This is a genomic window from Hyphomonas sp. UBA4494 (genome assembly GCF_002388935.1).
Lineage (GTDB): Bacteria > Pseudomonadota > Alphaproteobacteria > Caulobacterales > Hyphomonadaceae > Hyphomonas.
In genome coordinates, this window is the sequence record NZ_DGNK01000014.1 from 4132 (window position 1) to 48011 (window position 43880).

The 43880-nt window shown below is 58.5% G+C and carries 47 protein-coding genes, 1 tRNA gene and 2 pseudogenes; 25 read left to right on the plus strand and 25 right to left on the minus strand.

Features of this window, described 5'->3' with window-relative positions; genetic code table 11:
* The 4 genes and pseudogenes from B2P82_RS16960 to B2P82_RS05795 all read right to left on the minus strand — a co-directional run.
* A pseudogene (locus tag B2P82_RS16960) lies at positions 1-79 on the minus strand (MmcQ/YjbR family DNA-binding protein); the annotation flags it as partial.
* On the minus strand, positions 76-432 hold the full coding sequence (locus B2P82_RS05785; protein WP_290495735.1) for an ArsC/Spx/MgsR family protein: 357 nt from the start codon (positions 430-432) through the stop codon (positions 76-78). The pseudogene B2P82_RS16960 and the gene B2P82_RS05785, both read right to left, overlap by 4 nt.
* 33 nt (positions 433-465) lie before the next feature.
* Positions 466-846, minus strand: a complete 381-nt coding sequence (locus tag B2P82_RS05790) for a hypothetical protein (RefSeq protein WP_034816891.1) — start codon at positions 844-846, stop codon at positions 466-468.
* 24 nt (positions 847-870) lie between these two features.
* Positions 871-1653, minus strand: a complete 783-nt coding sequence (locus tag B2P82_RS05795; RefSeq protein ID WP_290495738.1) for a phosphodiester glycosidase family protein — start codon at positions 1651-1653, stop codon at positions 871-873.
* Positions 1654-1886: 233 nt separating this feature from the next.
* Here B2P82_RS05795 and B2P82_RS05800 point away from each other — a divergent pair, with 233 nt between their 5' ends.
* Positions 1887-2390 carry a PadR family transcriptional regulator gene (locus B2P82_RS05800; RefSeq protein WP_290495740.1) on the plus strand — a complete coding sequence of 168 codons (504 nt, stop codon included), beginning with the start codon at positions 1887-1889 and terminating at the stop codon, positions 2388-2390.
* Between the two features lie 51 nt (positions 2391-2441).
* On the opposite strand, the gene rlmN is transcribed toward B2P82_RS05800, so the two are convergent.
* Positions 2442-3602 carry a dual-specificity RNA methyltransferase RlmN gene (gene rlmN / locus B2P82_RS05805; RefSeq protein WP_206991986.1) on the minus strand — a complete coding sequence of 387 codons (1161 nt, stop codon included), beginning with the start codon at positions 3600-3602 and terminating at the stop codon, positions 2442-2444.
* Positions 3603-3777: 175 nt separating this feature from the next.
* On the opposite strand from rlmN, the gene B2P82_RS05810 reads away from it, so the two are divergent.
* Positions 3778-4422, plus strand: coding sequence for a YiaD family glycine zipper/OmpA-like lipoprotein (locus B2P82_RS05810; protein ID WP_034816901.1), 645 nt, complete (start codon positions 3778-3780; stop codon positions 4420-4422).
* Here B2P82_RS05810 and B2P82_RS05815 read toward each other — a convergent pair.
* Positions 4419-5075 carry a DJ-1/PfpI family protein gene (locus tag B2P82_RS05815; RefSeq protein WP_290495741.1) on the minus strand — a complete coding sequence of 219 codons (657 nt, stop codon included), beginning with the start codon at positions 5073-5075 and terminating at the stop codon, positions 4419-4421. The two genes, B2P82_RS05810 and B2P82_RS05815, sit on opposite strands and share 4 nt — an antisense overlap.
* Here B2P82_RS05815 and B2P82_RS05820 point away from each other — a divergent pair.
* A complete protein-coding gene (locus B2P82_RS05820; protein WP_290495743.1) occupies positions 5037-5873 on the plus strand; it encodes a 1-acyl-sn-glycerol-3-phosphate acyltransferase in 837 nt (278 codons plus the stop codon). The two genes, B2P82_RS05815 and B2P82_RS05820, sit on opposite strands and share 39 nt — an antisense overlap.
* On the opposite strand, the gene B2P82_RS05825 is transcribed toward B2P82_RS05820, so the two are convergent.
* On the minus strand, positions 5870-6385 hold the full coding sequence (locus tag B2P82_RS05825) for an invasion associated locus B family protein (RefSeq protein ID WP_290495745.1): 516 nt from the start codon (positions 6383-6385) through the stop codon (positions 5870-5872). The two genes, B2P82_RS05820 and B2P82_RS05825, sit on opposite strands and share 4 nt — an antisense overlap.
* Before the next feature lie 178 nt (positions 6386-6563).
* On the opposite strand from B2P82_RS05825, the gene B2P82_RS05830 reads away from it, so the two are divergent.
* Positions 6564-7160 carry a sigma-70 family RNA polymerase sigma factor gene (locus B2P82_RS05830; RefSeq protein WP_233347860.1) on the plus strand — a complete coding sequence of 199 codons (597 nt, stop codon included), beginning with the start codon at positions 6564-6566 and terminating at the stop codon, positions 7158-7160.
* A gap of 15 nt (positions 7161-7175) precedes the next feature.
* Positions 7176-7838, plus strand: coding sequence for a cupin domain-containing protein (locus B2P82_RS05835; RefSeq protein ID WP_290495750.1), 663 nt, complete (start codon positions 7176-7178; stop codon positions 7836-7838).
* Here B2P82_RS05835 and B2P82_RS05840 read toward each other — a convergent pair whose 3' ends face one another.
* The 3 genes from B2P82_RS05840 to B2P82_RS05850 are packed head-to-tail and all read right to left on the minus strand — an operon-like array spanning position 7839 to position 9557.
* Positions 7839-8363, minus strand: a complete 525-nt coding sequence (locus B2P82_RS05840; RefSeq protein WP_034816907.1) for an RNA methyltransferase — start codon at positions 8361-8363, stop codon at positions 7839-7841. It lies immediately after the preceding gene.
* Position 8364: 1 nt separating this feature from the next.
* Positions 8365-8685, minus strand: a complete 321-nt coding sequence (locus B2P82_RS05845) for a hypothetical protein (RefSeq protein ID WP_290495751.1) — start codon at positions 8683-8685, stop codon at positions 8365-8367.
* The gene (locus B2P82_RS05850; RefSeq protein WP_206991993.1) at positions 8685-9557 is read right to left on the minus strand and encodes an isoaspartyl peptidase/L-asparaginase family protein; all 873 of its coding nucleotides are present in this window, start codon (positions 9555-9557) and stop codon (positions 8685-8687) included. Before B2P82_RS05850 ends, B2P82_RS05845 begins: the two co-directional genes overlap by 1 nt.
* Before the next feature lie 99 nt (positions 9558-9656).
* On the opposite strand from B2P82_RS05850, the gene B2P82_RS05855 reads away from it, so the two are divergent.
* Positions 9657-10646: an NADPH:quinone oxidoreductase family protein gene (locus tag B2P82_RS05855; protein WP_206991994.1), complete on the plus strand. Its 990-nt coding sequence runs from the start codon at positions 9657-9659 to the stop codon at positions 10644-10646.
* 141 nt (positions 10647-10787) lie between these two features.
* On the plus strand, positions 10788-11027 hold the full coding sequence (locus B2P82_RS17030) for a PilZ domain-containing protein (protein ID WP_414652015.1): 240 nt from the start codon (positions 10788-10790) through the stop codon (positions 11025-11027).
* 76 nt (positions 11028-11103) lie between these two features.
* Here B2P82_RS17030 and dnaK read toward each other — a convergent pair whose 3' ends face one another.
* On the minus strand, positions 11104-13017 hold the full coding sequence (dnaK, locus tag B2P82_RS05860; RefSeq protein WP_034816917.1) for a molecular chaperone DnaK: 1914 nt from the start codon (positions 13015-13017) through the stop codon (positions 11104-11106).
* A 304-nt stretch (positions 13018-13321) separates the two neighbouring features.
* On the opposite strand from dnaK, the gene B2P82_RS05865 reads away from it, so the two are divergent.
* Positions 13322-13534 (plus strand): DUF2061 domain-containing protein, encoded by a 213-nt coding sequence (locus tag B2P82_RS05865; RefSeq protein ID WP_051608005.1) that lies wholly within the window; start codon positions 13322-13324, stop codon positions 13532-13534.
* Between the two features lie 76 nt (positions 13535-13610).
* Positions 13611-14447 carry an SMP-30/gluconolactonase/LRE family protein gene (locus B2P82_RS05870; protein ID WP_290495752.1) on the plus strand — a complete coding sequence of 279 codons (837 nt, stop codon included), beginning with the start codon at positions 13611-13613 and terminating at the stop codon, positions 14445-14447.
* On the opposite strand, the gene B2P82_RS05875 is transcribed toward B2P82_RS05870, so the two are convergent.
* From B2P82_RS05875 to B2P82_RS05885, 3 genes are all read right to left on the minus strand, one after another.
* A complete protein-coding gene (locus B2P82_RS05875) occupies positions 14448-15062 on the minus strand; it encodes a nucleotide exchange factor GrpE (protein ID WP_034816921.1) in 615 nt (204 codons plus the stop codon).
* Positions 15059-16150, minus strand: a complete 1092-nt coding sequence (hrcA, locus tag B2P82_RS05880; protein ID WP_206991998.1) for a heat-inducible transcriptional repressor HrcA — start codon at positions 16148-16150, stop codon at positions 15059-15061. The genes B2P82_RS05875 and hrcA overlap by 4 nt, the downstream gene beginning before the upstream one ends.
* A gap of 65 nt (positions 16151-16215) precedes the next feature.
* On the minus strand, positions 16216-17886 hold the full coding sequence (locus tag B2P82_RS05885; protein ID WP_290495754.1) for a formate--tetrahydrofolate ligase: 1671 nt from the start codon (positions 17884-17886) through the stop codon (positions 16216-16218).
* Positions 17887-17975: 89 nt separating this feature from the next.
* On the opposite strand from B2P82_RS05885, the gene rph reads away from it, so the two are divergent.
* Positions 17976-18701 carry a ribonuclease PH gene (rph, locus tag B2P82_RS05890; RefSeq protein WP_256434947.1) on the plus strand — a complete coding sequence of 242 codons (726 nt, stop codon included), beginning with the start codon at positions 17976-17978 and terminating at the stop codon, positions 18699-18701.
* On the opposite strand, the gene B2P82_RS05895 is transcribed toward rph, so the two are convergent.
* The 5 genes from B2P82_RS05895 to B2P82_RS05915 all read right to left on the minus strand — a co-directional run bounded on the left by B2P82_RS05895 (position 18698) and on the right by B2P82_RS05915 (position 20905).
* Positions 18698-19138, minus strand: a complete 441-nt coding sequence (locus B2P82_RS05895; protein WP_034816928.1) for a group III truncated hemoglobin — start codon at positions 19136-19138, stop codon at positions 18698-18700. The genes rph and B2P82_RS05895 overlap by 4 nt on opposite strands.
* A 67-nt stretch (positions 19139-19205) precedes the next feature.
* On the minus strand, positions 19206-19703 hold the full coding sequence (locus tag B2P82_RS05900) for a CreA family protein (RefSeq protein WP_206992001.1): 498 nt from the start codon (positions 19701-19703) through the stop codon (positions 19206-19208).
* 42 nt (positions 19704-19745) lie between these two features.
* Positions 19746-20132 carry a hypothetical protein gene (locus B2P82_RS05905; RefSeq protein ID WP_290495756.1) on the minus strand — a complete coding sequence of 129 codons (387 nt, stop codon included), beginning with the start codon at positions 20130-20132 and terminating at the stop codon, positions 19746-19748.
* Positions 20133-20372 carry a helix-turn-helix domain-containing protein gene (locus B2P82_RS05910; RefSeq protein ID WP_027839066.1) on the minus strand — a complete coding sequence of 80 codons (240 nt, stop codon included), beginning with the start codon at positions 20370-20372 and terminating at the stop codon, positions 20133-20135.
* Positions 20373-20383: 11 nt separating this feature from the next.
* Positions 20384-20905 carry a DUF2975 domain-containing protein gene (locus B2P82_RS05915; RefSeq protein WP_242517450.1) on the minus strand — a complete coding sequence of 174 codons (522 nt, stop codon included), beginning with the start codon at positions 20903-20905 and terminating at the stop codon, positions 20384-20386.
* Between the two features lie 133 nt (positions 20906-21038).
* Between B2P82_RS05915 and rdgB the strand changes: the two genes are divergently transcribed.
* Together rdgB and hemW are read left to right on the plus strand one after the other, a co-directional pair.
* Entirely contained in the window at positions 21039-21647 is a 609-nt protein-coding gene (rdgB, locus tag B2P82_RS05920) for an RdgB/HAM1 family non-canonical purine NTP pyrophosphatase (protein ID WP_349679731.1), read from the plus strand.
* On the plus strand, positions 21644-22816 hold the full coding sequence (gene hemW / locus B2P82_RS05925) for a radical SAM family heme chaperone HemW (protein ID WP_290495760.1): 1173 nt from the start codon (positions 21644-21646) through the stop codon (positions 22814-22816). Before rdgB ends, hemW begins: the two co-directional genes overlap by 4 nt.
* Here the strand turns inward: hemW and B2P82_RS05930 are convergent, their stop codons facing one another.
* The gene (locus B2P82_RS05930; RefSeq protein ID WP_206992005.1) at positions 22817-23407 is read right to left on the minus strand and encodes a thymidine kinase; all 591 of its coding nucleotides are present in this window, start codon (positions 23405-23407) and stop codon (positions 22817-22819) included.
* Between the two features lie 5 nt (positions 23408-23412).
* The gene (gene ggt, locus B2P82_RS05935; RefSeq protein WP_290495762.1) at positions 23413-25230 is read right to left on the minus strand and encodes a gamma-glutamyltransferase; all 1818 of its coding nucleotides are present in this window, start codon (positions 25228-25230) and stop codon (positions 23413-23415) included.
* An 80-nt stretch (positions 25231-25310) separates the two neighbouring features.
* Here ggt and B2P82_RS05940 point away from each other — a divergent pair, with 80 nt between their 5' ends.
* From B2P82_RS05940 to B2P82_RS05955, 4 genes are all read left to right on the plus strand, one after another.
* Positions 25311-26291 carry a P1 family peptidase gene (locus tag B2P82_RS05940; RefSeq protein ID WP_290495763.1) on the plus strand — a complete coding sequence of 327 codons (981 nt, stop codon included), beginning with the start codon at positions 25311-25313 and terminating at the stop codon, positions 26289-26291.
* Positions 26291-27259 (plus strand): serine protease, encoded by a 969-nt coding sequence (locus B2P82_RS05945; RefSeq protein WP_084333497.1) that lies wholly within the window; start codon positions 26291-26293, stop codon positions 27257-27259. The genes B2P82_RS05940 and B2P82_RS05945 overlap by 1 nt, the downstream gene beginning before the upstream one ends.
* A 68-nt stretch (positions 27260-27327) precedes the next feature.
* A tRNA-Arg gene (locus B2P82_RS05950) sits at positions 27328-27404 on the plus strand.
* Between the two features lie 118 nt (positions 27405-27522).
* Positions 27523-28812 carry a hypothetical protein gene (locus B2P82_RS05955; protein ID WP_290495764.1) on the plus strand — a complete coding sequence of 430 codons (1290 nt, stop codon included), beginning with the start codon at positions 27523-27525 and terminating at the stop codon, positions 28810-28812.
* A 15-nt stretch (positions 28813-28827) separates the two neighbouring features.
* Here B2P82_RS05955 and B2P82_RS05960 read toward each other — a convergent pair whose 3' ends face one another.
* Positions 28828-30450: a BCCT family transporter gene (locus tag B2P82_RS05960; protein ID WP_290495766.1), complete on the minus strand. Its 1623-nt coding sequence runs from the start codon at positions 30448-30450 to the stop codon at positions 28828-28830.
* 252 nt (positions 30451-30702) lie between these two features.
* Here B2P82_RS05960 and B2P82_RS05965 point away from each other — a divergent pair, with 252 nt between their 5' ends.
* The 4 genes from B2P82_RS05965 (at position 30703) to B2P82_RS05980 (ending at position 36983) form a co-directional block, all read left to right on the plus strand.
* The gene (locus B2P82_RS05965; protein WP_290495767.1) at positions 30703-33273 is read left to right on the plus strand and encodes a TonB-dependent receptor; all 2571 of its coding nucleotides are present in this window, start codon (positions 30703-30705) and stop codon (positions 33271-33273) included.
* Between the two features lie 83 nt (positions 33274-33356).
* The gene (locus B2P82_RS05970; protein ID WP_290495768.1) at positions 33357-35348 is read left to right on the plus strand and encodes a tetratricopeptide repeat-containing sulfotransferase family protein; all 1992 of its coding nucleotides are present in this window, start codon (positions 33357-33359) and stop codon (positions 35346-35348) included.
* A gap of 10 nt (positions 35349-35358) precedes the next feature.
* The gene (locus tag B2P82_RS05975; protein ID WP_206992013.1) at positions 35359-35829 is read left to right on the plus strand and encodes a MarR family winged helix-turn-helix transcriptional regulator; all 471 of its coding nucleotides are present in this window, start codon (positions 35359-35361) and stop codon (positions 35827-35829) included.
* Between the two features lie 95 nt (positions 35830-35924).
* Complete coding sequence (locus B2P82_RS05980; protein ID WP_290495773.1) at positions 35925-36983, plus strand: DUF6607 family protein; 1059 nt, start codon at positions 35925-35927, stop codon at positions 36981-36983.
* Between the two features lie 26 nt (positions 36984-37009).
* Here the strand turns inward: B2P82_RS05980 and arsH are convergent, their stop codons facing one another.
* Together arsH and arsB are read right to left on the minus strand one after the other, a co-directional pair.
* Complete coding sequence (gene arsH / locus B2P82_RS05985; RefSeq protein WP_290495775.1) at positions 37010-37729, minus strand: arsenical resistance protein ArsH; 720 nt, start codon at positions 37727-37729, stop codon at positions 37010-37012.
* Positions 37730-37823: 94 nt separating this feature from the next.
* Positions 37824-38833 (minus strand): annotated as a pseudogene (gene arsB, locus B2P82_RS05990) (ACR3 family arsenite efflux transporter).
* Between the two features lie 363 nt (positions 38834-39196).
* Here arsB and B2P82_RS05995 point away from each other — a divergent pair.
* The 5 genes from B2P82_RS05995 (at position 39197) to B2P82_RS06015 (ending at position 43151) form a co-directional block, all read left to right on the plus strand.
* Positions 39197-40432, plus strand: coding sequence for a tyrosine-type recombinase/integrase (locus B2P82_RS05995; protein WP_290480560.1), 1236 nt, complete (start codon positions 39197-39199; stop codon positions 40430-40432).
* A 27-nt stretch (positions 40433-40459) separates the two neighbouring features.
* Complete coding sequence (locus B2P82_RS06000) at positions 40460-41212, plus strand: hypothetical protein (protein WP_290480559.1); 753 nt, start codon at positions 40460-40462, stop codon at positions 41210-41212.
* Positions 41213-41309: 97 nt separating this feature from the next.
* On the plus strand, positions 41310-41546 hold the full coding sequence (locus B2P82_RS06005; protein WP_290480558.1) for a helix-turn-helix transcriptional regulator: 237 nt from the start codon (positions 41310-41312) through the stop codon (positions 41544-41546).
* A gap of 2 nt (positions 41547-41548) precedes the next feature.
* On the plus strand, positions 41549-42079 hold the full coding sequence (locus tag B2P82_RS06010) for a helix-turn-helix domain-containing protein (RefSeq protein ID WP_290944633.1): 531 nt from the start codon (positions 41549-41551) through the stop codon (positions 42077-42079).
* Positions 42069-43151 (plus strand): tyrosine-type recombinase/integrase, encoded by a 1083-nt coding sequence (locus tag B2P82_RS06015; protein WP_290480556.1) that lies wholly within the window; start codon positions 42069-42071, stop codon positions 43149-43151. Before B2P82_RS06010 ends, B2P82_RS06015 begins: the two co-directional genes overlap by 11 nt.
* Before the next feature lie 3 nt (positions 43152-43154).
* Here B2P82_RS06015 and B2P82_RS06020 read toward each other — a convergent pair.
* The coding region (locus B2P82_RS06020) for a restriction endonuclease (protein WP_290495777.1) at positions 43155-43880 on the minus strand (726 nt) is incomplete at its 5' end.

Sequence of the window (43880 nt, forward strand, 5' to 3'; positions counted from 1 at the left end):
CATGGGAGCCACCCCATTGGACCACATGCGTTGTCTGGCCGAGGCCTGCGCAATAGGAATTGTAATCTTCCAGTGTCACCGCGCGAGCGCCTGCTGCGTGCCGCTGTCCCAGCCCACAAGGATTTCCGCACCGGTATCGATGACTGGACGTTTGATCAGCGTGGGATTCGCCTTCAGCAGGGCCGCGGCGCCCTCGCCCAGCGCGCCTGACTTCTCAGCCTCTGACAAGGTGCGCCATGTGGTGGAGCGGCGATTGACGAGTCTTTCCGCGCCGACGGCCTTCAGCCAGGCTGGCAGGAGCCGGTCAAGGTCGGCGTCTTCGCGAATGTCGACAAAAGCGGTCTCCCGGTCCGAGGCATCAAGTTCTTTCAGGGCTTTCTTGCAGGAATCGCAATTCTTCAATCCGTACAGCGTAACCGGGCCAGCCGACATGGGGGTCTCCTCTAAGTGTGGTGCCTCAAAGGGCTAGAACGCACCGATGGCAAACACAACCAGGCCAAGCGCGAGCGCAACAATGCCAAATCCGCGCAAATGATCATCATCCGGCATCATCCAGTGTGCCAATGCCCAGAGTGGTTTGGGCCATGCCACCAGGAGGAGACCTTCGACGAGCGCCCCTGCGATGATCAGGGTTGCGATGCCATCGGTTGCGGTGGAGAAACTGTTCTGGACTGACAAGGTTCCCCCCGCCGCAAAGATCATGACCGCGCCGCACAGAAAGCCGATCGCCGGGCTGTCTTCCAATTCGTCGATCAGACGGGCCATGCGGTCAGGGCTGGCCAACAGGCCGGCACCACACGCCATGAAGTAGAGGCCGAAGACGAGCAGGATTGTATGGGCGAGCATGACGGGCTCCTCTGGATACGCTGATCAGCATATCATGCTGGGCGGGGTTGGGCAGTCCGTATCGGAGGGGCGGACCACGCCGACAATCGGGCCCATATCGAGACCGGTCTCGTTGCGGCCGATCTCCGGCGCGTAGAGCTTTGAGACATATCCATCCAGAAAGAGGGCGTTGGGCGTGTTCAGCTTGTCGCGAAACAGGCTGGCAAAACTGTGGAAGTTCACGGGCACATCACTGATGGCGAAATAGAGCGTTGCGCCATCGGCGGTGACGCCCACGCCATTGCGACGTTTCCGGCTGGGGCCGTCCGCGTTGAATCTCGGATGCAATGCACCGTCGATTACCAGCATGGGGCCGGATTGTGTCGCAAAGCGCGCGTCCGGTGCCTCGGCCTCAAAGGCGAGACTTTCTGTGACATGGGGGGTGCCGTCTTGATCCACCCAGAATACCCCGTTGGGAAGCAGGCCGAAATTGCCCGGCCCTTCACGCGTCACGAGCGAGGCGACTTTCTCGCCCTGCTCGACATAAAGCCCGACCGGGCGGCGGTCCTGATGATACATGCCGGCGTTCATGGCAAACTCAAGCGTCTGGCCGTGATCGGCGAGATGGGCGGCCAGCCGGTCGAACTGACCGAAGGGCGCGCCATCGGGGTGAGTGAGCCAGAGGTTTACCGATGTGGGCGTCTCAAAGGAGCACACCGTATAAGGTTGGCCGAGATGCTTTACCGGGGCGCAGGGCGACGGCGTTTCCGCCTGAGCGCAAGCTTGCATCAGAACCGTGCAGACGAGAATGGCAAACCAGAGACGCATGCCGACAAATTAGCGGCTGGCTGGATCAAGCGCCATGCACAAATTCCACGAGACTGGGGATCGGTATGTTTTCGATATATCGAACCTTGAAATTTAGATATATCGAAATTATCTGAGGTTTAGATATATCGAAAGGACTTGAAATGACGTATCGAAATAGAAACATGAAACATCGTCGTGGCGCAGGTTGCGGCACACGAGAAAATGGACCCATGCATGGAGGTCGACGCGGTATGAGACATGGTAGAGCGGATGGTCATCGCGGCGGACGCCGTCGGCCCCTGAATCATGGCGATCTACGCCTGTTGATCCTCGAGCTTGTCTCGGAGGAAGCCCGCCACGGCTATGACTTGATCCGTGAGATCGAGAGCCGGACGGGCGGGGCTTATGTCCCCAGTCCCGGCGTGATCTATCCTGCGCTGGAGGCCCTCCTGGACCTCGGCCTGGTCGAGGCGGAAATGGATGGTCAGCGCCGGACGTTTCGCCTGACGAAAGACGGCAGCAAAGAGCGCGCAGAATCAGCCGAGACAATCGAGGCGATCGAGGCCCGCCTCGCCGACCTTCAGGAGAGCGATCGACCCGAAGATCCGCAGGATGTGCGCGGGGCCATGCATCGACTACGCCACGCAGTGCGAGATGCGGCCCGGTCGGCGTCGAATGATGGCGAGACGCGCAAGGCGATCGCGGATATTCTGACGGATGCCCAAGAGCAGATCACCGCGCTGAAGGGCGCCTAGCCGGTTTGACCGGGTGCACTATGGAGAAGGGGAGGCGATGCCTCTCCTTTTCTATTCGGCAGCGGCTTCCAGCGCTTCGCGGCGCTTTTCAGCGGCGGACTTCTTGACGCTCTCGGAGCGCAACTGTCCGCAGGCGGCGAGAATGTCGCGTCCGCGCGGTGTGCGGATCGGGGACGCATAGCCCGCCTGGTTCAGCACTTCGGCGAATTCCTCGATTGTGTCCCAGTCGGAGCATTCATAAGGGCTGCCCGGCCAGGGGTTGAACGGTATGAGGTTGATCTTTGCCGGCACGCCTCTCAGAAGGCGGACGAGGTCGCGCGCTTCAGCAAGACTGTCATTCACGCCCTTCAACATGACATATTCAAACGTCACCCGGCGGGAATTGCCCAGGCCGGGATAGGCGCGGATCGCCTCGAACAGTTCCTTCAGATTGTACTTGCGATTGATGGGAACAATCTCATTACGCAGATCATCATTCGTCGCGTGCAGTGAGATGGCGAGCATGGCATTTGTGCGTTCGCCAAGCTCGACGATTTTCGGCGCGACACCCGCCGTGGAAACGGTGATGCGGCGCCGGCCAATTGCTATGCCATCGCCGTCACTGATCGTGTCGATCGCTTCGGCGACATTGTCCAGATTGTAGAGCGGTTCGCCCATGCCCATGAAAACAATATTCGTCAGGCGTCGGTCTTCTTCATCACTCGGCCAGCCATCCAGCGCGTCCCGCGCGATCAATACCTGCGAGACGATTTCCTGTGCGGTCAAGTTGCGGACGAGCTTTTGTGTGCCGGTATGGCAGAAGGTGCAGTTCAGAGTGCAGCCGACCTGGCTGGACACGCAGAGTGCACCCGCCTTGCCGACATCGGGAATGTAGACGCTCTCGCCTTCGATGCCGGGGCCGAAGCGGGCCAGCCATTTCTGCGTGCCATCGCGAGAGACCTGATGATCCGCGATCTCGGGCCGGGTGAGGATGAATTTCTCGCCCAGCTCCGCGCGCAGGTCCTTGGCGACATCGGTCATGCCATCAAATTCCTGAACACCAAAATGGTGCATCCAGCGGCGCAATTGTTTTGCGCGCATACCGGCTTTCTTTGGCTCCAGGCCGAGCGCTTCCATCTCTGCTTTCAGAGCAGGCAGGGACAGGCCCGCCAATGAGCGGGGGGCAGGGGATGCAGCGTCGCCGCGCCGGGTAAGGTCAAGTTCAATTTTCATGATGCGGCGCCTATAACACGCTGAAGCGGTTGAAGGAATTGCTGGCTGCAGGCCTCACATTACGGGGAGTTAATGAGGATCGCCATTGTTTTGTCATCGATGGAACGGAAAGACTGACCCACGCGTTAATAAGCGTGCCCAATTCCGGGCTGTCCTTTCCAAAGGAGCTGATGACATGAAACGCCTTTCCTATGCGCTGCTTGCGCTTCCCCTGATTGCCCTTCCAGCCTGTGAGACCGGGCCGAGCCAACGGGTTCTGACCGGCGCTGGCGTCGGGGCCATTCTTGGCGCTGGTGCAGGTACGCTTGCAGGTGGCGACGATGGCCGCAACGCTGCGATTGGCGCAGCCGTGGGCGCAATTGCTGGCGCCGCAGCCGGTGACTATATGGACAAACAGGAGCGCCGCCTGCGCGAGCAAACCGCTGGCACGGGCATTGGTGTTGAGCGCCAGGGCGATCAGATCGCGCTGACCATGCCGTCCAACATCACTTTCTCCGTGAACAGTGCCACGATCCAGCCGAACTTTTATAGCGCGCTGAACGATGTCAGTCTGACGCTGGTCGACTATCCATCGACAGCCGTGGATATCATTGGTCATGCCAGCTCTGACGGCCCGGACGACTACAATATGGACCTGTCCCGTCGCCGTGCAGAATCGGTCCGTTCCTATCTCGTAAACCAGGGCGTCACGCCTGTTCGCCTTGCGGCTGTTGGTATGGGTGAGACCCAGCCAATCGCGGACAATGCGACTGCTGAGGGCCGCGCCGCCAACCGCCGCGTGGAAATCATCCTGACGCCGATCACGCAGGAAAGCTACTAAGCTGAAATTGCAGACCTCATCGCCTCGATGGGGTCTGCATACCGTTTTTCCGTGGCGGCGAGCAATTGCGCGTTTGCCGTGGAAGGATGGCCCGAATTGGCAGGCGGTGCAGGATCATATTCCACTGCCAGCTGAATTCCTTCGGCCACGTTCTGGCCCGAAATTTCCATGACAATCTGAAGCGCGAAATCGATGCCGGCGGTAACGCCCCCACCGGTATAGGTGGTGCCGTCCCGAACGCAGCGCGCTTCGGTGGGCACAGCGCCGACCAGCGGCAACAGATGGTGATAGGCCCAATGGGTGGTCGCCTTTTTTCCGTTTAGCAGGCCTGCTGCACCGAGTATGAAAGCGCCCGTGCAGACGGACGTCACATAGGTTGCTGCCGCGCCGGCCTTGCGAACGAAATCCATCGTTTCCCCGTCAGCGAGCGCATCGACCACGCCAAATCCGCCCGGCACGAGGATCATGTCGAGATCGGGCGCATCTGCGAATGTGCCGGTCGGCAGGAGGCCAAGGCCGCAATCGCTCGGCACAGGATCAGGGGATTTTGCGAGAATATGGGTTTCCGCGCCGGGCATACGGTGGAGTATCTGGAGAGGGCCGGTGAAATCGAGTTGAGTCACATTTGGGAAAAGGACAAAGCCGATATTCATGATGCACTCCGATTCCAGCCCTGGATTGCCGGTGCGGTATTGATAGCAGTCGCCACACGTCGTAGCGAGTCCGGCGGCACCATGCCGGTCGATATTTGCACGACTTTCCTGATCGCAGCACCTATACAAGCGTTCAACACCGAACGCGAAGAGGATCGGAACATGCAGGACTCCGTTCCGACCCATAATCCGCCAGGCCGTTTCGGTCAGTCAGCGCCTTATCGGGGCCTCTTCTCCGAAGGCATTCGCGGGCTCTCCTGGATGTTTCTGAAAGCGACGGGCTGGCATGTCGCCACAGACTGGCCGGATGTCTCCAAATCCGTGATCATCGCCGCGCCTCACACCTCCAACTATGACGGGCTGGTCATGCTCGCCATTGCGGGCTGGTACCGACAAAAGCTCAGTTGGATGGGCAAGGCTTCCCTCGTGCAAGGGCCGTTTGGCGGCTTGCTCCGGCGAGCAGGCTGCGTGCCGGTTGAGCGGTCAAAATCGAAGGATGTCGTGTCGCTGATGAAGGAGGCGTTCGACGCGGCGGATACGCTCCACCTCGCGATCGCGCCTGAAGGGACGCGCAATGCCAATCCGGTCTGGAAAACAGGGTTCTGGCATATCGCCCAATCCGCCAATGTGCCCTTGTTCAGCGCCGTGCTTGATTTTGGAACCAGGGAAATGCGGCTGGAGGGACCGATCATACCTGGCGGGGATTTCGAGACCGATATGGACGTGATCATTTCGCACTATCGCGATGCGAAAGGCCGCCATCCTGAGCGCTTCTGTCTACCGGGTCAGGCGTCTTAGCGGCAGATTGCGGAGGCCTTGTCGATGGCCGCTGCCGAGCCGCTCAGCGAGAAATGATAGGCCACTTGCGTGTTGCGCTGGGAAACGGCTTCAATCCGGAGTTCTGATCCCTTGCGAAGGGCCGAAACAATCCGGGAATCGTCGGAATCATCTGCGAACGCTTCACGCCCGACGCCAAACATGGCCCAGGACGACCGTCCTACGCTGGCCTTCGGCGCCAGGTCTTCCCGCAAGTCAAAGCCGACTTTCAAGCTCGGCTGGTTGCGCGCGCGACCGGATTTCCAATTGGTGACATAGAACCACACATCGCCATGATCGGCCGCGCGGGGGGCCTTGTCGGTGGCTTGTGTCGCTGCGTAGCAGATGGTTTCTCCATTTGCGATGTCGGTAAAGACCGACCAATCCTTGTATCGACCGATCGCCGAAGGGCTGGCAGAGGCCATGGGCACGGCAAGCGCAGCCACAAGGGTCAGCACGGTCAGAGTTTTCCGGCTCAATCTCAGTGTTTGCATATTCTATACATTCCCATTTGCGCGGAGCATTCCCAGCATCATAAAGACAACAGGGTTAAGGCTAAACTACGGCATGTCAGCTGCCTCTGCAGATCACGCCAGCTTGTTCGTTCAGGCGGTTGCGTTCCATGTGAGCCGCCACGATAGTGTCTGGAACATGTAAACTGAGAGTTCTTGTGTGAACGACACTGTAACAACGACGATTTCCCCGGATGTGCGACAGCGTCATGCAGACTGCATGGCCCTGATTGCCTCCGATAAGTGTCGGGCCTCTTTTTCGGAATTGTTCGACTTCTACGCCCCGCGGGTGAAGAGTTACATGTTGCGGTTGGGCGCAAGCGCGCTGGAGGCCGAAGATCTGGCGCAAGACGTCATGGTGACTGTCTGGCGCAAGGCGGGCATGTACGACCGCAAGCAGGCGTCGGTCTCGACCTGGATTTTCCGCGTCGCACGCAATCGGCGCATCGACAAATTCCGCCGGGCCAGTCGGCCCGACCTCGATGCGGATGAACCCATGCTTCGGCCACCGGATATAGAGCAGCCGGATGCGGCGCTGGATCGGGTTCAGATCGAGGAGACGGTTCGGGCCGAGTTGGTGAAGCTGCCCCCCGAACAGCTGGAATTGCTGCAGGCCGCCTTCTATGAAGGCTTGTCGCATTCCGAAATCGCCACAAAATTCAACCTGCCCCTGGGAACGGTGAAGTCACGAATCCGGCTGGCTTTCGGCCGCCTGCGTGGCCAATTGGAACCGGAGGGCGGAGATGCCGACACGTAGTGAATGGAACATGACATGATGCAGCAGCCAGCTACTTCATCCTATAGCGAGCTCTATTCGGCCTATGCGGCGGGTCAGCTTGATCCGGCATTTGCGTTGCTACTCGAGACCCAGAGCATGTTACGGCGTGATGTGCGTGGCGCGCTTGCCGCAAGTGAAGCGGTGTCCGGTTTCATGCTGGAAACAACAGAGCCCGTTCAGATGTCAGCCGGAGCAGGGGCTCGCGCACTTGAGCTGATTGATGCGTTCGAAAGCGGAGATAGCGTGGCCGCTACGGATTTCACTGGAGACGCCGAATTGGCGTGTTTGCCCATGCCTTTGCGCGACAAGGCGTTGGAAGCATTTGATGCTGCCGGATGGCAGGCGAACGCGCCGGGCATCCGACGCATGAAACTCGATGTTGGCAGCGACCTCGAGATCGAGCTTTACCGTATACAGCCCAATGCCAAAGTGCCCCGGCATTCGCATGGCGGTACGGAGTTCACGCTCGTGGTGGCAGGCGGATTTTCGGATGAGACCGGCAGCTACGGTCCCGGCGACCTGGCGGTCAAGGGGCCGGACGACACGCACCAACCCGTCGGTGATCCGGGCGAGGTTTGTTTCGCCCTTGCGGTGCGGGATGCGGGACTACAGTTCACGGGGATCATGGGTGTGATCCAGCGTGTGCTTGGGCGCTGACTATTTGCGGTCGCGACCGGGAACATATGTTCCGCTGAGGCCATCCCCGCCAGTCCCGCCAGGCATGATCGGGCGCGGAGCATAGCCGCCCATTGATAGATGGCGATCATACATGACGAGCGCGCCGGCAAGGCTGACATTGATACAAAATTTGGTCGGAATTTTCACGACATGATCGCAGCGCGCGAGGATGTCGGGTGACAAGTCCCCTTTTTCAGGGCCCAGCATATAGGCCGCCTGCGGAGGATGCCGGAAGGTGGGCAGCATTACAGCATCATCCGTCAGCTCGATGCCGACCATCTGACACCCGCGGGGCAACTGCATTTCGTCAACATTGTCCCACTGATAGTAAGGCACTTGCCCGGCTGTTTTTGACGTGTCGGCCTGGTAGGCTGCCCGCAGGCGATGCTCGGCATTGATGGAAAACACAAAGCTTGCCCCGAAGGCATTCGCTGTACGCATCAGCGCGCCAAGATTCATGGGTTTCGAGATACGTTCAGAGCCGATCGCAAAATAGCCGCGCATATCAGAAAGCCTCCAGTCCAAACCTGAGGATCACGAGCAGGCCGATAATCACAGGCAGTGTGTAAACCGAAACGCGCCGCGCAAGGCGCAGGTGTCCGAGCTGGTTCGGATAGGTTTGGTTGAGATGCGTTGCGATATGCTTATGCGAGACACGCCGTCCGGCATCAGCGACGCCTTCGCGGTACTCGATGTCTGAGGGGAGTCCGCCAAATTTTTCCGTCAGAGCACGGCGCAACGCTACAGAAATCATCCAGCGCATCTGCAGGGCGAGCATCAGGGCGAACCCGGCCAAACCCAACACTATGAAAAGAAGAATATTCATTAGCCGAACGTGCCCACTTCAAATCGTCCATTTGAATCCGCCATGGCGCGTTTCAGGCCAGACGAATTCCAGAGCGCAGATATGTCTCCTTCGGCGGATACGGCGATCATGCCGCCTTGTCCTCCCAGCATGCGCACATCATCCAATGCGCCTTGGACGGCGGCTTCCAGTCCGGCTCCGGCATAGCGGATGCGCGCCGAGACGTCTGCGGCTGCGGCTGCGCGAATGAAATATTCACCCAGTCCGGTGCACGACACGGCGCAACGTTCATCTGCCCATGTGCCCGCGCCGGGCAGGGGAGTATCGCCCAGCCGGCCGGGCGTTTTGCCGCGAATGCCGGCCGTAGAGGTTGCAGCTGACAGGTCACCATAAATGTCGAGCGCAACTGCCCCCACGGTTCCGGTCGAGTTGATCATGTCCTGTGTCGTCAGTTCATCGACGGGGTCATAGTAAGCGTCCGGATCGTCGATCATGACCAGGCCGGATTTGGCCAGCAGTTTTCGGGCGCCGTCTGCAATCAGCAAAACATTGGGAGTCTGTTCCATGACCGCGCGCGCGCATGAGACCGGATTGCGGTATCCCTGCAGAGCGCCGACCGCTCCGGCTGTGCGGTTGCGACCGTCCATGATGGCGGCGTCCAGCTCATACGCGCCGTCGAGGTTTGGTGCAGCGCCCTTTCCGGCAAGATACAGGCCGGACTCTTCAAGCCCCTGAACCATCACTTCGACCACGTCCAGAGCGGCTTCGCCGTCCCGCAAGCGTTCGGCACCATTCTTCAGCAGGGTCGCCAAATGGGCTTCCTGCAGGGAATAGTCATTCCCCGGGATCGGCCCGGCGCCACCATGCAGGGCCAGGGCCCATTTCTTTGCCATTTGACTGCTACCTCTCCGCTACGTCAGGCTTGGACTTTTATCGGGCACACCGCTACCGTCTGACAGCAGAAACAACAAGATGGGAAGGAAGTCGCAGCCATGAAAGCAGTGCTCTCCAAAGAAGTAGGCGGACCGGACAGTCTGGTTATTGAAGATGCCCCGATGCCGGAATGCGGCAAAGGTCAGGTGCTGATAGAAGTGAAGGCGTGCGGGGTGAATTTCCCGGACTCGCTGATCATCCAGGACATGTACCAGTTCAAGCCACCGCGCCCATTCTCGCCGGGTGGCGAGATCGCCGGGTTCGTCAAGGAAGTGGGCGAAGGCGTTTCCCATGTGAAAGTGGGTGACCGCGTTCTGGCCTCGATCGGGAATGGCGGTATGGCGGAATATGCCGTCGCGGCCCAGCATGCCGTAATGCCAATCCCGGAAGGCATGCCGTTTGAAGAAGCGGCCGCGTTCCTGATGACGTATGGCACCAGCTATTATGCTCTCAAGGACCGCGCTGACCCGAAGCCGGGTGAAAAACTGCTCGTTCTGGGTGCGGCTGGCGGTGTTGGCATTGCAGCCGTTGAGCTTGGCAAGGCGATGGGCCTTGAAGTGATCGCGGCCTGCTCGACACAGGAAAAGGTGGATTTCTGCCTCTCAAAAGGCGCCGACAAAGGCCTCGTCTATGCGCGTGAGCTTGATCGGGACGGTCAGAAAGCGTTCTCCAACGACATCAAGGAAGTGTCCGGCGGCGGCGTGGACATTATTTATGACGGTGTCGGTGGCAATTATGCCGAGCCCTCGGTGCGGGCCATGAACTGGGAAGGGCGTTTTCTCGTGATCGGCTTTCCTGCCGGTATCCCGAAGCTGCCGCTCAACCTGACCCTGCTGAAAAGTTGCGACATTCGCGGCGTGTTCTGGGGCGCAGCGGTGGCGCGTGACCCGAAGGCTCACCAGCAGAATGTCGCTGAACTGTTCAAGCTGTATGGTGAAGGCAAGATCCGTCCGCACATCTCGAATACATATCCGCTGGAAAAGTCAGCCGATGCCATTCAGGAGCTGATGGACCGGAAAGCGCAGGGCAAAGTGGTGGTCGTGATTTGATTTCAGCTGGAAACGGCTACTGGGATTACAGTTAACGCCTGAACCAAAACCTGCGTCGCGCATAGATCTGACATGACAGATGAACGCGAGGCGCAGGTAGATCACCTTTCCACAAATGGACGCGACGGTCCGCGGATGCGGATGTTGCGACGGGGCAGAATTGTATTGAATCACCGCCACAGTTCGTTCGATGTGGGGATCCGAGACCTGTCATCGACAGGAGCCAAACTCAAATTGACCGAAATCTGGGCAGTGCCGGAGACGTTTGAACTCCAGATACTGAAGCCTGACGGCTCAATGGAGTTGGTTGTGCCATGCGAGAAGCGTTGGCAGAGCGGTATTCTGGTGGGAGCAAAGTTCGTGCGCCCGCCACGCCCTTAGTTTCTCGGGACCCGGGACGAAAAAACCCGCCGGAGCGGTCCGGCGGGTTTGTTTGTATTTTCAGGCTTGGACCCGATCAGGCTGATTTCTGGTCGCCGTCGACTTCCTCGAAGTCGGCATCCACGACATCGTCGCCGTCCGCGGCCGCATCAGCAGCGGCATCTGCCGTAGCCGCCTCATCCTGCTGGCTGGCATAGATCGCTTCACCGAGCTTCATCGCGGCTGTCATCAGGGCCTGATGCTTGGCCTGAATGTCGGCGATGTTGTCGCCTTCACGGGCTTCTTTCAGCTCGTCGGACGCCGTCTTGATCTCGGCTTTCACCTCGTCAGACACCTTGTCGCCATGCTCCTCGACCTGCTTTTCGGTCTGGTGCACCAGCGCTTCGGCCTGGTTCTTGGCTTCGACGAGTTCGCGGCGTGCCTTGTCCTCGCCCGCATTGGCTTCGGCGTCGGCCATCATGTTCTTGATGTCCTCGTCCGTCAGGCCACCGTCCGCCTGGATGGTGATCTGCTGCTCTTTGCCCGTGGCCTTGTCCTTGGCGGACACGGACACGATGCCGTTGGCGTCGATGTCAAAGGTCACTTCGATCTGAGGCAAGCCGCGCGGTGCTGGCGGGATGCCTTCGAGATTGAACTGGCCGAGCATCTTGTTGTCGACGGCCATTTCGCGCTCGCCCTGGAAGACCTTGATCGTCACGGCAGGCTGATTGTCGTCAGCCGTCGAGAACACCTGGGACTTCTTGGTCGGGATCGTCGTGTTGCGGTCGATCAGGCGTGTGAACACGCCGCCAAGTGTTTCAATACCGAGCGAGAGCGGGGTCACGTCAAGCAGGACCACGTCTTTCACGTCGCCTTGCAGCACGCCGCCCTGGATCGCTGCACCGATGGCAACAACTTCATCCGGGTTCACGCCCTTGTGCGGCTCGCGGCCGAAGAATTTCTTCACGGCTTCCTGAACCGCCGGCATGCGGGTCATGCCGCCCACGAGAACGACTTCGTCGATGTCGGAAGGAGACTTGCCAGCATCTGCGAGCGCTTTCTTGCACGGTTCGATGGTGCGCTTGACGAGGTCTTCGACAAGGCTTTCGAACTTGGCGCGCGTCAGCTTGATATTGAGGTGCTTGGGGCCGGTCGCATCTGCCGTGATGAAGGGAAGGTTCACTTCATACTGGCTGGCAGAGGAAAGCTCTTTCTTGGCTTTCTCGGCTTCTTCCTTAAGTCGCTGAAGGGCAAGCTTGTCGGCTTTCAGGTCAATGCCCTGATCCTTCTTGAACTCTTCTGCAAGGAAGTCGACGATCCGGAGGTCGAAGTCTTCACCGCCGAGGAACGTGTCACCATTGGTGGACAGCACTTCGAACACACCGTCGCCGATTTCGAGCAGGGAGACGTCGAACGTACCACCGCCAAGGTCATATACGGCGATCGTCTTGGACTGTTCGTCCTTGTCGAGGCCGTAGGCGAGGGCCGCAGCGGTTGGCTCGTTGATGATCCGCAGGACTTCAAGACCCGCGATCTTGCCGGCGTCTTTGGTTGCCTGGCGTTGCGCATCATTGAAGTAGGCAGGCACGGTGATGACCGCCTGGGTCACTTCGCTGCCGAGATAGGCTTCAGCCGTTTCCTTCATCTTGGTCAGGATGAAAGCAGACACTTCCTGTGGTGCGTAATCCTTGTCGCGACCTTTGACCCAGGCGTCGCCTGCCGGGCCTTTGACGATTTCGAACGGGGAAATTTCCTTGTCCTTCTGCGCGGTCGGGTCGTCGAACTGGCGACCGATCAGACGCTTGATGGCGTAGAAGGTGAAATCCGGGTTGGTGACAGCCTGGCGCCGGGCCGGCATGCCGATCAGGCGTTCGCCGCCTTCAGTGAAGGCCACAACGGACGGGGTTGTGCGCTGGCCTTCTGCGTTTTCAATGACCTTTGCCTGTCCGCCTTCCATGACGGCGACGCAGGAGTTGGTGGTTCCAAGGTCAATACCAATGATTTTGCTCATGTTGCATCTCTCTTTTTATCAAGCCGCCACGGGCCGTGTTCTGTTGCGGTCTGCTCAGCAGCCCCGGACAGCCAGTGGCTCTTTCCAAGGGTTCAAATGAGGCGGCGGAAACGGTTTTGATCCGTGCGCCGGTTCGTCTTGCGATATGGGAAGGGTTTAGCGCGTCTCAAGGGGGGAACAATACGTAGCTGTACAGGATTTTGGTGCATTGCTGCTATAGGTCGGCCCTATAGCAACCCCAACAGCAATTTATTTGATAATGGTTCTCAGTCTCACTATGTCAGTTGGTGTGAAAGGAAGTATCATGCCGCGCCAACTCATCAAGACACTCACATACAGCCTGATGCACTTTACGGTCGCTATTGCCGTGGCGTTTGCCCTGACGCGTAACTGGCATGCGGCGCTGGCCATCGGAATGATTGAACCGGCCGTGCAGACCCTCGCCTACACGTTTCATGAGCGCCTGTGGGAGCGCCTGCCCGGCCGTGGGCGCACCGCGCCCGAGCCGCTGGGCTGAATTATTCCGGAACTTCTGGACGTTCACGTATTCTGCTGGGCATAGTGCCCAAAAGCAGAAGCCGGGGAGGCTCCAGATGATCCGCACCTTTGTTCCAATCTTTTCCATCTCTTTAGTGGCGGCCTGCACATCAGAACCCGTCAACAAGGCGCTGTCTGTGGCGAGCATTGAGCAGGCATGGATTGCCGAAGGCTTTGAAAGTCCCGAAGGCGTCGCTGCAGCGCCGGATGGCGGATATTTCATTTCGAACGTGGTCGGAGAGGGGACTGACAAGGATGGGAATGGCTACATTTCTCACCTTGCAGCCGACGGCAACATCACGACGCAATACTGGGCAGCGAAACTGGACGCGCCCAAGGGCATGGCCGTGCTGGACGGGGCTCTATATGCCGCCGACATTGACAGCGTGGTGATGTTCAACGTCGAAGACGGCGAACGATTGGACTCGGTCCGTATTGAGGGCGCCAAATTTCTCAATGATGCGACAGACTGGAACGGCGCGGTCTATGTATCGGATTCCGGCGATGCGGCGATCTACCGGATATCAGACGGTACGGCTGAGCTTTGGCTGCAGGATGAGCGGCTGGCGGGCGTGAATGGCCTGTTGGGCGATGGCGACCGGATGCTGGTCTCTACCATGACAACCGGCAGCTTGTTCAGCGTGACCGCAGAGGGCGAATTGACCGAGATGGCCGCCGGCATGGAAAATGCCGACGGGATCGGCCTCGTTCCGGGTGGCGGCTATCTCGTCTCGTCCTGGCCCGGCCAGATCCATTATGTCGGCGAGGATGGCGCGGTCGCCACCCTGTTTGATGAACCGGTCTCTCAGAATGACCTGACGGTGATCGGCGATACGGTCATCGTGCCGAACTGGCGGCAGAACACCGTTACGGCGTGGAAGGTGGGGCGTTGATCAGTTCGCCGCGCCTGCGCTGACCGCGACCATGGCGGCGCGCAAGGTGCGCTCGCCGATCTTCCAGCCGGGCTGGAAGCAGGAGGCGATGGTGCCGTTTGGCTGGTCAGACGGAATGTTTGCAACGGCCTGATGCAGGTTCGGATCGAATGTGTCGCCGGGCAGGGCGGCAATCACCGTAACGCCATGACGGGCGAGGGCTGTGTGCAGCTCCTTCTCCGTCATCTCGATGCCTTCGAACAGGTTCCGGCCAGCTTCTGACAGGGCGGCGCGATCTTCATCGGTCAGGGCGGCGAGGGCGCGGGAGAGGTTATCCGAAACGCTGAGCAGGTCGCCGGCAAATTTCTCGATGGCGTAGACGCGCGCGTCGGACACCTGACGCTCGGCGCGCTTGCGCGTATTGTCGAGGTCGGCCAGCGTTCGCAGCAATTGCTCGCGCAGCTCTTCTTTCTCGATCTCAAGTTGCTGCACAGGATCCACGTCCGCTTGCGCTTCGGGTGCGTCTTCCTGCTTGGGCGCAGACTTCAGGATATCGTCCGCGGCCGCTTTGAGGTCAGCCTTGGAAGTATTGGAATCAATTTCAGCGGTTTCGCCGGGTTTGGTTTCGTCGCTCATCCTTGCGTATCCTTTTTGCGGCGTGTGGAGAGGAGTTCCCCGACCACTTTCGCCGTATAATCGACCATAGGTATGACGCGGGCATAGTTCAGCCGGGTGGGGCCGATCACGCCCAGTGCGCCAATAACCTGTTTTCCGCCTCCCATATAGGGAGCCACAATCACACTTGAACCCGATAGCGGGAAAAGCTGGTTCTCCGCACCAATGAACAGCCGCACACCGTCCGCTTCTCGGGTTGTGTCGAGGATATCGAGCAAGCTTTGCTGGCGTTCAAGCTCGTTGAACAGCTGGCGTACCCGGTCGAGATCTTCTGCGGCCTGTGCGTCTTCGAGCAAATTGGCACGGCCTCTCACGATCAGGGAGCGTCCCCGTCCGGGTGCATCACCGCTCCATTGCGCCAGTCCCTGTTCCACCAGCGAGGATGCGGCCTGATCCAGCGCGGCGCGATGCGAGCGCAATTCCTGACGGATATCGCTGGCGACTTCCGTCAGGGTGCGACCGCGCACGCGCGTTGAGAGATAATTACCCGCCTCGATCAGCGTCGTTGCCGGCAGCCCTTCGGGCACTTCAACGATACGGTTCTCGACATCGCCATCCTCTGTGACGATGACGCAGAGCGCTTCGCGTCCGCCGAGCGGTACGAATTCGGCATGCCTGACCACGGCGTCGCGGGTTGGGGACGTGACCAGGCCTGCACCGCCGGTCAGGCCGGACAGGATATTCGAGGCTTCGCCCATGACCGCTTCGATATTGGTGCCCGCCGACTTGAGGCGGTCATCAATCTCCATACGGTCGGCGCGGCTGGGCTCTCCGATTTCGAGAAAGCCGTCGACGAACAGGCGCAGGCCGGTATGGGTCGGCGCGCGTCCGGCAGAGATGTGGGGCGATTCCAGCAGGCCGAGTTCAGTCAGATCCGCCATCACATTGCGGATGGAGGCAGGAGAGAGGGCTATCCCGCTTTTCGACAAGGTGCGGGAGCCGACAGGCTCGCCTGTGGTCAGATAGCCTTCGACAATCTCACGGAAAATGTCGCGTGAACGCTGGTCAAGGCGCTGCAACAGGGATTGCGTGTCGAGTGGCTGGATCATCCCTTATTGATTAGGCGTGTGCCGCGCTGCGTTCAACAGGTTTCATCCCGCCTGCTGAGCACCAATCAGGAAAGGCCTTCGATTTGACCCAGGGTGTTGAGGTGCATGTTTTCCGCAGCAGGCTGGCGGGGAAGACCCGGCATGGTGACAATGTCACCACAGATCCCCACGACGAACCCCGCACCCGCAGACAGGCGCACGTCACGAAGCTTGAGAACATGGTCTACGGGCGCGCCAATCAGTTTGGCATCGCTTGAAAAACTGTAGGGCGTCTTTGCCATACAGACAGGGAAATGGCCGAAGCCTGCCTTTTCCCAACGTTCCAGCTGGTTGCGTACCGAAGGGGTCGTCTCGACATGGCTGGCACGATAGATGCGCCGGGCCACGGTTTCGATCTTGTCAAAGAGAGGCATTTCCGGCGGATAGAGCGGTTCGAAATCTGCCGGTGCGTTTCGCGCAAGATTGGCAACTGTGTGCGCAAGGTGTTCGGCGCCATGCCCCCCTTCAGCCCAGTGCGTGCAGACGGAGACAGGTACGTCCTGTTGGGCACAGTAGGCTTCAATTGCGGCGATTTCACCGGATGTGTCCGAGGTAAACCGGTTGATTGCCACGACGACCGGGACGTTGAACTGTTTCATGTTCTCGATATGGCGGCCAAGATTGGCAAGGCCCTTTTCGAGCGAGTCATAACTAACGGTGCCGGCGTCTTCCTTGGCGATGCCGCCATGCATCTTCAGCGCGCGAACGGTCGCGACTAGCACCGCAGCGCTGGGCGCGAGGCCAGCCTGGCGGCATTTGATATTGAAGAACTTCTCCGCGCCGAGATCTGCTCCGAAGCCAGCTTCTGTTACGACGAAATCTGCCATCTTGAGTGCGGCTTGCGTGGCGAGCACAGAGCTGCAGCCATGCGCAATATTGGCAAACGGGCCGCCATGAATGAGTGCTGGGTTGCCCTCCAAGGTCTGGACCAGATTGGGCAGCATGGCGTCCTTCAGAAGGACCATCATGGCACCGACCGCATTCATGTCTTTCGCCGTGACAGGCACGCGCCCCCGGCGATAGCCGATCACCATGCGCTCCAGCCGGGCTTGCAAGTCGTGGGCATCCTTTGCCAGGCAGAGGATTGCCATGATTTCGGATGCGACAGTGATGTCGAAGCCGGTTTCCATCGGTGTGCCATTCGGGCTGCCGCCGAGGCCCGTTACGACACTGCGCAGATTGCGGTCATTCATGTCCATGATGCGGCGCCATGTGATCCGTGTGGGATCGATACCGCTGTCCCCGCCCCAATGGACGTGATTGTCGATCATGGCAGCAAGCAAGTTGTGGGCGGAGGTGATCGCGTGGAAGTCACCCGTGAAGTGGAGGTTGATGTCCTCCATCGGCACCACTTGCGCCTGGCCGCCGCCTGTGGCTCCGCCCTTCATCCCGAAACAGGGGCCGAGCGAAGGTTCACGGAGGCAGAGCAAGGTACGCTCGCCGATCCGGTTCATTGCGTCTGTCAGTCCGACACTGGTTGTGGTCTTGCCTTCGCCAGCAGGTGTCGGGTTGATCGCGGTGACCAGGATCAGCTTGCCATTGGGCTTTGATTTTATCGCCGTCAGGTGACCGGTTGCGATCTTCGCCTTGTCATGGCCATAGGGTATAATGTTTTCTGGATCGATCTCGAGCGCTTCGGCCAATTCGTGAATAGGGCGCTTCTTGGCGCTTCTGGCGATCTCGATATCTGTCGGCATGATTCCCCCGGCGGTTATGAACCTCTCTCCCGGTGTAGACAGGCGCGTCAAAACCCGCAATCAGGCAGGGCAGCAATGAGGAATTCAAGATGAGCACGCTTATTCGTCCATCCGGACGCGCTTTTGACCAGCTTCGCGACGTGACGCTGGAGACTAATGTCACGCGCTATGCTGAAGGCTCATGCCTCGCCAAGTTCGGCAACACGCATGTCCTGTGCACCGCCAGTTGGGAAAAGAACGTCCCGCCTTGGATGAAAGGGCAGGGCAAGGGCTGGGTCACCGCTGAGTATGGCATGTTGCCGCGCGCAACACATACACGCGGTCGGCGGGAAGCAGCCTCCGGCAAACAATCCGGTCGCACGCAGGAAATTCAGCGCCTGATTGGTCGCTCCCTGCGTTCAGTGTGTGACTTGAAGGCGCTGGGCGAGAACCAGATCACCATAGATTGTGACGTGTTGCAGGCCGATGGCGGCACGCGCACGGCTTCGATCACCGGCGGATTTGTTGCCTTGGCCATGGCCTGTCGCTACCTGCGCGCCGAAGGCGTGATTTCTGCGGATCCAATCACAAAGCAGGCGGCCGCCATTTCTGTGGGCATCTACCAGGACCACCCGGTTCTGGATGTCGACTATCCGGAAGATTCACGCGGTGAAGCCGACATGAATGTCGTGATGAGTTCCGATGGTGGTTTTATCGAGGTGCAAGGCACCGGCGAAGAGCGCCCAATGACCCGTCCTGAGCTCGATGAAATGCTGAGACTCGCGGAAAAAGGCTGTATGGAACTGTTCGACGCGCAGAAGGCCGCGCTGGGCTAAATGCCGGGGCCGTTGCCCAGTTCGAACATGCCGAGTTGAAAGCTGCGGGCTATGCGATTGGCGCGTTCCATGAAGTAGTCCACCGTTTCCGGATTGTCCGACAGGTCTTCCAGCGTCAATCTGAACAGGGCGAGCCAGATATTGAAATGGGCGGGCGTGATGCCCGTCAATTTCATATGGGCCGGGAAAGGCTTGCCGGAATAGCGACCCGTGTTCATGGACACCGACGACCAGAAATCCTTCAACTTGGCGAGGTGGGATGGCCACTGGTCTCTGATCTCTTGCTCGAAAACCGGGCCCAGAAGGGGGTGGGCGCGGACGCGGGCATAGAACCGCTCGACAAGATCGGAAATGAACGCCTCGTCGATGCCGAGGCGCGTGGCGTTTTCCTGAATCTCGCGGCGACGATCATCAGCAGATCGGACTCTCATTGTCATGCAGCCGCACATGGGCGCCGAACTGTCCGGCGTCCATACGTAATTGCCGAAAACATGTGTCGGTGGACTAATTGCCGGAAGCCGGCTTCCCATTTTGCCAGGTCACATCACGCCCAAACAGCGGCACGGTCGACAGGCTCATCTTGGCAGAGCCGTCGACGATCTTGCGGCTGTAGGAGACGTACATCAGGCTGTCGGAATCGGCATCGTAAATCCGGCGGACGGCAAGTTGCTTGAAGACCAGGCTCTGGTTTTGGTCGAACACTTCCTCGCCGGACTTGTCCAGATCAATCCGACCGATGCGGATCGGGCCCGACTGAAGGCATGATATCGAGGAATTGGAAGGGTTTTCAAACCAGTTGCCCTTGCCAAGCCTGTCCCAGACGCCACGATCAAAATAAGAGAGATGGCAGACGATGCCTTGAATATCGGGGTCCTGTAACTGCTTGATCTTGATCTCGTTGCCGAGCCAGTCATTCTTGAATTCGCCGACTTCCTTGTCACCGCCACACGCAGCAAGGGGCAGGATCAGGGCGAGCATCGCGCAGGCAATCTTGTGGGTCATGCTGTAGCTACGCCGAAAGGCCTTCGACGTTCCTTGTCTGAGTCAGTAAGGATTTCGCTTGCTGGATAGCATGTCGCCCAATGCGCGGACAGTCGCTGCCCCAATCTGCATTGGCGTCGGCTTGCGGCGGTGCGCATGGCGGACGAGATGGCCGCAATTGGAGCCGAACAGATCATAGTCACGGCCGAGCTGGCGACGGGCGCGGCTTTCCACGAGGTGGCCATCCTGCGAGCTGTAGCGACGGTGCAGGCGAATCTCACGACCGGTCGAAAACTGATCGGGGCTTTGTTCGACGACACCATCATGCAGGCGGGAATTGCTGATGATTGTCCCGCGGGAGGTCACTACGCCATAATGCGACAGGACCACTCCAAACCGGACCGAAACGACATCGCCTGGTTCGAACGGCAGGAGGCGGAGACGCGTCACCTATTCGGCCGCGACTTGTTCATGGTCCGCCGAATCCTCGTCGTCGAAGACAAGCAAATCACCTGGCTGGCAGTCCAGTTCCCGGCACAAGGCTTCAAGTGTGGAGAACCGCACTGCTTTGGCCTTGCCGGTTTTCAGGATCGAAAGATTGGCCAGCGTTACGCCAACGCGTTCTGATAGCTCCGTCAGAGACATGCGGCGATCTAGAAGCACTCGGTCGAGGGTTACGCGTATGGACATATCCTGTGCTCCTAAATCGTCATTTTTTCTTCGTCGCGAAGGCGGGTGCCCTCACGGAAGACTTGGGACAGGATGAAGAGCGCCGCAACCGATGCCCATGCGATAAGGTCGAAAGACAATTGTATTTTTGCCCCTTCGGCTGTCAGTCCGATCACCAATGCGATCGCGTACCGCATCAGTTGTGTCACGGCGATGGCAATGGCGATTCGTGTGAGCCGACCAGCATTATCCGGTACGAACGGGTCACCTGCAGACAGGGTTGCGAGGATCTTGCGCAATTCAAGACAGACAAAGACGACCGCAGCGACCACCACGACGGCGCCGAGCAGGCCGGCGCTGAGTTCGTGCACGCTGATATCATGGTCGTCGATCTTGATGCCGCCAATATTGATTGGATTGCCTGACAGCATGGAGATCAATTCTATCCCGGCTGCGAGAATAACGATTGCGCCGATGAGGGCAGTCATCCACATGACAATCGTCACCAGCACGGTCATGATGGCGGCCATGGAGTTTCCCGCGTTTGTACTCATGCGTATCTTTTCACCTTCCGGCGTTGTTGACATGGAGCCGCTCGACTTTATCGCTAAAGACGCAAGGCTTACCGAATAACGATATATACTTTAATGACAAAAGCAAGAATAGGGCCAATACAGAATGGGTGAAATTAGCATGATTCGAAGGCTCTCGCCCGGACGGCTGGTCGCGGCGACCCATAATAAGGGCAAAGTATCCGAGCTGACGGATCTGTTCGCGCCTCTGGGCTTTGAGGTCGTCTCGGCGATTGAGCTCGACTTGCCCGAACCGGAAGAAACCGAAGCGACGTTTGCCGGCAATGCAATCCTCAAGGCGCGGGCGGCGGCCGAGGCTACGGGTGCTCCGGCGCTGTCCGACGATTCTGGCCTGTCTGTTACAGCTTTGGGCGGCGCGCCGGGCATTTACTCAGCCCGATGGGCGGGCGAACCGCGCGACTTTGGCAAGGCGATGGAGAAAGTTCAGCGCGAACTCGATGATATTGGCGCCACCGACCGTTCGGCGAAATTTGTCTGCGCGCTGGCCATTGTCTGGCCAGACGGTCATGCGGAGGTGTTTGAGGGCGAAGTCCATGGGGAGCTGACCTGGCCGCCACGTGGGGACAAGGGCTTCGGATACGATCCTGTTTTTGTCGCAGAAGGGGAATCGATCACGTTTGGCGAAATGGAGCCCGCTTTGAAACACGCGATGAGCCACCGCGCACGGGCCGTCGAGAAGCTCAAAGCGGCGCTGCTATCGTGACGACGGAATCCGCTCAGTTCGGTCCACAATATGGATTCGGTGTCTACATCCACTGGCCGTACTGTGCAAAGATCTGCCCTTACTGCGACTTCAATGTGTACGCAGCCAAGGACCGCGACCCGGAACCCTTGTTGAAGGCAATCCGGAAAGATATCGAGATCCATCGTCCGCGCATGCCAGAGCATGGGGCGGCGGACAGTCTTTATCTTGGGGGAGGGACGCCATCCTTGCTGGCCCCCGACGCCATTGCCGGGCTGGTCACTGCTGCCGGTGACAGTTTCGGCCTGAAACATGATGCTGAAATTACAATTGAAGCCAATCCGAATGACATCATGCGCATGGACCTTGAGGGGCTGAAGGTGGCAGGTATCAACCGGCTTTCCATCGGCATACAATCTCTTCGGGATCATGCATTGGCTTTTTTGGGCCGTGATCACGATAGCGACGTCGCGCGCGCAGCCTTGAAGCGGGCCATGAAGATATTCCCGAATGTCTCAATCGACCTGATCTATGCCCGACCCGGCCAGTCAGAGGATGAGTGGCAGGCGGAGCTTGCAGATGTTCTGGAGTATGGTGCGCCCCATATATCCCTGTACGAACTGACGATCGAGGAGCGTACGGCCTTCGGCAAGGCGGCGGCTCGCGGCCAGATGACTCCGATGGACGACGATGACCAGGCCGATTTGTACGAGCTGACGCAAGATGTGCTTTCTGCAGCCGGCTTGCCTGCTTACGAGATCTCCAATCATGCCATGTCGGAAGAATACCGGTCTCGTCACAACAACATCTACTGGAATGGCGGTGACTGGATCGGTGTGGGTCCTGGTGCGCATGGTCGGCTCAGCGTAGGTGGAAACCGTTATGCCTCAGAGGCTGAGCGTCAGCCGGCGGCCTATATCGCAAACGTGCAAGCTCTTGCGTCGGGATGGTCTGAGGCGTCCAAGCTGTACCCGCTAGACAATGCAAGAGAGTTGCTGGCCATGGGATTGCGACCATCATCCGGGATCGACCGGACGAGGATCGAAAGCATTTCAGGCCGGACGCTCTCGCAGGCCAAGATAGATGTGTTCGTCGAAGAAGGCTGGATGGTGCAAGACGGACCAAGGCTCGCCCTTACCGCGCGCGGACGGCTTCTCGCAGATGCCCTGACTGCTGAACTGTCTCCCTGATCAAGGCGCAGGTGGGAAGCGTCCCATGCGTTCCTCCCAATGGCGGCGGCAAAGCGACAAGTAGGTCGCCTTGGCGATGCTGACCTGTTCGCCTTCGGTAAGGGCTTTTCCATCCGGACCAAGCCGCACAACCATCGTGGCCTTCCGGCCGCACTCGCAGATTGTGCGGATCTCCCGCAGCGAGTCGGCAATCGCCAGCAGCGCGGCCGAACCTTCGAACAGTTCTCCCTGGAAATCGGTTCGCAGGCCATAGGCCAGCACCGGTACATTCAGATGGTCCGCGACACGCGCGAGCTGCCAAGCTTGCGTCTTGGTCAGGAATTGCGCCTCATCGACGAATATCGCGCTCATCTTGTGACCGGCCATCGCATCGCCGATAAGCGCATACAGGTCCGTGTCCGCCGTATAGAGAACCGCGTCGGCGCCGATGCCAATCCGGGATGAAATGTGCCCTTCCTCATCATCCTTGTAGAGCGCGGATGTGAGGAGAAGAACCTCCATACCGCGTTCGCGGTAGTTGTAGGCCGCCTGCAACAGGATCGTCGACTTGCCGGCATTCATTGCGGCATAGGAGAAATAGAGCTTGGCCATGAAGCCTAATCCAGATGCTTCGCAACGCCTTCCCGGCGCGGATCGGCGCCGCCTTCGAGGCCATCCTCCCTCACAATGATGACATGAAGGCCGGAATTTTCGCCTTCACGTTCTTCCACATCATATCCCATTTCACGTAAGGCTTCGGCGGCTTCCATGCCACCTGGAACATCGATTTCCACGCCAACAGTATCACCGCGCGCGATAATGTTCGGCAGTTCGATGGCTTCCTGAGCTGTCTTGCCCCACTCAAGAACCCCAACAAGCGTTTTCGAGACATAGGCCACGATGGAATTGCCGCCCGGTGATCCGGTGACCATGAACAGGTCACCATCGGGATCGAAGACGATTGTTGGAGACATCGAACTGCGAGGCCGTTTCAATGGGCCGGGTGCGTTCGCGACGGGCTTGGTGCCCTTTGTCGGCTCGCGGGAGAAATCTGTCAGCTCATTGTTCAGCATGAAGCCGTGAACCATGAGGGACGAGCCGAAAGCCGCTTCGACGGTGGCGGTCATGGAGACGGCGTTGCCATCTGCATCCACAATGGAGATGTGCGTGGTGCCGGGCGCGTGCTCGGTGGCGTCTTCTCCCCAGAGCGGGCGGATTGGGTCTCGTCCAAGCGCAATGCCGGGATCACCCGGGAAGGAGGCCGCATCCGGTGCGAAGGCTTCTTTGGCGCGGACGCGCAGATAGGCCGGATTGATCAGGTCTTTCGATGGTACCGGGACGAAATCAGCATCGGCCAGATAATGATCGCGGTCCGCATAGGCGAGGCGTTGGGCGTCGACAAAGGCTTTGAGGTAGCCTTCTTCGGTCATGCTCGTCTCGTCGGTTGGCTCCAGCAAATCATAGAGTCCCATGATCATGTTCTGCGTCACGCCGCCGGAAGAAGGGGGTGGTGCCGAGCAGATGCGATAGTGATCTGCCCGATCACCGCAAAGGGCTGGCCTGACTTTGACGGAATAGGTCGAGAGATCTTCGAGGCTCATATCGCCCGGAACAGCATCCCCGTTGACCGCGTCCACGATGGCTTGTGCAATGTCGCCTTCGTAGAAAGCGGCTGGCCCGGAATCCGCGATGGCAGACAATGTCGCGGCATAGTCCGGATTGGTACGGATGAAGCCGACGGGCAGCGGCTCTCCACCCGGATAGAAATACTCGGATGAGGCAGACAGATCGTCGAGCCGTACTGCGCCGCGCAGGCGCGGATTGACCAACAGACCGGCAAGGCGTGGTGAGACTTCGAACCCATCTTCAGCCAGTTTGATGGCTGGTTGGAACAAGGCGTCCCATTCGAGTTTGCCAGCCGCTTCGTGAGAAGTCTTGTAGAGCGCAATCTGGCCGGGCACGCCAACGGCCTTGCCGGACTGCCAGGCTTCAAGGAACCCAAGCGGCTTGCCATCCTTCATGAAATGGTCCGGCGTCGTGGATGCGGGGGCAACTTCGCGTCCATCAAAAACGGTTATCTCGTCCTTGGCACGATCATAGTAGACCATGAAGGCACCACCGCCGATGCCGGAGCTTTGAGGTTCGACCAATCCAAGCACTGAGTGCACGGCGATGGCCGCATCAATCGCCGATCCGCCCTGACGCAACATTTCGAGACCCGCCTCGACCGCGCGAGGGTCCGCTGCGGCGACCATGGCGCCTTTCGTCCAGGCGTTCGTGGCTGGGGCTTCAGCCGCTGTGACACCTTCTTCTACGGACTGGGCGGCAGCCTCAGCAGCGCGGCTCGCTTCTTCGGTCGCGTTGAACGGTCTATCGTCGCCCGGCGCACAGGCGGAGAGTCCAATACAGGCGAGGAGAATCGGCAAACGGCTCATAAAGTGCCCCTTCAGCTTGGCGTGTGTTGCAGCAGACCTTATGAAACATGCCTCACAAGGGAAAGACAGGGCCGCAGCTTATGGCAAAACCAGGCGCAAGAAATACCATTACGGACGTGCCGGGCATAAAGGTTGGGCAGGCTGAGGATGCCAGTGTCCGTTCAGGTGTCAGCGTGATCGTGCCGGATGCACCTGCGATCGCGGCGGTGGCAGTGTCCGGCGGAGGCCCCGGCACGCGCGAAACCGACCTTCTATCGGCGGGCATGCTGGTCGATGGCATCGACGCGGTCTGTCTCTCCGGCGGCAGCGCATTCGGTCTCGCAGCGGCAGACGGCGTGGCGTCAGGACTGAAGCAGGAGGGGCGCGGTTTCGCGCTCGTGCCGTTAATGAGCGTGCCGCGAACGCCGATTGTGCCAGCGGCGATCCTCTATGATCTTTCCAATGGTGGCGACAAGGACTGGGGCGAAGTTTCTCCTTATGCGGCCCTCGGCCTGGCGGCGTATCGATCGCGTGGCACGGAGCTGGCGCTTGGTCAGGCCGGGGCGGCCTATGGTGCGCGGGCGGGAGCGTTTGCAGGCGGGACCGGTTCTGCCAGTATCGTAACGCATGACGGTATAACCGTTGGCGCGCTGGCCGGGGTAAACTGTTTCGGATCAGTCTTCATGCCCGGCACAGAAGCGTTCTGGTCGTGGCCCTTCGAGATTGATGGGGAATTCGGGGGCCAGCGTCCACCCGGAGATTATGTCGCCGATGCAGAGGATTGGGGCGCCGCGAAGTCCAATCCGGCGCTCGGCCAGAACACGACCATCGCTTGCATCGCCACGGATGTGATTCTGACAGCGAGTGAAGCGAAGCGGGTGGCGCAGATGGCGCTGTCCGGCTTCTCTCGAGCCATCCGGCCAGTCTTTGCGCCGTTTGATGGAGATGCCTTGTTCGTAATGTCGTCAGGCCAGATTGCCTCGCAGGAGAAGCGTGCCATACTCATTGCGAGGATCGGAGAATTGGCCGCCTCCACACTCGCCCGGGCCATTGCACGGGGGGTGCATGAAGCCAATCGCTGATGAGGGACAGGCGTATGCAGCGCGGGTGGAAGATCGGAATTGGAGCAGGATTGCTGGCGCTGGCCACGGCCTGTGTTGTGGGTGGTCAGGAAGCAGATCCTGCGGATTGGCCCGGCATGGCGTCGCTGCAGGCCTTGCAAGGACGGTCCGTATTCCACGAATGCGGCGCAACCATGATCTCTCCGGAATGGGCGATAACGGCGGGACATTGCGTTGAAGGAATTCGCGTTGAGAGCAACGGGCGTGCAGTCCAGTATTTTCCGGATGCAACCGGTCGCACGATGGAGCGGTTTGGGCCAGTCGGGCTGGCCATAGGTCGCGGCTCGTTGATGGATGTGCCATCGAGCGCACTGTTTCCGGTCTCCAGGATCGTTGTTCATCCGGACTATGATTCCGGCAATCCCGAGCGCGGACATGATCTGGCCCTGTTACGTATCGAAGGCCGCTGGGAAGGTGAAGTAGCGTCGCTTGATGGATTGACGGCGACAGCCATTGATATGACAGGGTCATATGCCGACACACTCGTGGCAGGATATGGCAAGGTTGGCGAAACCGCTCGCAGCGAAGCTGGAACCAGTCGGACGGGTCGCCATGTCACCGCGCCGAGCCTGATTTTGCAGGAGGGCTATGTGCCCTTGGTCGATGCGCAGACCTGCCAGAAGCAAACCGCCGCACGCATTTCTGAGTATGGATTGCAGGACGAGCTGACTGGTGTGGCGGTGGATCCCCAGACGCAGATCTGCGCGGGCGCAGGAGGCGTGGATTCGTGTCAGGGCGATAGCGGCGGACCACTCATGCTGCGCAGTTATGAGCATGGCCCGGTCCAGATAGGCGTGGTCAGCTGGGGACTGGGGTGTGCCCGGCCGGACAGTCCGGGAATCTATATGCGGGTCAGCGCATATTCGGGTTGGATCAGCGCTGTAACAGGGATTGCACCTGCCGGGGATGCCGCCACTGCAGAGGAATGACAGTTGCGTGGCAAACAGGCTTGCATCCCCCGATTCCTCACTGTATGTGTCCGCCTTCCAAACGGCAGGCACCCGTAGCTCAGCTGGATAGAGCACCAGACTACGAATCTGGGGGTCGGGCGTTCGAATCGCTCCGGGTGTGCCATTTTCCTTCCTTGAACATTTGAAACGAGCCCCTTTCGGTTTTTCCGGGGGATTGGGTTGACCCTGTTCGCGCGCGTGTTGAACACTGTTGCGACAAGCAACTAAGTGTGGGGACTCTTATGCGTTCGTTTTGTGTCGCGGCTGGAATGGCCGTGCTCGCCACTGCCTTGCCGACGGCGAGTGCGCAGGACATTCCAATGGCCGGATGGACGGTCGAGGTTTCCCCCAACAGTATCTATCTGACACGACCGGACCTGCCGGGAATCAATGTTGGCATCGTCAGCGATGTGCGGCCAAACCTGACGCATGAGGAAAAGTTTGAGTATGTGAAGGGCTTTTTCGCCGGGCGGGCCGATTGCCCATCCTTGGCGAATGCCGAGACAAAAACCTCGTTCGCAGGTTTCTCCGCGCGCAGCGGGGGACCGGTCGCCAGATGCACCCTTCTCTCGATGGGGCACTGGGAAGCGGGGGGATTGCAAAGCGCGCTGATTCTTGATGAGGCCGTCAAGGAGGACAAGATACTGGGTGGCGTGCCGTCCGGGCCATCGGCGATGAGTATTTCCGTGCTGTCCAATAAAATCATGCAGGAGGTCATAGAGTACCTGATGGGCCGCGCTCAGGTTTCCGAAGCCGGCATGACGGGCGACCAGGTGCGGGCCGCCATGAGCGCTCAGGGGCTGGGAAAGCGTGTATCGCCGGATCGCAAGCCGGTTGGCATGGTGCGCATGATCGACAGCGGCGGCTTCGACGCGGTCAGCTTTGCGGGCAAGGACGAAACCCAGACTTTGGTGCTCTTCCCGAAGCGATCGCAGGATTTTGCTGCAAGCGCGATCACCTGCATGAACTGGGATGCGGCGCTATTTGATCCTTATGAGGTCGAGTCACCGTGGAAGGTCATGCTCGGATGCGAGCGGTACTTCTGGCGCGGATCTGCGGATGATTTGGACATGAAGAGTCTTTCAAGAAGCTCGGACTGGACGGGCGCTTCCTTCGAGCGTGGGCGTTTCACTTACCGAAAGGCCGAAACCTATCGGAAGTTTGCAAAAGGGGAGTTGTTGGACCTGCGGATCGGTATTGGCCGGGCGCGCTTCGATGAGGTTTTAACCGGGAACCTTCCCCTGTCCGAGCTTCAGCCGCGGGACATCCTTTTCCTGCCGGATGGACGGTTCATGGCCGGGCATGTGCGCGCGTCATCTCTTCCCGGTGGCGGCACAGAAGGGCCCGTTGCGGGGCAATACTATTTCGATGGCCATGTCGTGACTCTGCTGCTGGACACAGGCGAGGTGGTTTACGGCCATGCTGGCTGGTTTCCGGGTGAAGGGGCAACGGGGCAGGACCACAGGGCCGTCGTGAATATCAATGGCTGGGTGTATACAAGTTATTGCCGAGACGTCTGGAAGAACTGTTGAGTGCAGGGCGGGCTGTTAGAACCCCGCCGCGTCGCTCTGGTTCATGCTGCGATATTCGTCCCGCATGCCAATATAGAGGCTGAGACAACAGGTCAGCAGGATCAGCGTAAAGGGCAGGGCCGCCGTGATTGTGCCCGCCTGCAGTGACTGCAGCGCATCCGTGCCGCCGCCATAGAGCAGGGCCGATGCTGTCAGGCCGATCAAGCAGGCCCAGAATACGCGTTGGCGCCGGGGAGAATCTGTCTTGCCGCCGCTGGTGATCGTGTCGACGACCAGTGCGCCGGAGTCTGCCGAGGTCACGATGAAGACGACCAGCAGCAGGATGGCTGCGGCTGACGTGATGGCCGAGAAGGGCAGGTCTGCCAGCATCTGGAACAGGACGAGAGACGCGCTGCCCATGCCCTCGCCGAGTTCGCCTTCGCCGGTCTTGAATTGGGCGATCGCAGTTTTGCCGAACGCGGTAAACCAGATGATGCCAATTGTGACGGGTGCAAACAGAACGACCGCAAAATATTCGCGCACTGTCCGCCCCTTCGAAATGCGGGCGATGAACATGCCGACAANNATCCACCAGGCCCAATAGAATATGGTCCAGTCATGAAACCAGGCGATGTCCGGCCGCCGTATCCAGTTGGTGAGGGCGGGCGTGTCGGTCATATAGGCGAGCAAATTCTGGCCCATACCGGTAAAGATCAGGATGGTTGGTCCGGCAATGATCACGAAGACGAGCAGGGCAAAGGCGATGCCCATATTGATATTGCTGAGCAGTTTGACGCCGCCATCAAGACCGCGAAGAACGGACAGGACTGCAAGCCCTGTCATCACGACAATAAGCAGGATCTGGATGCCGACATTGGGCTCAAAGCCGAGCAAGTAAGCTAGCCCACTGGTCGCCTGCGTTGCGCCGATGCCGATGGTCGTTGCGAGGCCGAACACAGTCGAGACAACCGCAAACAGGTCGATGATATGCCCCGGCCAGCCCCAGACCCGCTCACCGAGCAAAGGATAGAAAGCCGAACGGATGCTGAGAGGCAGGCCCTTATTGTGCGCAAAGAATCCGAGTGCGAGCCCGACAATGGCATAGATCGCCCAGGGCGCGAGCCCCCAATGGAAGATCGTGGCGCTATACGCGAGCCGTTCCGCTTCGGCTGAAAGCGGTTCGGCATTCAACGGCATGCCATACCAGTCAGTATAATAAGCAAGCGGTTCGGCTGCGCCGTAGAACATGAATCCGACACCCACGCCGGCCGCGAACAGCATCGCCACCCAGGACATGATACTGAAGTCCGGCGTCGCGGTCGGTCCGCCCAACCGGATTTTTCCTAGTGGACTGATGGTGAGTGCGATGCAGAAGCCGAATACGAGCACGGCGGTGAGTGCGAAGAGCCAGTCAGCGCTTTGCAGCGTCCAGGTTCGGGCCGCTGTCAGATACTCCGCCGAAACTGTCGGAAAGAGCAGCGTGAGGCCGGAGAAGACGATGATCAGTCCGGCGCTCAGGAAGAAAACAGGATTGTGAATATTCAGCCCGGCGACCTCGATATTGTCCTGCCCGATCTCGTAATCGGTTTCGTAGACAAAAAGGGCTTCTTCGTCCTCGGGAATCAGGTCTGACGGCGTGTCGGGGGCTTGTGTGTCCATGCCGGGCTTGTGCCGCAAATACGTCGATTATCAAAGCATTGTTCTGAGGAAACTGTCCGCGCCATCGTGAAGAGTGAGGGTTTGATGCAACAGTTTGCATAAGATTCCCGTAGTTACCCGACGAATAGCTGGGCGAAACCTTTCTATCATCGAAATAAAAATGTACTTCGGAACCATCGAGCAGCCATGTGTACCGAGCCGCGCCGCTTATTCTGGCGCGCCATGGCTGGAGACGACCCAAAGGGAACACACATGAATAGACTCAAGTACGGGGCCTCGCTGATTGCGATGGCTGGACTGGTCGCGCCGGTTGCATTGGCGCAGGACGCTCCAGCGGAACCAGCGAGCGCGAAACGGCTTCAAACAGTGACCATCACGGCGACCAAGCGTTCGGAAAGCGCACAGGACGTGCCCGTCGCAGTTACGGCGCTCGGCGAGCAGCAGCTCAGAGAGCTCGGCGTCAAGAATTTCTCGGACTATCTTGTCCAGCTGCCTGGCGTCACGGCAGGTGGTTCCGGCCCCGGTCAGAATACAATCTATATTCGTGGTCTCGCATCCACCACGCCAAACCTGACGGTTGCAGGCGTCGCCGGTCTCGCCCCCAATGTCAGCTTTTATCTCGACGAGCAGCCGCTGGCCCAGCCGGGCCGGAATTTGGACGTCTATGCAGCCGATATCGAGCGCGTAGAGGTCTTGTCCGGACCTCAGGGCACACTGTTCGGCTCAAGCTCGCAGGCCGGTACGGTCCGCATGATTACCAACAAGCCGTCCTTCAGTGGCTTTGATGCCGGGTTCAATGCGTCCACCTCGTTCACCGATGGCGGTGAGATGAGCAACAGTGTCGAGGCCATGATCAATGTGCCCGTCAATGACAAGCTGGCGCTGCGTGGGGTCGTCTATAGTGACACTCAAGGTGGCTATATCGACAATGTCGGCGGCACATTGTCTGTACGCGACTCCGCCCGGTTCCGTACCGAAGGCACTGTGCGTGGCAATGGCGTGCCCGTGAGTGCCCAGCGCGAAGGCTTCCAGGCAGGCGCTGATCTGTCTGGTGTCAATTTCGTTGACGCAAACAACAGCAACATTGTCGAGAATGACATCAATGATGTCACCTATCAGGGCTTTCGCTTGAGCGGCATGTACCAGATCAATGAAGATTGGGACCTGCTGATCACGCATGCTCAGCAGCAGATCGAGTCCGACGGTGTGTTCGCCGCAGATCCCGAACTGGATGACTATGATATTGTCCGTTTCACACCGGAGAATATCGAAGACAAGTTCCACAACACTTCATGGACGCTGGAAGGCCGCATCGGCGCGCTTGAGGCGCTCTATACCGGTGCGTATACGGACCGCGCGACAGACCAGACGGTCGATTATTCCGACTATCTCTTTGTCGGCCAGTACCTGCCTTACTATATCTGTGACTACTCGGTCACCTATCCAGCGGGTGCGCCGACGGGCAACTGCTACGCGCCGAACCTGTTCGTGAACTCACACAGTGAGACGAAAGTGCAGACGCATGAGTTGCGCTTCAATACGCCGAGCGAGAATCGCTGGCGCGCCACCTTCGGCGCCTTCTACAGCGATCTGGAACTGGCTGAGCGTAACGACTTCGTCTATCCGGGCTCAACGCAGGTGGCCTATACAGACGGATCGATCGGCTTTGCCCCGAACTATCCGCTGACGCAAACGGACGTAACAGGCGAAATCGGCAGTGCGTCCCCCGGTTACTACAGCGTTGCCGGTCCGTTCCCGGAAGGCGTTATCTTCCGAAACGATATTCTGCGCACCGATCAGCAGATGGGCCTCTTCGGCGAGACCACCTTCGACATCTCTGACCAGTTCGCCATCACGGCTGGCGCACGATACTATGACGTCGAAGTCGACCTTGAAGGAAGTGCCAACTCGTCCTTCTTCAACCTGTTCGCAGATACCGACCAGCAAGTGTTCGGTACGAACATTTCGTTCCTGTATGGTCCGAACGGCCCGGCAGGGACGCCGGACAAGGCGTCAACCGACGGTATGATCTACAAGCTGACGGGCGAGTGGACGCCGTCGGACGACGTGATGTTCTACGCCACATACTCGGAAGGCTTCCGTGCCGGCTTGTTGAACCGTCCGGGCGGTGCTTCCGGCCCAGGCGGCTACACCGTGCCATATGCTGTCGATACGGACGAAGTGAAGAATTACGAGCTCGGCTGGAAAACCGAACTGTTCGACAATTCGCTGCGTTTCAACGGGTCAGCCTTCTTCGTCGACATTGAAGGTCTGCAGACCACAATCTTCGATCCTTCGATCGTGAACCTGTTCTTCTCCGACAACGCAGCCAATGCCGAGATCCAGGGCCTTGAAGGCGACTTCACCTGGGCGCCGGCCTCGGTTGACGGCCTGACCATTGCAGGTGCGTTCTCGCTTCTCGACACCGAGATCACCGAAGTGCTCGTGCCGACAGATGACGTTGTAGAAGGTTCCGACCTTGCCTTCGCGCCAGCCTACCAGGGCAATCTGCGTGTTCGGTATGAGTGGGATCTCGAGCAGGAAGTGGCTGGCCAGCGCCTCACCGCGCATGTCATGCCGCAGATCGTGTTCTCCGACGACTCCGTCAGTGATGTCATCGAAATCAACAAGATGGACCTTGATGGCTATGTCACCCTGGGCGGCTCGATGGGCGTCGCGGGCGACAATTGGGGCGCGGAGATCTTCGCCTCGAACCTGACCAACGAGTATGCCGAGCTTAGTGGCAGCTTCGTTTATGACCGCGAACGCATCACGCCAATGCGCCCGCGCACAATCGGTATTCGCGTTTCCTACGACTACTAGGACATACGCCTACTTGATACTGAAGCAGCGCCCTGACAGGTTCAGGGCGCTGCTTTTATTTGACGGGAACTTCAGGCACCAAGATGACCGCTATCGCTGATCCGGACCTCGCCCTGCGGGACGCGCAGAAAGCCATACAGTCTGGCGATTTTGCAACCGCCCGACAAATCACCGATACGCTTCTTGCTGGCGAGCCGACTCACAAGGAAGCGCTCTACATGGCCGCCGTCTGTGCGCGCTATGAAGGCCGCAGCGCGGACGCGCTCGCGCATCTGGACGCGTTGAAGTCGGTCTCACCGGATTTCGGCCGCGCTTATCAGGAAGAGGGGCATCTCAAGCGCAAGCTCGGAGATTTGTCCGGAGCCGTCGGCGCTTTTGAGCGCGCGACCCGCTACAATCCTGCCTTGATGGCAAGCTGGTCTGCGCTAGCAGACCTGTACCATCAGGCGGGCAATACGGACGCGGCGACCAACGCCCGCGCGCAGGCAGACCGTGTACGCGCGCTTCCGCGTGAGCTGCAAGCGGTGACAAATCATATTCATGAGGGCCGCGTCTTTCGGGCCGAGGAAATCGCCAGAGCGTTTCTCCAGAAGCACCCGACCCATGTCGAAGGCATGCGCCTGCTGGCGGATATCGGGTCCCGCCTCGGTGTTCAGGAGGATGCAGAATTTCTGCTTGAAAGCGCGGTCGATCTTGATCCGGACAATGTGCAGTTGCGGCTCGACTATATTCAGGTGTTGCGCAAGCGGCAGAAATTTGCAGCAGCGCTGGAGCAGGCTGGAGTTCTGATGGCGCGTGATCCGGACAATCCGCTATTCCAGTCGCATTTCGCCATCGAGAGTATGCAGGCGGGTGATTATGAAACCGCGCTGGACCATTTTGAACGGGTGCTACAGAAAATCCCCGGTGATCCTGCTACGCTGGTCTCGCGGGGTCATGCGCTCAAAACCTATGGTCGAACCGAAGAGGCAATCAGTTCATACAAGGCGGCAACAGATGTTGCGCCGGGGCAGGGGGATGCCTGGTACGGTCTCGCAAATCTCAAGACCTACACATTCGGCGATGATGAACTCGCCCGTATGCAAGCCCAGTTTGCTGCACTCGATATTGACCATATGTCCCGCGTCCACATCGCGTTTGCGCTTGGCAAGGCCCATGAGGATCGCGGCGATCATGACGCCGCATTCCTAGCCTATGCGCAGGGCAACGCGCTGAAGCACCAGACGGTTCGCTATACGACCGACCAGATGCATGCGGAATTCGACGCGCAAAAAGCAATCTGTACGGCTGACCTGTTTGAAGCTCAGGCCGGTAAGGGCTGCCCCGCGCCAGACCCGATCTTCATTCTTGGCCTGCCGCGGGCGGGCTCGACCTTGATCGAACAGATTCTCGCGTCGCACCCAGACGTGGACGGAACGCTTGAGCTTCCCAATATCCTGTCACTTGCTCATCGCCTGCGGGGGCGTAAGCAACTGACAGACCGTGAGCGCTACCCGCGTATCCTGCATGAACTTCCCGCCGATGAGCTGTCTGCGCTCGGTGAGGAATATATTGAGACGACACGCATCCATCGTCAGGGAGCGGCTTTCTTCACTGACAAGATGCCGAACAATTTCCGGCATATCGGCCTGATTCATCTGATCCTGCCCAATGCCAAGATCATCGATGCGCGGCGCGACCCGATGGATTGTTGTTGGTCGGGCTTCAAGCAACTCTTCGCGGAAGGTCAGGAGTTCACCTACAGCCTCGATGATATTGGAAACTACTATCGCGGCTATGTCGATCTGATGGCGCATTGGGACAGTGTTCTCCCGGAAGGGCGAGTCCTGCGCGTTCAGCACGAGGATGTCCTGGAAGACCTGGAAGGCCAGGTGCGGCGGATTCTCGATTATTGTGGTTTGCCGTTTGATCAGGCCTGTGTGAATTTTCACAAGACTGACCGGGCCGTGCGCACGGCCAGCTCCGAGCAGGTTCGTCGTCCGATCAACAAAAGCGGGGTTGAGCAGTGGCGCCCTTATGAGGCACACCTTGATCCACTGAAAGCCGCGCTGGGACCCGACCTCGCGCCCCAATAGGAGTCGTCAGGTGAGCACACGGTCCGATGATGCCTTGATCGCGCTGCGTAAAATACAGCGCATGACAGAACTGGCGTCCAAGCGGCTGGCTCAGACGGCGGGCCTTACTCCGTCACAAATGACGGTCTTGCGCATGCTCGATGAGCAGGGGGAGATCTCCGCAGGCCGGGTGGCAGAGGCCACACAGCTGAAACATGCCACCATCACCAGCCTTGTCGACAAGCTGGAGGCACGGGGCTTGATCGCACGGCGCCGGTGTGACACCGACCGTCGGCGTGTTTGGCTGAACCTACTGCCTGCGGGTAAAGAGGCTCTGTCGGTTGCGCCCGACCCGCTGCACGAAACATTCGCTGCCGGATTCGACAAACTCCCTGACTGGCAACAATCCATGCTGGTAGCGGCTCTTGAGCGCGCGGCTGGCCTGCTTGATGCCGAAGAGCTCGACGCTGCGCCCTTTTTGGACGTCGGAGAACTGGGATAAGCGTCACACGCAAGTTTGCGATTGCAAATCATTTTCATCAATGCTAGGTCGCGCTCTTACCCGCGCCGGACAGATGACGTGAATGAGGGCACCCTATGATTGCGACGAATCGGATCGTACTTTCCATTTCCGTACTGGCAGGCGTATTGCTTGCTGCGTGTACGACGCTGCCGGCGCGGTCTGATATTTCCAATGTGATATCGCATCCTGCGGCGACCGATTTGAGGGATCCTCAGTTCCAGGCAGATCGTGAAGCTATCCTGGCGATGGCGGGAAACTACAAGGTGAAGTTCGACTTCAACGAAACCGTCGCCTTCGACGATGACTATTTTCTGAAGCCTCGCAAAGTGTCTGGTGGGGATGAAGTGGTCCTCGTTGTCGAGGATCGCGAAAACTTCATCAGCCTACAGCATATTCTGGTCGTAGGCGGCGAGCACAAGATGGCGATCAAGCACTGGCGTCAGGACTGGCAGTATGAGCCTGAGCGTGTGCTGATATTCATTGGCGGAAATGCCTGGGAGTGGCGTGACGTTCCAGCATCCGAGCGAGCCGGTACTTGGTCTCAGACGGTCTACCAAGTCGATGATGCGCCGCGATACGGGGCTGTTGCGACATGGTCGCATGAGAATGGGATTGCCACCTGGCAGCCGCCACATGAATGGCGCCCGCTACCGCGGCGCGATATGACCACACGCGATGATTACCACGCCATCCATGCGATGAACCGGCACGTCGTTACGTCTTGGGGCTGGGTGCATGAGCAGGACAATGGAAAGCTCGTCCTGAGCGGTAGTCAGCCACACATGCTGGCGCGTGAGACTGGCCTGAACACATATCGCCGAGACAGCGACTTCGAGACCGAGATTGCAACAGATTACTGGAGCGGTACCGCAGACTTCTGGGCTGGCGTTCGCGGCGAATGGGACAGGATTGCCAATCAGAACGAAGCATTTGCCGTCACAATCAAGGGCGAGACCGAAGCGCTCTACATGCCTCTGCTGACCCTCGCCGGTGAAGTGGCAGACGGCAGCAAGGGAAACGAAGAGGCGGTGCTGGAGGCCAGACAGTTGATCGAAAATTTCACGACCAGCGACATTGGCGCATTGGCTGACCGATTGCGTCCCACTGACATGGATATAGCCGAAACAGACTGAGCTCGGCTATGGTTGGAATGCCCCTATCAGATTTTCTTCTGATTGACTCGTTCGGACAGTTTGGCGGGGCTTTCCTTGCGTTCTGAATAGCGGTCAACAAGATGGTCTGCACGGTCCCGGGTCAGGAGCGTGAACTTCACGAGTTCTTCCATCACATCGACAATTCGGTCGTAATATGGCGAGGGGGTCATGCGGCCGCGTTCGTCGAATTCCAGGAATGCTTTGGCGACAGACGATTGGTTTGGAATGGTGATGAGCCGCATCCAGCGTCCCAGAATGCGTAGCTGATTGACGGCGTTGAAACTCTGCGACCCGCCACAGACCTGCATGACGGCCAGTGTCTTTCCCTGGGTAGGGCGGACACCGCCGAGAGAGAGGGGAATCCAGTCGATCTGGGTTTTCATGACTCCCGACATTGCACCGTGCCGCTCCGGTGAACACCAGACCATTCCTTCCGACCATACGACGAGATCTCGCAATTCCTGTACTTTTGGGTGGGAGTCCTCCGCCCCATCGGCGAGCGGGAGACCATCGGGATCGAACATGCGAGTCTCGCAGCCGAGCTTTTCCAGAATGCGAGCGGCTTCCTCATTTGCCAGGCGGGAATAGCTCCGCTCCCGTAAAGAACCATGCAGAAGCAGGATATGTGGCTTGTGTGTGCTGAGCGCAGGAGTCAGGAGGGCGTCTGGGTCGGTCTCGCGAAAACTGTCTTCGTGAAGGGCAGGAAGGTCATTCGTGGAGGTCATCTGTGTGTTGGTCTTTCTCGGGCAGATCAGTTGATTGCATGCAGTCATGCAAACCTGTTCGCGTTCAGAAGTGAGGCTTTGCGTGAGAGCTCTCTCAAGTTTCCGGGAACGCATTGCGGGTGCGATTGGCGAAGGCTACCAGCGACAGCATGACCGGCACCTCGACCAGCACGCCGACAACTGTGGCGAGCGCCGCTCCGGAATTCAGCCCGAACAGGCTGATCGCCNNTCGAAGAAGTTGGACGTGCCGATCATGGCGCAGGGCGCGGCGACCTTGTGTGGCACTTTCCATGCCCAGGCGGCCGCGTAGGCGAGTGCAAAGATACCGTACGACTGAATGAGAATTGGTACGGCAATGAGCGCAATGATGATCGGCTTCGCCAGGATCGTTTCGCTCTGGAATCCGAACAGGAGTGTAACGGTAGCCAGAAGGCCGATCACCGACAGGGGTTTGATACGGCGCGTGAAGGCGGTCACCGATTCCTCACCCCCGCGCTTCTTAAGGGCATTACGAGCCAGAATGCCCGCCATCAGGGGAACGACCACATAGAGCGCAACCGACAGGAGCAGCGTCTCCCACGGCACGGCGATATCCGTGACTCCCAGCAAGAAAGCGACAATCGGTGCGAAGGCAAACACCATCACCGCATCATTCACACTGACCTGAACCAGTGTGTAATTCGGGTCGCCACGTGTCAGATGTGACCAGACAAATACCATCGCCGTGCAGGGGGCAGCGCCCAAAAGGATGAGGCCGGCAATATAGCCTTCCGCGTCTCCGGGGGGGATGAACGGCGCGAAGACATGGCGGAAAAAAAGAACGCCGAGGGCCGCCATAGTGAAGGGCTTGATAAGCCAGTTCACAACCAGTGTGATGATCAGCCCCTTCGGTTTCTCACCGACGCGGCGCATGGCAGAAAAATCCACGCCGATCATCATGGGCCAGACCATGGCCCAGATGAGCAGGGCGACAGCGAAATTCACATTTGCATATCCGAAACGGGCAAGTGCTTCGAACGCGCCAGGCACGATCTGCCCCAGGCCAATCCCAATCGCAATGGCGAGTGATACCCAGATAGAGAGGTATCTTTCGAATAGTCCCATGAGTATGCCCCGCATCTTACTCTGTCGGCGTTCCGATCCGGGCTAGTTAGTGCCGCATACATTATTATTCAATAATTCATCGAATATCGTTCTGGTATTTCTTGGAGCGCATGCCTGCAGGGAGTTCACGCCAAAGACTGCTCCGAGGCCGCGCCTTTTCTGCGACTGAAGATGAGGAATGGCGCACCCAAGAGGATTCGNNGACCTCTGCCTTCGGAGGGCAGGGGAAATGCATTCTGCTTCGATCCTTGGTGTTCCTACACAGTCTATAAATCACTGAAAAATATGCGTTTGTGAGATTTGGTTTCCAGTCGGTTCCTTGTGCTTTTCTCTTTGGTGCTTACTGTGTGCTTACTGGGAGCCATGGAGCATGCACTGTTGACCCGCAAACTGACTAAAACCGTCATCGACAAAGCCGAGCCTTCTGATCGCGACTTCTTCCTTTGGGACAAGGATCTCAAAGGGTTCGGTCTCAAGGTCTGTCCGAGTGGTCGAAAGGTTTACGTTTGCCAGTATCGCCATGGTAGCGGTCGGAGGGCTCCAACACGGCGCATGACGATCGGTGCTCATGGCTCGCCTTGGACCGTCGAAAGCGCACGCAATGAGGCACGACGTTTGCTTGGGGCTGCGGTGCAGGGGCAAGACCCGGCGAAAATGAAGCAGGAAGCCAAGTCGGTTTTGACGGTTGCAGAACTTTGCGACGAGTATCAGGCCAGCGGCACTGCCACGAAGAAAGCATCAACTCTGGCAACTGATCGCGGGCGGATCGAGAGGCATATCAAGCCGCTAATTGGTCGCCTGCGCCTGACTGATGTGTCGAAAGGGACCGTCACCCGATTCATGCAGGATGTCGCGGCGGGCAAAACGGCGGTTGACGTGAAAACCCGAAAAAGGGGACGAGCCATTGTGACAGGTGGGAAGGGGACCGCTTCGCGAACCGTGGGACTGTTGGGAGGAATCTTTTCATTTGCCGTTGATGTGGGGCTTATGGCGGATAATCCCGTCAGAGGCGTCAAGCGATTCAAGGATAGACAAAACCAGCGCTTCCTCAGCCTGGAAGAATTGCAGCGACTTGGCAGTTCTTTACGCCAGGCAGAAGCGACAGGCGTCAATCCATCGGGAATCGCCATCATTCGACTACTGATCCTCACTGGCTGCCGGAAAGGCGAGATCGAACAACTTCGGTGGCAAGATGTCGATTTTGACCTCGGATTTTTGCGCTTACCGGATTCAAAGACAGGGCAGGCGATCCGGCCCTTGAGCAGCGCGGCGCAGGCGATCCTTAAAAGCTTACCTAAGTTTGAGGGAACCGATTTAGTGTTCCCGGGAAGCGATTTAGAACGTCCCTACGTAGGCACCCCGAAGGTATGGCTTGGCCTGCGCGCCGCGGCTGACCTGGGAGAAGTTCGCCTGCACGACCTTCGCCATAGTTTTGCGAGCATGGCTGTTTCGTCGGGATCCAGCCTTCCAGTAATCGGTGCACTTCTTGGCCATAAGGATACGGCCACCACAGCGCAATACGCACACTTGCATGATGATCCGGTGCGTGGCGCTGCTGAAACTGTCGGCCAGCGTCTGGCGGGATTGATCCAAGACTAAGATGACGAATCCATCCAGTTCCTGAGGATGGACGATAATGAAGAATATGATGAGGACTACACCTCGTTTTCGCTATCTGCACAGCATAATAGCGAAGCCGGTGGTTTCAGCGAATTATCCAAAGCGTTCAAAGACAACCCAACGCTTGAACACTACCTCGAACTAAGGCGGCAGAACCCGGGCAAGCTGATCGAGGTCGCGACCAATTGGTCTCTGGAATGGGTTTTTGCGAACGAAGAACGTCTCAGAGATTTGGACATCGAACCTGAAGATGTCGTGGGTTCCCTGGATGCTGATGAAGCTTCAGCAAGTCGGGTGAGCCTGCGACTAATCGAGCTACTGGTTGAGCGGCGCGCGCGGGAGGCGTTGGGTGAAACTCATCTTGTTGGGCGGGGTGAAGCTGTCAGCGATAGTTTCCTAAACTATCTGATTGCCATGATGCTGGACGCTTTAGACTGGAACGATCAGATGATCATTCCCAGGGATTTGATCGTACTAATCAAGCACCAACTGCGTGCTGAGGTGTCAGTTGAAGCGCGGGACATGCAAGTGAGGCACAATCGGCACACCGCCGTTTCCTTGGGCGCTCAACTCATGAAGCAGGGGACACCCGTTTCGTTGGGCATCGTGGCCAAGATGATGAATGTAGAGCGCTCTACGGTTATGCGTTGGTTCAAAGACGGCGACTTCGTGAAGGAAGTCGAGGACTGGCATGCGATCACTGACGCATTCGCCATGGGCCGATTCAAAAGAGAAAGGGATCAGCGCGAGCCGAATTGACCTGTTGCGTACACAAGTACGTGCGCAACACCCTTTTCGATTGATAGGCATTCTTCATCCAACCGGGCGGTTCCGGTACAACGATGGGGATTGACCTATGACGCTTGTGAAGACGGTTCAGACGACGCTCCTGTCGCCTAGACAGGTCGAGGAGCAATACGGGCCTTCTGTCAGTACGTTGGCAAAGATGAGGCTGACGGGGACAGGGCCTGTTTATGTAAAACTCGGGCGACGGATCGCCTATCGGATCGAAGACCTCGAATCCTGGGTTCTAACCAACCGCTTTCGTTCGACCTCTGAATATGGCGCAGCCAAAGAAGGCGAGGCGTCTTGAGTATGGGCAACAAGCGAAAGCCGAATGTGAGCCTGATCCAGACATCGCGATCCTATACCATCCGAGAAGTTGCGGAGCGCCTTGATCGTCAGGTCGAGACGGTAAGGACTTGGGTTCAAGAGGGGCTTCCAGTCCTTCCGGGTACCACCCCCCGCCTGATCGACGGCGCGGAGTTGAAGGAATGGCTGAAGGCACGGCAGGCTAAGCGCAAGAAGCCCTGCGGAACGGATAAGCTGTACTGCTGCAAGTGCTGCGAACCACGTTCGCCAGATCCTGCCACCGTTAAAACAGAACCCACAGCCATGGTGGCGACGACGCTGATCAAAGGCAAATGTCAAGTGTGCGGGACATCAATGCACCAAGCCAGAAAGACCGCAGACTTGCCCGAAATACTTCGCGAGATGATGGGGAAAGCGAAAGCGGATTCGAACCTAACAGGCTACTGCGACCCCCGCGCTAATCCGCCCTTATGGTCGGGGCAGGGCGCGTTTGATTTTGAGCAGTATGAAGGAGGCTCTGGGAGTGTCCATTAAATGCCCCGCGAATGAGCAGGTGAAACGCATTTATCTCTACTATCTCGAACACGCTGACGGGAAGGCGGAAGCGACGATCAAGCAGACCGTCATGGCATTGAGCCGATTCGAAGACTTTACTTGTCACGCCGATTTCAGAACGTTCAATCAAAAGCAGGCGGTCGGCTTCAAGGCATATATGGGGCATCGCGATCTTGCGCCTGCGACAATTCTCTCGACGGTCAAGCAGGTCATGCGGTTTCTTCGCTGGCTATCTATGCAGCCGGGTTACAAGTCGAAGGTTAAGAGCGAGGCTATAGACTTCATGAACCTGTCAGAGAAGGCGATCCGGTCGGCGAGTGCGCCGCGGGACCGGGATTTTCCGACATTGGCTATGATTGAGGGGGCGATTGACCTGATGCCGGTCGCAACTGCCGTAGAGAAGCGTGATCGCGCCTTGGTGGCCCTGTCAGCCCTGACTGCGATTCGCGTGACTGCGATGACGACGCTGAAGCTGAAGCATTTTGATCCCCGACGCTGCCTGATTATCCAGATGCCAGACGAGGTTGAGACAAAGTTTTCCAAACGGATCGACACTTTCTTGATGCCGGTCAGTGACCGGATAGAGAGCGTGTTTCTCGACTGGATCACATATCTGGAAACAGTCGAGCTTTTCGGCCCAGGCGACCCGATCTTTCCGCAAAACCTGATGGGCCAGGATGAACGCCGCCAATTCAAGACGGTCGGTCTGAAGCGCGCGCACTGGAAGCAATCGGCTAGTGCACGGCGCATTATCAAGGGCGCGTTCGAAGCGGCGGGCTTGCCGCCTTTTGGGCCACACAGCTTCCGCAATATGCTGGTTTCGGAAATGTACCGGCGCGGTGTGTCGGTAGCCGTACTCAAAGCAGGCAGTCAGAACCTTGGACATGAATCTCTACTGACGACGCTGACCTCATACGGGCAGATATCACTTGAAGAACAGGGGCGGTTAGTCCGTGAGGCTTTTGCAGGGCCGGTGACGGATCGGGGCGAGAATGTGCCGGTGACGATGGCCGATTTAGAGGCGCTGTTTAAGGCTAAGGGGATCACTTAAGGGTTAAAGCCCGTCAAACCACTTACCATTGATGGTAACGTGCTCGACCATTTGTGTGCTGACGCCGAGATCATACTGTTTGAGAAGGTCACACAGGCGGTCCCCGTCGATAAGGTCAATAGCTGTGGCACCGTCGCGGGTTGCTTCGTCCGAGGCTTGGCTTGTGAATGTGCCGGTGGTTATAAATAGGCCCTTGTCTGCCCGACCCATAAGCGCTCCGCGGAAATCACGAATTTCCTTCGATCCGACGCTTCCTTTGTAGCGCTTGCACTGAAAATAGACCTGAAACGAAACCAGGTTCACCCGTAAAACTCCGACGCCGTCAATCCCGCCGTCGCCCGTCTTGCCCCGCACCTCGACCTTGGTGAAACCGGCTTCTCGCAATAGGCGCTGCGATAGGCGTTCGAAGGCGGCGGGGTCCATTGCTTTCAGTATGGCCAGCAAGTCGTCCTTCCAATCATCGGAAATCGTGTCGTCTTCGTCGGCATTGATTTCCGGGCTAATGGTTTCAGGCAGGATCACGCTGGATTCGCGCAGGAGTTTGCGTTCCGCCTTGGCTTCCGCCTCTTGCTTCTTGGCGGCGCGTTTTTCCTTGGCGCGCTGCTTTTCCTCTTCGTTGACTTGGCGGTAGATGGCTTCGGTAGCCACTACGGAGTGGATCGTTTCACCCAGGTCAGTCAGTCCCCAAACACCTCGCGCCGAGTTTTCCAGCGCGCCGCCGCGCTTGAG

Coding starts and splice junctions, on each gene's coding strand:
- rlmN (WP_206991986.1), bottom strand. CDS start 3,602: ATGAAAATTGAACTTGACCTTACCCGGCGCGGCGACGCTGCATCCCCT.
- dnaK (WP_034816917.1), bottom strand. CDS start 13,017: ATGAGCAAAATCATTGGTATTGACCTTGGAACCACCAACTCCTGCGTC.
- B2P82_RS05970 (WP_290495768.1), top strand. CDS start 33,357: ATGACCGCTATCGCTGATCCGGACCTCGCCCTGCGGGACGCGCAGAAA.
- B2P82_RS05900 (WP_206992001.1), bottom strand. CDS start 19,703: ATGACCCACAAGATTGCCTGCGCGATGCTCGCCCTGATCCTGCCCCTT.
- B2P82_RS05955 (WP_290495764.1), top strand. CDS start 27,523: ATGCGTTCGTTTTGTGTCGCGGCTGGAATGGCCGTGCTCGCCACTGCC.
- arsH (WP_290495775.1), bottom strand. CDS start 37,729: ATGACCTCCACGAATGACCTTCCTGCCCTTCACGAAGACAGTTTTCGC.
- B2P82_RS05980 (WP_290495773.1), top strand. CDS start 35,925: ATGATTGCGACGAATCGGATCGTACTTTCCATTTCCGTACTGGCAGGC.
- B2P82_RS05965 (WP_290495767.1), top strand. CDS start 30,703: ATGAATAGACTCAAGTACGGGGCCTCGCTGATTGCGATGGCTGGACTG.
- B2P82_RS05810 (WP_034816901.1), top strand. CDS start 3,778: ATGAAACGCCTTTCCTATGCGCTGCTTGCGCTTCCCCTGATTGCCCTT.
- B2P82_RS05930 (WP_206992005.1), bottom strand. CDS start 23,407: ATGGCCAAGCTCTATTTCTCCTATGCCGCAATGAATGCCGGCAAGTCG.
- B2P82_RS05785 (WP_290495735.1), bottom strand. CDS start 432: ATGTCGGCTGGCCCGGTTACGCTGTACGGATTGAAGAATTGCGATTCC.
- B2P82_RS05845 (WP_290495751.1), bottom strand. CDS start 8,685: ATGAATATTCTTCTTTTCATAGTGTTGGGTTTGGCCGGGTTCGCCCTG.
- B2P82_RS05795 (WP_290495738.1), bottom strand. CDS start 1,653: ATGCGTCTCTGGTTTGCCATTCTCGTCTGCACGGTTCTGATGCAAGCT.
- rph (WP_256434947.1), top strand. CDS start 17,976: ATGAGCACGCTTATTCGTCCATCCGGACGCGCTTTTGACCAGCTTCGC.
- B2P82_RS05915 (WP_242517450.1), bottom strand. CDS start 20,905: ATGAGTACAAACGCGGGAAACTCCATGGCCGCCATCATGACCGTGCTG.
- B2P82_RS05825 (WP_290495745.1), bottom strand. CDS start 6,385: ATGCAAACACTGAGATTGAGCCGGAAAACTCTGACCGTGCTGACCCTT.
- B2P82_RS06010 (WP_290944633.1), top strand. CDS start 41,549: ATGGGCAACAAGCGAAAGCCGAATGTGAGCCTGATCCAGACATCGCGA.
- B2P82_RS05940 (WP_290495763.1), top strand. CDS start 25,311: ATGGCAAAACCAGGCGCAAGAAATACCATTACGGACGTGCCGGGCATA.
- B2P82_RS05870 (WP_290495752.1), top strand. CDS start 13,611: ATGATCCGCACCTTTGTTCCAATCTTTTCCATCTCTTTAGTGGCGGCC.
- B2P82_RS05790 (WP_034816891.1), bottom strand. CDS start 846: ATGCTCGCCCATACAATCCTGCTCGTCTTCGGCCTCTACTTCATGGCG.
- B2P82_RS05875 (WP_034816921.1), bottom strand. CDS start 15,062: ATGAGCGACGAAACCAAACCCGGCGAAACCGCTGAAATTGATTCCAAT.
- B2P82_RS05840 (WP_034816907.1), bottom strand. CDS start 8,363: ATGCGCGGCTATTTTGCGATCGGCTCTGAACGTATCTCGAAACCCATG.
- B2P82_RS05815 (WP_290495741.1), bottom strand. CDS start 5,075: ATGAATATCGGCTTTGTCCTTTTCCCAAATGTGACTCAACTCGATTTC.
- hrcA (WP_206991998.1), bottom strand. CDS start 16,150: ATGATCCAGCCACTCGACACGCAATCCCTGTTGCAGCGCCTTGACCAG.
- B2P82_RS05850 (WP_206991993.1), bottom strand. CDS start 9,557: ATGGCAAAGAAATGGGCCCTGGCCCTGCATGGTGGCGCCGGGCCGATC.
- B2P82_RS05800 (WP_290495740.1), top strand. CDS start 1,887: ATGAGACATGGTAGAGCGGATGGTCATCGCGGCGGACGCCGTCGGCCC.
- B2P82_RS17030 (WP_414652015.1), top strand. CDS start 10,788: ATGTTGCGACGGGGCAGAATTGTATTGAATCACCGCCACAGTTCGTTC.
- B2P82_RS05945 (WP_084333497.1), top strand. CDS start 26,291: ATGAGGGACAGGCGTATGCAGCGCGGGTGGAAGATCGGAATTGGAGCA.
- B2P82_RS05995 (WP_290480560.1), top strand. CDS start 39,197: ATGGAGCATGCACTGTTGACCCGCAAACTGACTAAAACCGTCATCGAC.
- B2P82_RS05835 (WP_290495750.1), top strand. CDS start 7,176: ATGATGCAGCAGCCAGCTACTTCATCCTATAGCGAGCTCTATTCGGCC.
- B2P82_RS05895 (WP_034816928.1), bottom strand. CDS start 19,138: ATGACAATGAGAGTCCGATCTGCTGATGATCGTCGCCGCGAGATTCAG.
- ggt (WP_290495762.1), bottom strand. CDS start 25,230: ATGAGCCGTTTGCCGATTCTCCTCGCCTGTATTGGACTCTCCGCCTGT.
- B2P82_RS05910 (WP_027839066.1), bottom strand. CDS start 20,372: ATGTCCATACGCGTAACCCTCGACCGAGTGCTTCTAGATCGCCGCATG.
- B2P82_RS06000 (WP_290480559.1), top strand. CDS start 40,460: ATGGACGATAATGAAGAATATGATGAGGACTACACCTCGTTTTCGCTA.
- B2P82_RS05855 (WP_206991994.1), top strand. CDS start 9,657: ATGAAAGCAGTGCTCTCCAAAGAAGTAGGCGGACCGGACAGTCTGGTT.
- B2P82_RS06005 (WP_290480558.1), top strand. CDS start 41,310: ATGACGCTTGTGAAGACGGTTCAGACGACGCTCCTGTCGCCTAGACAG.
- B2P82_RS05865 (WP_051608005.1), top strand. CDS start 13,322: ATGCCGCGCCAACTCATCAAGACACTCACATACAGCCTGATGCACTTT.
- B2P82_RS05885 (WP_290495754.1), bottom strand. CDS start 17,886: ATGCCGACAGATATCGAGATCGCCAGAAGCGCCAAGAAGCGCCCTATT.